Source organism: Sulfitobacter sp. GN1-4 (assembly GCF_055693825.1).
The window spans coordinates 3,200,000-3,257,670 of record NZ_JBVFUQ010000003.1 but is presented as its reverse complement, the minus strand read 5'-3'; the positions used below and the strand labels follow the sequence as shown (position 1 = coordinate 3,257,670).

The 57,671-nt window shown below is 57.8% G+C and carries 47 protein-coding genes, 1 tRNA gene and 6 pseudogenes (2 of these 54 running past the window's edge); 25 read left to right on the top strand and 29 right to left on the bottom strand.

The window, feature by feature from the left end:
* The 8 genes and pseudogenes from ACZ1HM_RS16645 to ACZ1HM_RS16610 all read right to left on the bottom strand — a co-directional run.
* Nucleotides 1–1,090, bottom strand: the 5' portion of a protein-coding gene (locus ACZ1HM_RS16645; protein WP_472743767.1) for a tyrosine-type recombinase/integrase. The gene continues 425 nt to the left of window position 1, outside the view; only the first 1,090 of its 1,515 coding nucleotides appear in the window; its start codon is at nucleotides 1,088–1,090; the stop codon falls past the left edge of the window.
* Nucleotides 1,091–1,719: 629 nt separating this feature from the next.
* Nucleotides 1,720–3,147 (bottom strand): tyrosine-type recombinase/integrase, encoded by a 1,428-nt coding sequence (locus tag ACZ1HM_RS16640; protein ID WP_472743766.1) that lies wholly within the window; start codon nucleotides 3,145–3,147, stop codon nucleotides 1,720–1,722.
* A 290-nt stretch (nucleotides 3,148–3,437) separates the two neighbouring features.
* Nucleotides 3,438–4,066 (bottom strand): annotated as a pseudogene (locus tag ACZ1HM_RS16635) (tyrosine-type recombinase/integrase); the annotation flags it as partial.
* 231 nt (nucleotides 4,067–4,297) lie between these two features.
* On the bottom strand, nucleotides 4,298–5,944 hold the full coding sequence (locus ACZ1HM_RS16630) for a Hint domain-containing protein (protein WP_472743765.1): 1,647 nt from the start codon (nucleotides 5,942–5,944) through the stop codon (nucleotides 4,298–4,300).
* Nucleotides 5,932–6,645, bottom strand: coding sequence for a hypothetical protein (locus ACZ1HM_RS16625; protein WP_472743764.1), 714 nt, complete (start codon nucleotides 6,643–6,645; stop codon nucleotides 5,932–5,934). The genes ACZ1HM_RS16630 and ACZ1HM_RS16625 overlap by 13 nt, the downstream gene beginning before the upstream one ends.
* 414 nt (nucleotides 6,646–7,059) lie before the next feature.
* Nucleotides 7,060–8,346: a DUF6538 domain-containing protein gene (locus ACZ1HM_RS16620; protein WP_472743763.1), complete on the bottom strand. Its 1,287-nt coding sequence runs from the start codon at nucleotides 8,344–8,346 to the stop codon at nucleotides 7,060–7,062.
* Nucleotides 8,347–8,417: 71 nt separating this feature from the next.
* Nucleotides 8,418–8,615: a hypothetical protein gene (locus tag ACZ1HM_RS16615; RefSeq protein WP_472743762.1), complete on the bottom strand. Its 198-nt coding sequence runs from the start codon at nucleotides 8,613–8,615 to the stop codon at nucleotides 8,418–8,420.
* A 2-nt stretch (nucleotides 8,616–8,617) separates the two neighbouring features.
* On the bottom strand, nucleotides 8,618–8,848 hold the full coding sequence (locus ACZ1HM_RS16610) for a hypothetical protein (protein WP_472743761.1): 231 nt from the start codon (nucleotides 8,846–8,848) through the stop codon (nucleotides 8,618–8,620).
* 15 nt (nucleotides 8,849–8,863) lie between these two features.
* Between ACZ1HM_RS16610 and ACZ1HM_RS16605 the strand changes: the two genes are divergently transcribed.
* From ACZ1HM_RS16605 to ACZ1HM_RS16575, 7 genes are all read left to right on the top strand, one after another.
* Entirely contained in the window at nucleotides 8,864–9,295 is a 432-nt protein-coding gene (locus ACZ1HM_RS16605; RefSeq protein ID WP_472743760.1) for a hypothetical protein, read from the top strand.
* A 433-nt stretch (nucleotides 9,296–9,728) separates the two neighbouring features.
* A complete protein-coding gene (locus tag ACZ1HM_RS16600) occupies nucleotides 9,729–10,079 on the top strand; it encodes a thermonuclease family protein (protein WP_472744649.1) in 351 nt (116 codons plus the stop codon).
* A gap of 675 nt (nucleotides 10,080–10,754) precedes the next feature.
* Complete coding sequence (locus ACZ1HM_RS16595; RefSeq protein ID WP_472743759.1) at nucleotides 10,755–12,122, top strand: hypothetical protein; 1,368 nt, start codon at nucleotides 10,755–10,757, stop codon at nucleotides 12,120–12,122.
* Between the two features lie 134 nt (nucleotides 12,123–12,256).
* On the top strand, nucleotides 12,257–12,625 hold the full coding sequence (locus ACZ1HM_RS16590; RefSeq protein ID WP_472743758.1) for a hypothetical protein: 369 nt from the start codon (nucleotides 12,257–12,259) through the stop codon (nucleotides 12,623–12,625).
* A 131-nt stretch (nucleotides 12,626–12,756) separates the two neighbouring features.
* Nucleotides 12,757–13,200 carry a hypothetical protein gene (locus ACZ1HM_RS16585; RefSeq protein WP_472743757.1) on the top strand — a complete coding sequence of 148 codons (444 nt, stop codon included), beginning with the start codon at nucleotides 12,757–12,759 and terminating at the stop codon, nucleotides 13,198–13,200.
* A gap of 1,665 nt (nucleotides 13,201–14,865) precedes the next feature.
* Nucleotides 14,866–15,477, top strand: a complete 612-nt coding sequence (locus ACZ1HM_RS16580; protein WP_472743756.1) for a hypothetical protein — start codon at nucleotides 14,866–14,868, stop codon at nucleotides 15,475–15,477.
* A complete protein-coding gene (locus tag ACZ1HM_RS16575) occupies nucleotides 15,410–16,303 on the top strand; it encodes a primase-helicase family protein (RefSeq protein ID WP_472744648.1) in 894 nt (297 codons plus the stop codon). Before ACZ1HM_RS16580 ends, ACZ1HM_RS16575 begins: the two co-directional genes overlap by 68 nt.
* Before the next feature lie 210 nt (nucleotides 16,304–16,513).
* On the opposite strand, the gene ACZ1HM_RS16570 is transcribed toward ACZ1HM_RS16575, so the two are convergent.
* The 3 genes from ACZ1HM_RS16570 to ACZ1HM_RS16560 form a co-directional block, all read right to left on the bottom strand.
* Nucleotides 16,514–16,588: transfer RNA gene (locus tag ACZ1HM_RS16570), tRNA-Gln, on the bottom strand.
* 81 nt (nucleotides 16,589–16,669) lie between these two features.
* On the bottom strand, nucleotides 16,670–17,965 hold the full coding sequence (locus ACZ1HM_RS16565; protein WP_472743755.1) for a mechanosensitive ion channel domain-containing protein: 1,296 nt from the start codon (nucleotides 17,963–17,965) through the stop codon (nucleotides 16,670–16,672).
* A gap of 214 nt (nucleotides 17,966–18,179) precedes the next feature.
* Nucleotides 18,180–19,169 (bottom strand): NADPH:quinone reductase, encoded by a 990-nt coding sequence (locus ACZ1HM_RS16560; RefSeq protein ID WP_472743754.1) that lies wholly within the window; start codon nucleotides 19,167–19,169, stop codon nucleotides 18,180–18,182.
* A gap of 54 nt (nucleotides 19,170–19,223) precedes the next feature.
* On the opposite strand from ACZ1HM_RS16560, the gene ACZ1HM_RS16555 reads away from it, so the two are divergent.
* Nucleotides 19,224–20,129, top strand: coding sequence for a haloalkane dehalogenase (locus ACZ1HM_RS16555; RefSeq protein WP_472743753.1), 906 nt, complete (start codon nucleotides 19,224–19,226; stop codon nucleotides 20,127–20,129).
* Between the two features lie 253 nt (nucleotides 20,130–20,382).
* On the opposite strand, the gene ACZ1HM_RS16550 is transcribed toward ACZ1HM_RS16555, so the two are convergent.
* The gene (locus ACZ1HM_RS16550) at nucleotides 20,383–20,850 is read right to left on the bottom strand and encodes an SH3 domain-containing protein (protein WP_472744647.1); all 468 of its coding nucleotides are present in this window, start codon (nucleotides 20,848–20,850) and stop codon (nucleotides 20,383–20,385) included.
* A gap of 155 nt (nucleotides 20,851–21,005) precedes the next feature.
* On the opposite strand from ACZ1HM_RS16550, the gene ACZ1HM_RS16545 reads away from it, so the two are divergent.
* The 6 genes from ACZ1HM_RS16545 to ACZ1HM_RS16520 all read left to right on the top strand — a co-directional run bounded on the left by ACZ1HM_RS16545 (nucleotide 21,006) and on the right by ACZ1HM_RS16520 (nucleotide 29,331).
* Entirely contained in the window at nucleotides 21,006–21,992 is a 987-nt protein-coding gene (locus tag ACZ1HM_RS16545) for a 2-hydroxyacid dehydrogenase (protein WP_472743752.1), read from the top strand.
* A gap of 67 nt (nucleotides 21,993–22,059) precedes the next feature.
* Nucleotides 22,060–23,835 (top strand): gamma-glutamyltransferase, encoded by a 1,776-nt coding sequence (ggt, locus tag ACZ1HM_RS16540; RefSeq protein WP_472743751.1) that lies wholly within the window; start codon nucleotides 22,060–22,062, stop codon nucleotides 23,833–23,835.
* Nucleotides 23,836–23,893: 58 nt separating this feature from the next.
* Nucleotides 23,894–25,294 (top strand): FAD-binding oxidoreductase, encoded by a 1,401-nt coding sequence (locus ACZ1HM_RS16535; protein ID WP_472743750.1) that lies wholly within the window; start codon nucleotides 23,894–23,896, stop codon nucleotides 25,292–25,294.
* A 204-nt stretch (nucleotides 25,295–25,498) separates the two neighbouring features.
* Complete coding sequence (locus ACZ1HM_RS16530) at nucleotides 25,499–25,924, top strand: hypothetical protein (protein WP_472743749.1); 426 nt, start codon at nucleotides 25,499–25,501, stop codon at nucleotides 25,922–25,924.
* 165 nt (nucleotides 25,925–26,089) lie between these two features.
* The gene (locus ACZ1HM_RS16525; RefSeq protein WP_472744646.1) at nucleotides 26,090–28,585 is read left to right on the top strand and encodes a GcvT family protein; all 2,496 of its coding nucleotides are present in this window, start codon (nucleotides 26,090–26,092) and stop codon (nucleotides 28,583–28,585) included.
* A complete protein-coding gene (locus ACZ1HM_RS16520; RefSeq protein WP_472743748.1) occupies nucleotides 28,582–29,331 on the top strand; it encodes a hypothetical protein in 750 nt (249 codons plus the stop codon). Before ACZ1HM_RS16525 ends, ACZ1HM_RS16520 begins: the two co-directional genes overlap by 4 nt.
* Nucleotides 29,332–29,340: 9 nt before the next feature.
* Here the strand turns inward: ACZ1HM_RS16520 and ACZ1HM_RS16515 are convergent, their stop codons facing one another.
* The 6 genes from ACZ1HM_RS16515 to ACZ1HM_RS16490 form a co-directional block, all read right to left on the bottom strand.
* On the bottom strand, nucleotides 29,341–29,931 hold the full coding sequence (locus tag ACZ1HM_RS16515) for a GH25 family lysozyme (RefSeq protein ID WP_472744645.1): 591 nt from the start codon (nucleotides 29,929–29,931) through the stop codon (nucleotides 29,341–29,343).
* Nucleotides 29,898–30,119: a hypothetical protein gene (locus ACZ1HM_RS16510; RefSeq protein ID WP_472743747.1), complete on the bottom strand. Its 222-nt coding sequence runs from the start codon at nucleotides 30,117–30,119 to the stop codon at nucleotides 29,898–29,900. Before ACZ1HM_RS16510 ends, ACZ1HM_RS16515 begins: the two co-directional genes overlap by 34 nt.
* 4 nt (nucleotides 30,120–30,123) lie before the next feature.
* The gene (locus ACZ1HM_RS16505; RefSeq protein WP_472743746.1) at nucleotides 30,124–30,774 is read right to left on the bottom strand and encodes a DUF938 domain-containing protein; all 651 of its coding nucleotides are present in this window, start codon (nucleotides 30,772–30,774) and stop codon (nucleotides 30,124–30,126) included.
* Nucleotides 30,771–31,850: an NAD(P)/FAD-dependent oxidoreductase gene (locus ACZ1HM_RS16500; RefSeq protein ID WP_472743745.1), complete on the bottom strand. Its 1,080-nt coding sequence runs from the start codon at nucleotides 31,848–31,850 to the stop codon at nucleotides 30,771–30,773. Before ACZ1HM_RS16500 ends, ACZ1HM_RS16505 begins: the two co-directional genes overlap by 4 nt.
* Nucleotides 31,850–32,785, bottom strand: coding sequence for an aldo/keto reductase (locus ACZ1HM_RS16495; RefSeq protein WP_472744644.1), 936 nt, complete (start codon nucleotides 32,783–32,785; stop codon nucleotides 31,850–31,852). Before ACZ1HM_RS16495 ends, ACZ1HM_RS16500 begins: the two co-directional genes overlap by 1 nt.
* 132 nt (nucleotides 32,786–32,917) lie before the next feature.
* Nucleotides 32,918–33,526 (bottom strand): glutathione S-transferase family protein, encoded by a 609-nt coding sequence (locus tag ACZ1HM_RS16490; protein ID WP_472743744.1) that lies wholly within the window; start codon nucleotides 33,524–33,526, stop codon nucleotides 32,918–32,920.
* Between the two features lie 68 nt (nucleotides 33,527–33,594).
* On the opposite strand from ACZ1HM_RS16490, the gene ACZ1HM_RS16485 reads away from it, so the two are divergent.
* Nucleotides 33,595–33,993, top strand: a complete 399-nt coding sequence (locus ACZ1HM_RS16485) for an ectoine synthase (RefSeq protein ID WP_472743743.1) — start codon at nucleotides 33,595–33,597, stop codon at nucleotides 33,991–33,993.
* Here ACZ1HM_RS16485 and ACZ1HM_RS16480 read toward each other — a convergent pair.
* Entirely contained in the window at nucleotides 33,969–34,826 is an 858-nt protein-coding gene (locus ACZ1HM_RS16480) for a LytTR family DNA-binding domain-containing protein (protein WP_472743742.1), read from the bottom strand. The genes ACZ1HM_RS16485 and ACZ1HM_RS16480 overlap by 25 nt on opposite strands.
* Nucleotides 34,827–34,876: 50 nt before the next feature.
* Between ACZ1HM_RS16480 and ACZ1HM_RS16475 the strand changes: the two genes are divergently transcribed.
* Together ACZ1HM_RS16475 and ACZ1HM_RS16470 are read left to right on the top strand one after the other, a co-directional pair.
* The gene (locus ACZ1HM_RS16475) at nucleotides 34,877–35,770 is read left to right on the top strand and encodes an ABC transporter ATP-binding protein (RefSeq protein ID WP_472743741.1); all 894 of its coding nucleotides are present in this window, start codon (nucleotides 34,877–34,879) and stop codon (nucleotides 35,768–35,770) included.
* Complete coding sequence (locus ACZ1HM_RS16470; RefSeq protein WP_472743740.1) at nucleotides 35,767–36,504, top strand: ABC transporter permease; 738 nt, start codon at nucleotides 35,767–35,769, stop codon at nucleotides 36,502–36,504. The genes ACZ1HM_RS16475 and ACZ1HM_RS16470 overlap by 4 nt, the downstream gene beginning before the upstream one ends.
* A 209-nt stretch (nucleotides 36,505–36,713) precedes the next feature.
* Here the strand turns inward: ACZ1HM_RS16470 and ACZ1HM_RS16465 are convergent, their stop codons facing one another.
* From ACZ1HM_RS16465 to xdhA, 8 genes and pseudogenes are all read right to left on the bottom strand, one after another.
* A complete protein-coding gene (locus tag ACZ1HM_RS16465) occupies nucleotides 36,714–37,787 on the bottom strand; it encodes a BMP family ABC transporter substrate-binding protein (RefSeq protein ID WP_472743739.1) in 1,074 nt (357 codons plus the stop codon).
* Between the two features lie 45 nt (nucleotides 37,788–37,832).
* Complete coding sequence (locus ACZ1HM_RS16460) at nucleotides 37,833–38,753, bottom strand: ABC transporter permease (RefSeq protein WP_472743738.1); 921 nt, start codon at nucleotides 38,751–38,753, stop codon at nucleotides 37,833–37,835.
* A pseudogene (locus tag ACZ1HM_RS16455) lies at nucleotides 38,753–39,834 on the bottom strand (ABC transporter permease). Before ACZ1HM_RS16455 ends, ACZ1HM_RS16460 begins: the two are co-directional and overlap by 1 nt.
* Before the next feature lie 114 nt (nucleotides 39,835–39,948).
* Nucleotides 39,949–41,468, bottom strand: a pseudogene (locus tag ACZ1HM_RS16450) (ABC transporter ATP-binding protein).
* On the bottom strand, nucleotides 41,465–41,869 hold the full coding sequence (locus tag ACZ1HM_RS16445) for an XdhC family protein (protein ID WP_472743737.1): 405 nt from the start codon (nucleotides 41,867–41,869) through the stop codon (nucleotides 41,465–41,467). The pseudogene ACZ1HM_RS16450 and the gene ACZ1HM_RS16445 overlap by 4 nt, the downstream one beginning before the upstream one ends.
* A gap of 242 nt (nucleotides 41,870–42,111) precedes the next feature.
* Nucleotides 42,112–42,222, bottom strand: a pseudogene (locus tag ACZ1HM_RS16440) (XdhC family protein); the annotation flags it as partial.
* A complete protein-coding gene (xdhB, locus tag ACZ1HM_RS16435) occupies nucleotides 42,219–44,495 on the bottom strand; it encodes a xanthine dehydrogenase molybdopterin binding subunit (protein ID WP_472743736.1) in 2,277 nt (758 codons plus the stop codon). The pseudogene ACZ1HM_RS16440 and the gene xdhB, both read right to left, overlap by 4 nt.
* Nucleotides 44,492–45,883 (bottom strand): xanthine dehydrogenase small subunit, encoded by a 1,392-nt coding sequence (gene xdhA, locus ACZ1HM_RS16430; RefSeq protein ID WP_472743735.1) that lies wholly within the window; start codon nucleotides 45,881–45,883, stop codon nucleotides 44,492–44,494. The genes xdhB and xdhA overlap by 4 nt, the downstream gene beginning before the upstream one ends.
* Before the next feature lie 181 nt (nucleotides 45,884–46,064).
* Between xdhA and dnaE the strand changes: the two are divergent.
* The 3 genes and pseudogenes from dnaE to ACZ1HM_RS16415 all read left to right on the top strand — a co-directional run bounded on the left by dnaE (nucleotide 46,065) and on the right by ACZ1HM_RS16415 (nucleotide 50,845).
* Nucleotides 46,065–49,600, top strand: a pseudogene (gene dnaE / locus ACZ1HM_RS16425) (DNA polymerase III subunit alpha).
* An 83-nt stretch (nucleotides 49,601–49,683) separates the two neighbouring features.
* Nucleotides 49,684–49,977 carry a hypothetical protein gene (locus ACZ1HM_RS16420; protein ID WP_472743734.1) on the top strand — a complete coding sequence of 98 codons (294 nt, stop codon included), beginning with the start codon at nucleotides 49,684–49,686 and terminating at the stop codon, nucleotides 49,975–49,977.
* Nucleotides 49,978–50,173: 196 nt separating this feature from the next.
* Nucleotides 50,174–50,845, top strand: a complete 672-nt coding sequence (locus tag ACZ1HM_RS16415; RefSeq protein ID WP_472743733.1) for a hypothetical protein — start codon at nucleotides 50,174–50,176, stop codon at nucleotides 50,843–50,845.
* Between the two features lie 54 nt (nucleotides 50,846–50,899).
* Here the strand turns inward: ACZ1HM_RS16415 and ACZ1HM_RS16410 are convergent, their stop codons facing one another.
* Complete coding sequence (locus ACZ1HM_RS16410; RefSeq protein WP_472743732.1) at nucleotides 50,900–51,094, bottom strand: SlyX family protein; 195 nt, start codon at nucleotides 51,092–51,094, stop codon at nucleotides 50,900–50,902.
* 111 nt (nucleotides 51,095–51,205) lie between these two features.
* On the opposite strand from ACZ1HM_RS16410, the gene hisS reads away from it, so the two are divergent.
* From hisS to hisG, 3 genes are read left to right on the top strand one after another with little or no spacing between them, the layout of a single operon-like run.
* Complete coding sequence (hisS, locus tag ACZ1HM_RS16405) at nucleotides 51,206–52,702, top strand: histidine--tRNA ligase (protein WP_472743731.1); 1,497 nt, start codon at nucleotides 51,206–51,208, stop codon at nucleotides 52,700–52,702.
* Nucleotides 52,699–53,787 carry an ATP phosphoribosyltransferase regulatory subunit gene (locus tag ACZ1HM_RS16400; RefSeq protein ID WP_472743730.1) on the top strand — a complete coding sequence of 363 codons (1,089 nt, stop codon included), beginning with the start codon at nucleotides 52,699–52,701 and terminating at the stop codon, nucleotides 53,785–53,787. The genes hisS and ACZ1HM_RS16400 overlap by 4 nt, the downstream gene beginning before the upstream one ends.
* Complete coding sequence (gene hisG / locus ACZ1HM_RS16395) at nucleotides 53,784–54,476, top strand: ATP phosphoribosyltransferase (protein ID WP_472743729.1); 693 nt, start codon at nucleotides 53,784–53,786, stop codon at nucleotides 54,474–54,476. Before ACZ1HM_RS16400 ends, hisG begins: the two co-directional genes overlap by 4 nt.
* 61 nt (nucleotides 54,477–54,537) lie before the next feature.
* Here the strand turns inward: hisG and ACZ1HM_RS16390 are convergent, their stop codons facing one another.
* Nucleotides 54,538–54,969, bottom strand: coding sequence for a DUF1489 family protein (locus ACZ1HM_RS16390; RefSeq protein ID WP_472743728.1), 432 nt, complete (start codon nucleotides 54,967–54,969; stop codon nucleotides 54,538–54,540).
* A 160-nt stretch (nucleotides 54,970–55,129) separates the two neighbouring features.
* Here ACZ1HM_RS16390 and ACZ1HM_RS16385 point away from each other — a divergent pair.
* Together ACZ1HM_RS16385 and ACZ1HM_RS16380 are read left to right on the top strand one after the other, a co-directional pair.
* Nucleotides 55,130–57,398: pseudogene (locus tag ACZ1HM_RS16385) on the top strand (adenosylcobalamin-dependent ribonucleoside-diphosphate reductase).
* Between the two features lie 9 nt (nucleotides 57,399–57,407).
* Nucleotides 57,408–57,671 carry the beginning of a glutathione S-transferase C-terminal domain-containing protein gene (locus ACZ1HM_RS16380; protein ID WP_472743727.1) on the top strand. It continues 768 nt past the right edge of the window, so the window shows 264 of its 1,032 coding nt (coding positions 1–264); it begins with the start codon at nucleotides 57,408–57,410; the stop codon falls past the right edge of the window.

The window sequence follows — 57,671 nt, the reverse complement described above, 5'->3', positions numbered from 1 at the left end:
ATAACTGCGTGTGCTGCTTTCGCCATGGTTTGCCCATGTCTGAATTTAGGACAAAATCCTGCGAGGACTTCCCTCTGCACTGTTCCAGGAAGAATGCCATACCTTCATCTGGCAAGAACACGAACCTAGCGGGAGACCTCTTAAACGCCGCGATCCGCAAGCCATAAGCCTGAAAACCGACATCGCACACTTTCAGTTGACCAAGTTCCCCGACACGACAACCGCTGTAAAGAGCGGCCAGGACGAGTTTGCGCAGAGCTGGTGTGCAGTTATTGAGCAGTCTATTGCACTCAGATCGATCGAGGAACAGCGTCCTGGGAGTGTGGTTGACAGGTATCCGCTTCAGACACCGCCAAGGTCGCTCTGTTTCAATTGCAGCGTTGTCCCAGGCATGCTTGAAGGCCATTTTCAGGACGGAAACTAGGGAATTGAACGTTCTCTTGCGCCGTCTCAAATCATCTGGCGTAAGCTCGTCAATAGACTGTCTGGGCAGATGTTCGCGAAACCCATATTTGGGGGGTGTTTCTAAAACTTGACGGGCCAACTCTCTAAGATGTGTGGCGTTGAATTCTTCCAAGGGAAGGTGAGCGAACTTGGGAATGATATGGTGGTTGATGAGTACAAGGTTATTGTAATGCCCACCGGAAGAACGGGACAGCCGGGTCCAATCACAATAGTCCTTGAGGGCATGCCCGACTGAATACACGTCTCCAATGGGGCAAATACTAACGTCCTTCATCCGCCCGACGGCTCTCGGGGTGTTCGCAAGAGCCTTGATAGAGCTGGTACCGAACCACTCGAAGGCGCGAGCTAAAGCTGTCTTATAATCAATTGATCCGTGCCCGAGCTCCAAAGCCGACCCAAGGCATTTCTGACGGTACAGTTTGTCCTTGGTCAGTATCCGCGCTGTCCAGTTACACAGTTTGGCATCTGGCCTATGAATGCCGATATGGCGACCCGTGTACAGGCTATGCCAATGGGCTGTGGACCTGATAGTGAGCGCTTCAATTTGCTGCTTTGTTATGAAACGGCAAGGGTTATCAAGGCCTTCGGATTTCAGAAATTCACTTGCTTGGCGTAAATAGGACATCGTGGCTTTCTCCTCATAAAGGATTAAGACTACCTCAACTTCACGCCCTGTATTCACCGAACCAGAGGATTTGGGCTACCTTAGGAGGCTGGTGGTCCAGTTCACTCCGTCAAAACCGGAGGTCGCTTTCGTCCCTATGATGGCTTTCTGCTTTGGGGCTTGCAAAGGGGGACCAATCCAGAAACGCCAAAATTTTCTATCACCTCTGTGGCGACAGCAAGTGCCTCTTGCGGTGTTTTAAAAGGCGCTGGCCAGGACATGGTCCTCCTATCTTCGGTCGTGATCTCGAAAGTCCACGCCCCATGGGCCCCGTCTCTAATTAGTTCGATTGCAAGCCATGTATCGGGCGGTATTCCGCATTCACTTGTGGTTTCATGATCTTTCGTCATAGGCGAGCTGCTTTCGAAAATGTGTCGGCCATCGAGCGACTAGTTTTGATCTGATGATCAATCGGCATGTTGTTTTTTGCTACGCGTTGAAAGTTAACAAATGGTTAATAGGCAGGGGTTTCAGCTTATCTAGAAAGCGTTTGACAGAACTCAGTCGTATTGATTTGCCCGCCGCTCATAGACGCCAAGCGACGGACAAATGCCCGTTGGCCACGAATGAAGCTAACACCACAATGAACCCTAGCGCGGTCGGAGTTCGTCCTCCCGTTCCCGCAACAGACTCACAAGTTCTCCTGCTGCCTTGCTCCTATTTTTTAAGGGCCAGGACCAATGCGGTTCTTCCTTGCTTTGCAATGTGTCCCTCAGACGTTGCAGTCTTGCGTCCTTTCTAGCCTTCTGCAGTGGAGCGAAGCGCCGTGAAATCTCATTTTCAAGACCCTCGCAACAGAGATGGCCGTATGTGCGACTGACCGTGTCAGTATTGGAGTGACCAAGTTGTTTGGCGATCATCACAAGGGGCGTGCCAGCCTGCACCAGTTGACTCGCGTATGTATGCCTTAGACCATGGAACACGAAGCTGTCCGGCAAACCAGCACGACGCACCGCCTCCTTGAACAAGTGCTTGTGGCAACCGGTCCAGGACCTCCCAGAAGCCATGGTAAAGACCCGGTCCTCGTCGTCTAGCGCTTCAATTTGGTCGAGGAAGAAGGTCATGCCTTCATTTGGCAAAACGACATACCTACCACGATAGCTTTTCAAGGGTTCGACATAGATCCCAAATACGTGACCGCCTACGTCTCGTGCTTTCAGCTTAGCTAGCTCCGATACACGACAACCTGTGTAGAGTGCACCTTGAACGAGGAGGGCTAGATCAGGACGACAAGACGCGATCAAGCGTTTTGCCTGTCCACGGGTAAGGAAGAACTGACGCGGTGCATCTGCGTGCGGCACACGGCGCAGGCGACGCCATGATAAATCGCTTGGAACGTCCCCATTCTCCCAAGACATCTCGATCGCTGCCTTGAGCAGGCCAATTACGGTGTTGAGTGTCTTTTTTCTCTTTCTGAGGCGTTCATGATCCAAGTCTTGCAAGCGAACTCGGCTCACGGATCGGCCATTGCCTTTCACCGGAGCGGTTTCGAGCACATCTAAGCAGAATTGTGTGAATACCGATTGACTAAGTTCTTGGACTGGCAGGTCGCCAAGTCTTGGAATGATATGGTGATTAATGAGTGACAGTGTCGTCTCAAAATAGGTCCGGGCGGCAGCGATACGCTTCCACTCGACGAATGAATACATGGAGTCACCGACGGTGAATGGACCTTTGGATTTTGAGTAGTTCAGCTTAAGGTTCACACCAACAGAATAGGGTTCCGATGCTATTGCCATAATTTTTGGTTCGTTGAACCAATTGTTGGCGGCGGACGCTGCCTGCGAATAAGTCAACCCGCCAACTTTAGTTTGAAAATGAGACCCCAGCCTTATCACGCTGTAGCCTCCGTCTAAGCGACGAATTCTGGCCATCCAGTACCATTTGCCGGATGGATGTTTTTGAAGTCCAATGTGACGGCAATACTCCAGTATGTTCCAATACGGGGCTATGCGATCCGGCAGCCGCGTTACGTTCGCGATTTCTGACAATGGTGGTGCGTGTTTCGTTTGGTTCACTTCTGCAGTCCTCCTTGGGGTTTTTGGCATCGATCTGGCAGAGCGCCGGATCAGAACAAGGAACGCGGTTCAACGAAATACCGCGTTGAGTAGCAAACTGAAGAAAAGTTGACCCCAAAAATGGGTAGCGGACGCGCGTGATAAGTTCGCTCACGGTGTTTGATTGCAAAGTGCCCACTGAACTTCTCGTGCAGCAGATCAATTGCTGCTATTTCCCGCCGCATTGCAGCTGTTCGCCCAAATAGTGAAAGGTCGCTTGGGACCGCCAACAAAGACGGCCCAAAATTTCGGATTTCAATGGCTTCTGCTATTGCGAGCGCATCCTCAAGTTCAATTCCCAGTATCTAACGTTGCAGTCTATCTTTGTGTGGCCCAGCAATAACTGAACCACGCGGAGGTTGACCGTTTTCTTGTAGATCTGGGTTGCCTTCGTCCGCCGCATCGAGTGCGTTCCATATCCGCTCGTTTCTATACCGATTGATGTGGCCCAGTCGCGGATGATGCGCGCATACTGTGGTGTCGAGAGATAAAGTCGCTCATGGAAGAGACCGGGCCAAAGGTGCTCGGAGCCGACCGTGAGTTCATCATCCATTCGCTTCTCAACTGAGGCGCGTCTGCTTTGGAATATCTCATATCGCACAGGTTTCTGCGTTTTGCTTTGCAGGACCTAGGCGCGCTCCTTAATCTAATCTGATGCCATGACATCAACGACTTTCATCTTCAACAGGTCACAGCAGCGAAGCTTGCTGTCGATCGCGACGTTGAAGAGTGCGAGGTCACGACGGTTTTCTACCAATTCGAGTCGAACATCGATCGCCCAGACATGCTTTGACTTCAATGGTTGATTCTGGCCGACGATCCACCCCTTGTTCCAAGCAGGACGAAGTGTCTGAATAGGTGGTAGATTTGATGTTTTCATTACTGATCCTCCGATCCGCCATGCCCTCCCAAAATCACAGCCCAACGTTGACGAGGCATCAAATCATGAGATTGCTGCTTTGCGTCACAGGTCCGCTGTGAGCCCTTTGTTGACATATGCTACGCTAAGTTCGAACGAAGGCTAATAGACGTTTGATCGGATACCGTTTGCGTAACACTCTGATTGTTTTCGATGCTACGTTCCGACTAAAAGCTATCGAGCTTGCTCGACCTAAAACTGGGTGCTGAAGTTGTGAATTGCGCCGTTACTCAAACTAGGCACCATTGGTTTAGCGTTTTTCTGATGCCGCTTTGCTAGATTTCGCGCCATGGCACCCTTGGGGATGAACCTGCACGGACTTGGACAATAGTCCGCTTCCTCCAGCTCTGGAAACAGCTCCAGGATCTCAGCTCTTGAATTTGGACTTACAGACTTCAGCGCTTCAGGCCCGACAAAAAGGCTTTCCGTGATTGCGCCATTTGAGATCACCAACTCATGTTTATCAAACAGAAAATGGTAATAGGTGACATGTCCGATCACCTGTTCTATGTCCACACCATCAAGACTTAGAAGCTGCTTAGCTGCGACGATGATCTCAGACTGGCCAAACATTCGTTCAGCAATCTTTGAGTTTACAAAGATCCGATGCTGTGGCGAAACCAGCAAATCAGACTGAGGCATCCGATCACCCAATGATCCGGCAGCAATTCTGATCGGCCGCAGATGGGACAGGTCGGTGGAACCTTCGAACGATAGCTTCATCGAACCGATCCACTGCAATGGCTTTTGGCCGCTGTCGACCGTCCAGACGCGGTCGCCAACTGCCAGGTCTTCGACCGCTGTCAATCCTCGTTCTGTTTGTATCAAAGTACCCTCAACAAAACACACTACGTTGAAATTAATCGTTTCGAAATTCTCAAAGGTGACACTGCCGATTTGACCACTCTCATCACCAGATGTAATTGAGAAAGATCCGTTCTGTTCGCCAATCCCCAATAAGGCGGATAGCTGCACATCCTCTGTCGGTCCGAAGGCCACGGGTGGTGACCCATCCGATGGTGTAAAAACGCCGACGGCATTGTCGTCTAATCCACTAACCTCGTCCGCTGAAAATGTGCCCGAGAACGAGACCTGGTCTGTGGCCCCACCGTTGCTTTCGCTCGCTACGAAATTCTCGATGCCATCGTACGTATTCTGGTACCCATCAGATCCAGAACCCGACCCATCAAGGTCAATATCAAATGCAAAACCCGATACATCCGACCCTGCGATTTCCATCGTATCGTTACCAGAGCCGCCGATGAACGTGTCGCCGATACCGTCGTCAAAATTCGCGAAAAGGATATCATCACCGTCGCCGCCATCAAGGATATCAGTGCCGGAGCCGCCATCGAGAGTGTCGTTGCCATCACCGCCTTCGAGGGTGTCGTTTCCTGCGCCGGCTTCGATCGTGTCGTCGCCACTACCTCCGTCAATGGAGTCGTTTCCTGCGCCTCCATCAATGGTATCATTGCCTTGGTCACCAGCAATAACATCAGCGCCTTCGCCACCTAGGATCTCGTCATTGCCAACGCCACCATCGACTGTGTCGTCACCGGTCCCCCCAATTAAGCTATCATTTCCTCCATCCCCATCGATTTGGTCATTACCCTCACCACCGTCAATTGTATCATCACCTTCAACACCTTGTGCACTACCAGTCACAGAATAATTGGGGCCTGGTGGTGTCCCAAGCATTGAAGTTGTTGTCAGATCTTCCACAGCACCGTCGGTATCTGGTCCGGATATCGTCGCTCTGAGGATATCACCACCACGGTTCTCCCAATATCTGATTTGGATCGTGTAGGTCTCGTTAGGGTCGAGTTCTACTTCCCCCACCGTGTCGTTGAACCTTGATGATAGTCGTTGTTCAGGTAATCTCTGACCCCTCCAGTCTGGTTAGAAAATTGCAGCGGATTTCCTGACGAGTCGAAGATTTGAACAGTCGATCCATCGTCAGATGTTGTTGTCAGCCGGTAAGTGCCACCTGAGACCGTATTTAGGCCAGACGTATAGATTACGCCAAAATCTTCGGGATTACCTGTAGTTCCCCGCATCTCATTAGTTAGCTGGCTTTCGTTGAAGTCAGTGACGTATCCCGAACCTGTGCTAGTTCCATTCTCAACATCAAATGCTTGACCCGCACTGCTAGAGAAGTCGTAATCAAAAGTCTCAAAGTGCCAAGTGCCCTGTGGACCTGCGTCACCATGCAGCACATCGTTTCCAGATCCGCCGGATACAACGTCGCTACCAAGACCGCCTGTGAGTGTGTCACCTGATGATCCGCCGGTAAGCATATCCGAAGCATTTGAACCTGGATTGCTACTATCATTCGTGGCCATGCCGTAAACCTCATTGCTCGGGATAAACCGTAGTGCGGTCGATCCCTCCAAATAACGCGCTCGTTCTGAGGCTCGTAATTCAATGACATTCAAGTTGGGCGCTACTTTGACAAAACAAAGAAGAATTCGGCCATTTGCCGCAGCGGGTTTCCCGCAATATGTGATGCGATCAAGCGGTAACTTACGAAAAGCAGCCATTGGCGTACCTGCTGCAAAAGTTGGAAATGTTTTGCAGAGTTGACCTCTAACACCACTAACATCGAGCTACTGCAGCGAATGACCGGTCTGGCGAAACGCTAAGCGGCGCTTGATGTCAGGATGAATGGCCGGTTTGGGCCGTCAGCCCCATCAAGCCCCACACCCGCTGCACCCGTAGCACCCGCAAAAAAATAGCGCCCTCACCCCCGGCCAGCGCGATGCTAGCCGGGGAAGGTTCTTATGTAGGGTAGCTTTTGTTCACGACGTAGTCCGCCAACCACTGCCAGTAGTACTGAGCGCTGATGAAGCCCTGATCTCTCGCAGCAACGTCCTCAGCTTCAACTCGGCTCAGGCCACCATCATACTCTGCAATGGCAGCCCGTTCCTCGAATGCCTCGATGTCAGGAGGCACCATCATGACGGCAACCTGATCTGGTCGATGATCCCACGCTTCTGCTCATCACTGATACCAGCCGAGTAGATGCTATAGGTGATGCCGTTCTCAGACCGGGCCGACTTGTGACCCACCAACGAAGCAGTGAAGTGCTCAGGAACACCCGTTCGCTCACACTGGGTGATGAACCACTTCCGACTGCTGTGGAAGACCAGTCCCGGCCGCTCGATCTTCAGTAACCGGCGCAGCTTCGCGAACTGCTTCGTGACATCATTGACCTTCAGGTTCGGGAAGAGTGGGCCGTTGACGGGCAAACTATCCAAGACCGGATCAAGTTCAGCATGCACAGGCACCTGCCGCTCTGCTGCCTCAGTCTTCAGCAACCGCTGATCATTGGGCCGAACTTGAAAGAACCGCCCGAGATTGCCCTTGGAGACAAGATCTTCCCTGAGCAAACCGGCGGCTTCCCCGGCCCGCATCCCGGACAAGAGGCAGACCATCAAGACTGACCCTAAGACGGGATCATTCTGCTTGAGGAGCGCCTTTACTTCTGCGTCCGTCGGGACGGCGTAAGGCGACGGCTTCACCTTGGCTTCAAAGCGAACCGAGGCGAAGGGGTTGGTGTCGATGTCCCCCTCATAGACACACCAATCCAGCCAGTGCTTCACCTGTGACCAGATGCGCCGCTGGGTCCGCCCGGTGATCCACCTCCCATGACCCTGTGACCACGCGACAGAGGCATCCAGAGAAAGACCTTGTGACCGCTTCGATTTGCCGAGATAGGGGCTCAGCTGCCCAATCAAGGACAGGAATTCCCGTCCGTGGTCCCGCGAAAGCGCTGTCAGCGTCTGGTCTCCGTACTTGGAGGCAAAGAGTTCCAGAGAGTACCGGACAGACTTGAAGCCACCGGGCCGAAGCTGACCTTGCCGGAGCAGCAGGTACGACCGGACTGACCGACTGACTGGTGCCGTGGGCCTTACTTTTCCCGGATACACAAGGGCCTCAGAGTGACGCAGAGTGGCACGAAGAGAGGCAAGAGCTTGTTCCGATGGGGTGACCCATCCACTGGCATCACTGATTGCTGTCTGTGCCAGAGAGGCAGCCCCTGACAGAACCTGCTCAACGGTCTCATCGTAGCGGGTATTGACCTCAGCAGCCCGTTTCCGGGCCACCTTGGCATCACTGGTTTTGAGGGACTGCTTGAGGGCTTGTTGGCCAAGGACGGCAGCAACTTCCTTGGGGTAATTGCGACGATAGAGCCACGTCTGACCTTTCAGGTAGGCATAGCGAATGGTAGCAGAAGACATAGGTCCTCTCCTTTCTAGGTAGAATTGATTGTTGGGATTGGTGGAGGTCAGAGGCCGAGCGCCTCTTCCGATCAGCCGTCGGCGCGGCTGTGGACCCTAAGGATCAAGTCGTGGGCGGGTTCGCCGTAGACGCCCTCAAGGGGGCCTGAGATCGAATAGCCTGTGATGCAGTCATCATAGACTTCCCAGACCTGAAACAGGTGCTCGGGCCACTCGTCGAAGGCACGAATGACCACGACGTCGTCTTCCTTGAGATTGAAGGGATCCATGATCAGGCCCTCCGGAACAGCAGGTCAGGAAGGACGAAGCCAGTGACCAAGCCAACAGGTATTGGAAAAGCCACAGGCAGGATCACGTCCGGCAGGATCGCCATGATGATCAACACGGCGGCGATAGCCTGAGGCACCCCGAAGGTCAGGCTGAACCGCGTCTTGAGCAGGTGAGATAAGGCAAGCCGAACGCCGACCCCAACTGCGAAGAGCAGCGTGAAGGTAGTAAGCATCTATAAATCTCCAAGATGAGTTTCTTTTCTATAGATGCTAAGAATTTCGCAGTTTTGGGGTTGTGCTTCTTCCAGAGAAGAGTAGAAGAGCGCTCCCCAATTACCGGGGGCAGCAAGGAATGCCAACAAAGAGTCACCCGTGCTCCAAGGCCTCCTGAAGTAAATATCGTCGGTCACAGCACACGCATTTTCAGCGTCGACCGGCCTAGCGGGGAAAATTTTGAGGGAAAAATTATGAATACTATAAACGAAGAGTACAACGAGTTCGAAATCATCTGTCTCGATGGATCTTGCGCCTACTTCATCAACAACTCCGGAGGCGGAATTGGATGTGACTTTGAAGAGTTCGAAGAGCTATCTGGATACGGTCTGGCGGATTTGGATCGAGCTGACAAGGGGCGGTATACGATCAGCATCCCAGTGCCATCAATTCCGTTTCGAAGTTAATCGCGTAGTCAGGGACCTTAGTGAAGTAAACCCGATCCAGCCACGAAAGCACGGCAATGGCGCACAACCCGTGTATTGCTCGGGGTAATCTAAAATTCGGCCCATCCCAATCAGAGACGATTGGGGTGGGTGACTCTCTTATGCAGCTTTAATCAGTCCACTCCTCTTTCGTCGATCAGAATCTGCCACTCCCCAATTACGGGGCACGCAAGGTACGCAAAACACTAACCAGCTGTTAACACTGCATTGTTAATCTTCGTAAATGGGTCAACGTGTGCATTCTGCTTTGCTTTTCTTTATGAGCGCTGTTTATGTTGCAGCCTTCCTCTATGGCGTCGCCCTGCTCTTTGGGTTGCAATAACCCTAGAAGGGCATAGACTTTCGTTCCCGAGGTCAGACCGAAACTCAGGAGGCAACATTGCTTGGCACAATAATGGCATGCGCACTCCTGAGCGCTTATGATGGTGATACCATTCGATGCGATGGGGTTAGCCTACGCCCGATGGGCCCCGGTGAACCGTTCAGGTCCGGATTCGACACTCCAGAAATAGGACAGCATGCAGACTGCTCACGGGAGTTGGCACTTGGCATGCGCGCAAAAGAACGGACAGAAGAACTGATCGCCGTTCCGGGTGTCCGGGTGATCGACAGCGGCGCGGTTGACCAATATGAACGCCCTCTCGTTTGGGTCGAACTGCCCATTGGGAAAACGCTGGGCGAGGTCCTCCTGTCTGAAGGGCTAGCGCAACCTTGGCCCAACAACGGCAACATTTGGTGCGAATGAGCGCTGAGCCGTCGCCAGCGAAACCGATCACGCTTAAAACTAGCTGCGTATTAGCCTTCTGTTTAACCAGAATAGGTACACTTGGTGTGTTAGCAGTCGTTTGTACAAGCTACACAAAAGTGAATTGGCCCCAGTGAGAGCTGGGGTCTTTTTTGTATTCGGAAAAAGGCCGCCACGCAGCCGACAACACAGATGCAACCAGTGCGAGTCATAGTATGGAAGAGGCCCTCAAGGAATTGTTGGGTAACGGTGCGACATCAAATCTCAATGAGAGGCTTACTAAGCTCTATCAGTACACAAAAAGCAACGAACGTGGTCACAAAAGACCGGAAATAGTCCTGCAATAACTATATCACCTGCAGAGACTACGAAGCACGAGTGGTCAGCCCGTTACGTGGGCTGCAATTGGTGCACAAGCTGCAGAAGGGGTGTGATGGGTGTAACGGGTGCGGGGGTTGTCGCTTCAGCCGGGGGCGCACGACCCTTTCGCGGCTCGCCCGGCGTCTCAGGAAGCCTGATTCCAATAATAAAAAATCTTTGCTGACCTGAAAAATTCAGCGGACGATCTCACTGTGGCTAAAATCCACATTCCGAACAGGCGTTTACATAGTTCCACTTTGATCGACGCAACAAGTTTAGGTAGCCTTGCTCAACCGAATTTAGGCGGGGGAAGAAGTGAAACGTTGGATGAAAAGAATCGGTGTGGCTGTAGCCATTATCGTTGCCCTAGTTGGCCTATTCGTGGGCACTATTTTTTTCTTTAGCTCCGACGAGCGCGAAATCGCTCGTGAATTTCTACTAGAGCTGTCTTCAGCAGACTATGAGGATTTGTCTAGGAACTGGCGTGAAGACTTCAAGGCGGATCTTCCAGAAGAGCGGTTTCGTGAGGAATTCGGAGCCTCTCAAAAATACACTTCCGTTTCGTTCAAGGGAGTTAGTGTCCAAGCGAACGGCCCCACTAAACTCGTTGGCACTGCTACTACCGATCTTGGTTGCACAACAAACGCTACTTTCTCAATATCAAAAGGGAAGATCTTCTTCCTCAACTTAAAACCTCTATGTCGCAGCATATTCAACGGGAAAAGCACCGTAAAAATAGAGTTGGATATCGCGAAAGATCTCCTCGCAGCTATTGCTACAAGCTCTTATGAGCAAGCCAGTCAGCATTGGGTGGAAGATTTAAGGAGCACTGTGACAGCGCCCCAATTTGCAGGCATGGTAGCGGGTTCCGAAGCATTAACCGACATCAATTTTACACTTATAGAAACTTTTCAAGATGGCAAAGTACGCATCGGTGGCACAACGACGACCGAGCGACTTTGTAAGAGCCAGTTTGCCATAATTTTGCGAGATGCAAAGATCACGGAGTATACGGTTCAACCGATCTGCAGAGAGCCAAACACATTATCTGATGATGAATTTATGACATTGACTCGTGAATTTATGGCGAGCCTTGGGAATGGACCATATGATGAAATGACCAAGAATTGGCATCAAAGTATGAGGTACCAGCTTACGTCAGAATCTTTTGCACAACAGTTTGGCGGAATAGGCGACTACACGGGAAGCCTCGATGGATCGTTAGAACATAAGGATGACGGGCGGACAGTTTTTTCCGGGACTTCCGTTGCAAGTTCTGGATGCAATAGTGATGTATCGGTGGTTTTTACCCAGAACGCCGTCATGGGATTCACAATAGATCGTATGTGCTTTGATGCAAACAAGCTGACTTCAGATGAGATTGAAGATATTGCGCTTGAATTCCTGCGAGACCTTTCATCCGGAGACTTTATTGCTAGCATGAAAAACTGGCACCCCACTCTACTCGCAAATGCAACCACTAAGGACTTAGAAAATAAATTTGGTGGAATTGCGGTTTTTGAAGACATGAGAATCCTGAAACACGTGAATGAAGTCGGACGAGGCGCAAGGCTGGAAGTCGCAGCTACGACGGGAAGTGGATGTAGAAGCACTGCAAACCTCTGGATTACTGGTGATAAGATTCGGTCCGCTGGCCTAAAGCCGCTTTGTCACGAGGACTGAGTCTGTTTGTGGGAATTCAAGTGGCGGTACCTTGCGCGGTGCGACAGGCCAGTCAATTAGACTACTGCGGAAATAGCCTTTTGTGACAGTTGAACGTAAAGCGCTTTTTCAGAACGAAACCTAAAGGAATATATATGAGAATATTGATGGCGATTTTACTTCTTGCGTTTGGCAAGAGTGTGCTGGCTGATCCAATTACGATTACGTGTAGCTACCGAGACGGAGATGGGGAAGATGCTAAGCTGCAGTTCACAATCGACCCTGATGAAGGCTTGCTTACCAATTCGGCAGTCTCAATGGAGCCAAGCATCCCGGCTCTCGATGTATCTGATGACTTTTGGTTCTGGCAAATATCGGTTCAGCAAAACTCGTTCTATCGATCTGATTTCCTAGCGATTAGCCGGAACGGCAGATTCTGGCTGGCGTCGTTTTTGGATCTACCGGGCGCTGAGAGCGATGGCCCGCAGATGATCGGGGGAACGTGCCCGACCATTCCGCGGTAATTTTTTGGCACCCAGTCCGTAGGTGGAGACCTCTATCACTTAGTCGTCTCTTGGCAGGTACGGCTTGGGCCCTTAGAATATCACCGTTTTGGTGGAAAATGCATTGAAAACAGAGCTTTGGAGGAGTTGAAGTGGGACAGTCTGGCAAGGACATCGAAAAGCGCCTTTCTGCGATTGAAAAACAGCTGAAGCAGATACTGAAATTCGAAGGCGATTTGGAGCGCCGTGTTAAGTTTGTGGAGGAACGCGGCAAGGTCCTTGCTGATAGTCTGACAAAGGGCAAAGACCTTGAGAAGCTGCTGGAAGTACACCAACGCAAGATGATGCGGGAGTTCGAGCAGGGACAAAAAGACAGTTGGGAGCGGCAAAAAGCGACAGAACGTCGACTGGATATTCGGGAAAAAAGAGATCAGGCCTTTGAACGGGAGAACCAGAAAGAACACGAAAAGAACCGCAAAGAAGCAGAAAAATACGCCGACGAACAGTGGAAGCATTGGGAGAAACAGCGACTTGACACGCGTTTGGCAACACTTGAAGCAACTGTAGCCGCGCTTCAAAAACGCAGTGGGAACTAGTGGATCTCTGGTATGCAATTTTCTATTCTCTATGCTAGTCGCTCGCGAAATCTGCACCTTTGACCGTTTAATCATCGTTCGCACAGAATAGGTCACTACCTTTAGCGTTGCGAGCCGTCGGCATGACATTCCACCCTTTCCTTGAAAGTTGCCAAGCAGCGTAATGCATTTCCGTGTTACAGGTTGCTTGTGCAGATCGTACATCCTTTAGACCAACCCTAAAGAGAGAGACCTTCTTGAATTTCGCTACTAACCCTTAATCAGAAAGGGGCAACAACGCAAACCAGGGCCAAATTGAGGACCTTCTGAAAGAAGAGGCGCTTTCGAGAGGTATTGAAATTGAATGATCTCGCTCACCGCTTTCCAACCTAGGTGACAACAGTAATCAGTTATGCCGCAGGAACTCCGCTGGCTTGCCGAAACGGGTGCCAAGTTTGCTGGACTGCCCGAAATGAATGCTGCGCAAACGCTGTCGAAACCTCCATTGGCAAAGCTGGTTTGCGCCCGGATCAGTACTGTTTCTGGAGGCCCAAGCAGTTTACCTGCGAGCTCCCAATCCCCGCTCTGCCCTTGAAGCCTCATCCTACTCCCATCCCCCGACTTCCCGCCCCCTGCCGAACGGGGAGAACGGGTGTTACGGGTGGCGGTAGTTTGTGGTCCATCACTGCCAGTCTTGTGTGCCGCTCCCTGCACCTGCCTTACGTTCTGTTATTATTGTTCTTTCTATTAGTGATGATCTCTTACCATGGATTACCCTAGATAGAGGCCCTGTCAGGCTCCCCAGACTGGGTATCCCCACACCCGTTCCACCCGCTGGACCCGTGTAGGCCCCAGTGCGTGCCCCTCTCAACGAAAGGTCCTAGCTAGGGGTGAAGCAGCGGTGAAGCCGCTGTCTCTGAATCTCGGGTCGGACGCTCTTTTTGGGCGTCTGACAGCACCGGCGAAAGCCACCCCTTTTGAGGGCCCCAACTACCGCCCGGGAATTGTGGTCATCATCATAAAAATGCCCCCAAAAGTGCCCCCTTTTCCCGACTGCCTCCGCTAAGCCCAAGAACAGGATCGGAAGGGAAGGTCTCCTACCATCCCAGCCACTTCTTCCTTACATGACCATTGATGCGCCTGAGTGATGCTCTCGTGCCAGAAATGCCCCCGAAAATGCCCCTGTTCGAGCAATCGACAGAGTGGGTAACTCCCGACACATGATCACGGACGGAAACGGGTACAACGGGTGTTATGGGAGTTGTCCCTTTCGGGGTTGCCCAGAGCCGTCCCCGTGAGGACAGCTCTGAGCTATAGTTAGGTTAGGCGACTAAGCGGATATTATAGCCGGGTTGCTTATCGATGGCGTAATCGTAACCATCAGGTCCCGTTACGCGTCCCCGGTGGACAGTGTAGCCCGGCTTTACCCAGATGGAGCGGGCGTAGTTTCTGGATTCTGGCTCTTGAATTGTCGCTTCACTATGCGTAGAGGTTTGACTCCCATTAGGCATTGGCCTGCGAGTGTAAGCTCACTTCCCTACAAAGCACTGGCTTAGCGGCATGGCCGCAATCCCATTAACTCGACGACTCAATTTTTGTCCGAGCCGTCATCTGTTTTTCGGGGCTGAAGATCGAACAGATATACAAGATTTTTCGGCTCCGAGCATATTGTAAGGAATTTTATAAATGAAAGATCAAGATATTGATAATAAAAAGGAAAGCACAAATGTTATTCTGGACACTCAAAAGGAGGCCACCAAAGGAAAATCACCTTCCTCTTCGAAAAATGAGGACCTGTCGATTAGCGCCGTCAGTGAGGCCGTAGCTGGTCAGTTCGTGAAGAGTGAAGACAAGTACCTGCATGTCGATCATCTTGGACGTAAGCTGAAATACGGTGATGCGGTCACCATTGCCAAGCGGATCATTCAAGACGACTTCCCTTTCGAGCATGAGCGCCCGGAAACGGTTAAGAAGATCATCAATCGGGTTTTCTCGGATAGCGCAACACACTCGATCGCGTTGTGGGATGGCATGACACGCTGCGCTCCATGCAACAACAATCGCGTATTGCGTGGTCGGTACATGGCAACGATCAACACTTGGCAGCAGCCTGAGTATCGGCTCCTCAGTGTGAAGGACGCGGATATGAGCATGTTCATCAGGTTCCTTAAGAAGACCTTCATCTATGAGGCCGACTTGATCCTGTTCCTCGGACTGGCTTTCTTGGTCGCTGCAGAACGAGGCTCAGAAGCCAGGCTTTGCGCCTCTTCTGTACTCTCGGGAAAAGGGCACTGGTAAGAGTACGCTTTGTCAGGTCACGACACAGCTGTTCGGCAGAGCCAACACGCATGCCATGAACGGCGTCACCCAGATCACCGGGAGGTTCAATAAGCCCCTTCTCGACAGCAAGTTGTTGGTGCTGGAGGAATTGAAACTGAAGCCGACGTCCAACCAAGGCAACGCTCTGAAGACTCTGATCACCGAAGAGGATGCAACAGCTGAACGTAAAGGTGTGGACATCGAGAAGACCAAGCAGTGTTGCTGCTTTGTCTTTACGACCAATCACCTTCCCCAGTGGATCGAAGGCAATGATCGTCGCTTCCACGTGATCGATATGGGGCATAACGGGCATGCTTCCGGACCGGACGCCGATGAGTTCGCCAAGTTCATGACGGAGTTCTACGAGTGGATGGGCAATCCCGAGAACATCGCCAAGGTCTACAACGCTCTGATGCAGCGAAAGCAGTCCGAAGGCTTCAATCCGAAGGCTCTAAATACCTCCAAAATCGATACTCCTGTCATGAAACAGATCAAAAGCACTTCAAGAGAGACGTTGCAACAACAGCTTTCGGAGAAGTTAGAGGACGATGGTCGCGGTGCGATCCCACAAGGAAAACTGATCGGAATTCTCCAAGATCTCCGTATCAATCCCAATCGCCTCAGTCACATGATGCCCGATCTCGGTTGGCAGTTGGAGAAGGCTAAGTGGGGCGGGAAAGACTACGCCCGCTCCATCTGGGTAAAGCCGGGCTACACTGTCCACCGGGGACGCGTAACGGGACCTGATGGTTACGATTACGCCATCGATAAGCAACCCGGCTATAATATCCGCTTAGTCGCCTAACCTAACTATAGCTCAGAGCTGTCCTCACGGGGACGGCTCTGGGCAACCCCGAAAGGGACAACTCCCATAACACCCGTTGTACCCGTTTCCGTCCGTGATCATGTGTCGGGAGTTACCCACTCTGTCGATTGCTCGAACAGGGGCATTTTCGGGGGCATTTCTGGCACGAGAGCATCACTCAGGCGCATCAATGGTCATGTAAGGAAGAAGTGGCTGGGATGGTAGGATTCGAACCTACGGTACACTGTACCAAAAACAGTTGCCTTACCACTTGGCTACATCCCAACGTGTGGGGGTATTACGTCTCTGCTCGTCGCAGTGCAAGACCCCAATGCCAAAAAACCTACTCTTCTGATGCATTCAAATTCAGCAGATCGTTGCGGGCCAGTTCCGCGCGTTCCTGGTCGACGATTTGCTCCAGCTGTTTTTCCTCTGTCGCATCCACCTGTTGCACCGGGGCAGGGGGGACGTTGCCGGTTTTGACGCCGTGGCAGGTGGTTCTTGTGCGGTGAGCGCATTGCCGTGCAGGTTTTCGATCCGGTAAGTTGGGACCGGGGCAGCAAGGCCTGCGTGATCAAGGGCTGCTTGGGTCAGGCGGATGGCCTCAGAACGGGCCAGCACGATGCTGGTCTCATTTTGATTGATCCATGCGGCCATCGACAGCGTGATCCAGAAATCATCAACTGATTCCACCCAGACCGACGCCTCTGGCGTTTTCAGCACAAAGGGCAGCGCTCTGAGCGTGTCTTCGGACAGATGCCTCGCCTGATCCAGATCCGCGTCTGCGGCCACGCAGAGCGCGAAAGTAAAGCGGCGTTCGGCATTGCGCGAAAAGTTGACGATGCGGCTTTTGAACACGGTCGCATTGGGGATGCGGATGTGGTTGCCATCAAAGCTCAGCAAGATCGTGGCGCGGCTGGTCAGGCGGATGACTTTGCCGGTGTCGCCGTTGATCTCCACGGTGTCATTGGGGCGAAAGGGTTGGCGGATCGACAGCATGATTGAGGCGATGAAGTTCTCAACCGTGTCGCGCACCGCAAAACCGATGGCCAGGCCGACGATACCAGCCGCCCCTAAAATACCAGACAGCAGCGCCGTGGCCCCGACGATGTCCAAGGCAATGACCAAGCCGCCGACGATGAAAATCAGCCGCACGATCTGGCGGTAGATGTCTGCGATGAAGGCGTTGGGCGACAGCCTGTCCCAGAGCCTTTGCCGCCGCGCCAGCCAGAAGCCGAACCAGACCACCAGCAAAAACACCGCAAAGGCGATCAACGCCAAGGGCAGAAAGGCAATCAGCTGCGTGCTGCGGGCCAGAAACCGGTCAACGGCGGGGTTCAGCCGCTCCACCACATCCGTGGTCTCAACCACCTCGTTTTCGATGGCCACCACGCCTTGCACGCGGCCCACCAGTTCATTCAGCCGAGCGGCGGTCGGGGCATCCAATGTGGTGCCCCGCAGGGTCACAATCCCCGAAGAGACCGTGACGCTGACATCGTCATAGCCTTCCAGCTCCCCCAGGATGTCCCTTATGCGGTTGGCGATGGCGGCATCGGCGGTGGCGCTGTCTTCGACGGTGATAGCACCGGTGGGTTGATCGGTGCTTTGGGCAAAGGTTGAAAGCGGGAGTGTCAGGCACAACAGAAGGATAAAAAGGCGCATCGGAAAATCCATTGGGTTGAATGCCTTCAACCTAGGAGGAGCGCGCCTGCCAAGTAAAGCCACGGCGCGTGTCTGGCAGTTGTTTTTAGCTGAGGCACCGGTAAGAGGCGCTGAGATCGCCGCCGGGAGATGCGCCCGCCGCACCGGACCTGTCGAATGTCAGGGTGCTTTGCATTCCATGATGCGTTCTAAACCACCACTCGTGCATTTCGCCCTAGGTCTGGCAATCCAGCAAAACCGCCCCGCTGCGCCCGCCTGCTTCAACGGCACGGTGTGCGGCAGCGGCCTCTGAAAGCGGTAAGATCTGCTCAACCGGGCAGGTCAACGCGCCTGCGCTCAAAGCATCATGCAGCGCGATGATGCGTTTTTGCCGCTCTGCCAGGGGCAAGAGATAGATCAGGATAATGTCGATCGTGACGGCTTTGAACAGCAGCGGAAAGAACGGAAGCGCCGGTGTCATGTCCTTGGCTGATCCGTAGACTGCAAGCCGCCCATTGGGGGCTATAACCTCTGCATCAAGCGCGATATTGACGCCAAACTCCACCTCAACCACCGTTGGGATCAGCGCGCCGTCGTTGGCCGCTAGGATGTGCTGGGCTGCATCTGCGGCACCGTAATCAATAACCGCATCCGCGCCTGCCGCCTTCACACGCTCAAAATCCCGCGTGCTGCAGGTGGCAATCACCTTGGCCCCGGCCCACTTGGCCAATTGCACCGCCAACAGCCCCACGGTGCCAGCGCCGCCGTTGATCAATACGGTCTGGTCCCTGATCTCACCGCCGCCCAGAACCGCCTCGGCTGCGGTAAGGCCGGGAATGCCCAGCACGGCACCGGTTTGGGCGCTGATTTCAGCGGGCAACGGTACAGCCATTTCTGCAGGCAAGGTGATCTGGCTGGCGGCGGTGCCAAAGGGGCGCTGCCACTGACCGTTCCAAATCCATACCGGCAGGCCTTTGCGGGCGGCATCCACACCTGGACCCACTGCTGTGATCACACCTGCGCCATCACTGTGGGGGATGATCTGATCAAAGACGGGCCGGTCCATGCCAGGCCGTCCCATGCGGGATTTCACATCTGACGGGTTCACACCTGAATACTGCAGCGCAACCTGCACCTCCCCGGGGCCAGGCACCACATCCGGCAGTTCAACGTAACGTAAAACGTCCTCTGCCGTGCCGAATGCGGAATAGGTGATTGCGCGCATGAAAGAACCTCGTACCCTTTTGGTTTCAGACAACCTGACCGAAAGGACCAGATCATGCAATTCCTGCGCACCGATGACAGCCGTTTCGAAGCCCTGCCGGATTACACTTTCGCGCCGCATTATCTGACAGTGGATGACACCGAAGGCGGCAGCCTTCGGGTGCACTACATCGACGAAGGCCCAAAAGACGCGCCACCTGTGCTCTTGATGCACGGTGAGCCGTCGTGGAGCTATCTCTACCGTCACATGATCCCGCCGCTTCTGGCCGCAGGCCACCGGGTTGTTGCCCCGGATCTGATTGGCTTTGGCCGCTCAGACAAACCAACTGAGCAGGATGATTATACCTATCAGCGCCACGTGGATTGGATGCTATCGGCGTTGCGGCAGATGGATCTGCAAGACATCACGCTCTTTTGTCAGGATTGGGGCGGGCTGATCGGGCTGCGCCTGCTGGCGGCTGAGCCTGCGCGTTTTGCCCGCCTTGTTGTCGGTAACACCGGCCTGCCGACGGGGGATCAAAAGCTGGGGGCCGCCTTTGAAGGATGGCGCGCGTACAGCCAAACGGTTGAGGATTTCAACGCAGGCCGGATCGTGCACGGTGGCACCACAACAAAACTCACAGAAGCTGAGATTGCCGCCTATAACGCGCCTTATCCCGATGATCGCTACAAAGCCGGCGCGCGCCGTTTTCCGATGCTGGTGCCTGCGTCGCCAGATGATCCTGCCGCTGGGCCGAACCGGGCCGCATGGGAGGTTTTGCAGGGCCTGGATTTGCCGGTGCTCACGCTTTTTGGTGCCGATGATAAGATCATGGCGGGGGCAGAAAAAGTGTTTCAAAAACTCATGCCCGGTGCCGCAGGCCAAGATCACCAGATCCTGCCCAACGCAGGCCATTTCCTGCAAGAGGACGTGGGCCCGGACCTTGCCCGCCGCATCAACGTGTTCATCCAAGGGGTGTAAACGCCCCCTATGTCAAAAACAAAAAACCACTCACCTAAACCAATCGCGCAGCCCCAAATGAGGGCAGCGCACCCCCAGCTTCATCTTTCCTCTATAACTCAAACCAAACACCAGCATGGTCCCCAACACCAGCGTTCAACTCATGCTCAAAGGGGGCGGCCCCTCGGGTCAGTCCCCCTTAAATCTCACCTAAAATCAGAAACGCACGACCGCTGGCCCGCCCTAATGCGCAACAGCGCAAAGACAGATTGCCCTAGTCGCGCAGCTCATCAGGGCTCACGCCCCACATGCGCACCTTGGGGGCCCAACCGCGGTAGCCGCCTGCGCGCAGCTCGCACCATTCCAGCGTGCAATCGCCCAACCGTGCCACCACGCCCGCTTCCAGCGCAGCCGCCACCGGGGCCTGAGGATCGGGGCGGGCGTGCAGGGTCAACATGTCCTGTTCAACCAACACCGTGCGGGTGCCAGAGAGCAGCGAATAATGCACCCAGCCGCCCATGCCATCGCGGTCTTCGACGCGGCGCCAGTGGCCGTGTTCTGCGGTGATCCTGAGCGGCATGTCGCGGCGTTTGAAGACCCAATCGATACGGTGGGTCAGGCTGGGGCCGCGGCGCACGTTGCCCTCTGCGGCCTTCATGGAAACGTATCGCGGCAGCGGCAGGTTGGTCACCGGGCCCACGTCATTGGCGCGCGCCAAAGGCGCGGGCAAACCCACGATCATCACCAGCGCCAGTGCGGCGCCCCTAAGACCCATACGAAACATGCCAGTGGCCTGCCTAAACTTCTGCTCTTTTGCGGCGCGGGTTCTTGTGCCTTGCGCCTGCATAAGACACCATGGCGGGCAGAGGACAGAAGGCCAAGTCTGGGAGGACCCAAATGTCAAAGAAACGCCTGAGTGTTGTCGTCACGCGACGGTTGCCCGATGCGGTCGAAACCCGGCTTTCAGAGCTCTTTGATGTGAAGCTGCGGCTGGATGACGTCCCGATGACCCGCACGGAGCTGACGCAAGCGATGAAAAACGCCGATGTGCTGGTGCCGACGGTCACCGATGAGATTGATGCGGCCATGATCGGTCAGGCGGGGGACCAACTGCGCTTGATTGCCAATTACGGGGCGGGGGTGGACAATATTGATGTCTCCACCGCGCGTCAGCGCGGTATTCTGGTGTCCAACACTCCGGGCGTGCTGACCGATGACACCGCAGACATGACGATGGCGCTGATCCTTAGCGTGACGCGGCGGATGTCTGAAGGCATGGCCAAAATGCAAAAAGGCGAATGGACCGGCTGGGCACCCACCGCTTTGTTGGGCGGGCGCGTCAGCGGGCGGCGGCTGGGCATCTTAGGGATGGGGCGTATTGGTCAGGCGGTGGCCAAACGGGCAGGGGCTTTTGGGATGCAGGTGCATTACCACAACCGTCGGCGGTTGCATCCTGAGATCGAAACCGGGTTGGAGGCCACCTATTGGGAAAGCCTTGATCAGATGGTGGCGCGCATGGATGTGATTTCCGTCAATTGCCCGCATACGCCCTCAACCTTTCATCTGATGAACGCCCGGCGGCTGAAGCTGATGAAGCCTGACGCGGTGATTGTGAACACCTCACGTGGCGAAGTGATCGACGAAAATGCCCTGACCCGGATGCTGCGCACAGGCGAGATTGCGGGCGCGGGGCTGGATGTTTACGAACACGGCACAGAGATTAACCCCCGTCTGAGAGAGTTGGCCAATGTGGTGTTGTTGCCGCATATGGGATCAGCCACGCTGGAGGGGCGTCTGGAGATGGGCGAGAAAGTGATCATCAACATCAAAACCTTTGACGACGGTCACCGGCCCCCTGATCAGGTTGTGCCGTCCATGTTGTAACGGTGCGTTCTCCCGCATTCCAAAGGCACCGCTCCCGATAAATCTTACCCTTCGAAAGGGGACCAAAATGCGCCATTTCATGACTTTGATTTTCTGTGGTTTGGCAGGCGCGGGGGCGGCGCAACAGGCCGCAGATGGTGTGCAACCAGAGGCCGCAAGCGTTGGGGCCTTTGACGCGATGCCACCCGTTTTCGCCCAGGCGCAGGCCGCCAAAGAGGCAGGTCAGCCGGTCACGGCGCAGAACTGGATGGTGGTGGCTGCGAACCCTCATGCGGTCAAAGCGGGGGCGGATGTGTTGGCAGCAGGCGGCACGGCTGCGGATGCTTTGGTTGCGGTTCAGGTTGTTCTTGGGCTGGTGGAGCCGCAATCTTCTGGCTTGGGCGGCGGTGGATTTCTGGTCTGGTATGATGCGGCCAGCGGCCAGCTTACCACGCTTGATGGCCGAGAGGCTGCGCCCATGGCCGCCACCCCGCGTCTTTTTCAAGATGCAGAAGGCCAGCCGTTGAAGTTCTTTGATGCGGTTGTCGGCGGACGTTCGGTGGGCACGCCCGGCACCCCTGCCTTGTTGGCAGAGGTTCATGCCCGCTGGGGCAATCAGGACTGGGCAGGCTTGCTGGCACCCGGCATTGATCTGGCGGAGGCCGGTTTCATCGTCTCGCCCCGGTTGGCCGGGCTTGTGGCCCGCGATCAAGAGCGCCTGTCCTCATCTGAGGTGACGGCTGCGTATTTTCTGCCTGAAGGTGCGGCGCTGCAAGCGGGTGATGTGTTGAAAAACCCCGCCTATGCCGAAACCCTGCGCGCCTTTGCGGCAGAAGGGGCGGGGGCGTTTTATGGCGGGCAGACCGGTAAAGATATCGTGGCCACTGTGCAGGGCGCGCGTAATCCGGGCCTGTTGTCGGAATTGGACATGGCGCTTTACCAGGTCAAAGAGCGCGCCGCTGTCTGCGCCCCCTACCGGGGGCATGAGGTGTGCGGAATGGGGCCGCCTTCCTCTGGCGCGGTGGCTGTGGGCCAAATTCTGGGCGCGCTTAATGCATATGACCTTTCTGCAGGGCCGCAAGCGGCTGACGTGCGCCGCCTGATGGGCGATGCCAGCCGGTTGGCTTTTGCCGATCGGGGGCGGTATCTGGCGGACAGTGACTATGTGCCGGTGCCCGTTGATGGGCTGCTGGATCCCGCATACATGGCCACCCGCGCGGGGGTGCTGGAGGGTGATCAGGCGCTCAGCGAAGTGGCACCGGGCAACCCGGCCTTTGATCACAGTCTGAACTGGGCGGATGATGAAAGTCTTGAGCTGCCATCCACCTCGCATGTCTCCATCGTGGATGCGCAGGGCAATGTGGCCAGCATGACCGCCTCAATCGAAAACGCGTTTGGGTCGCGCCAGATGGTCGGAGGATTTTTGCTGAACAATGAGCTGACCGATTTCTCCTTCCGCTCGCACCGTGACGGGGTGCCGATTGCCAACCGGGTTGAGCCGGGCAAGCGGCCCCGGTCGTCGATGGCCCCGACGATTGTGATGAAGGATGGTGCGCCGGTGATCGCTCTGGGCAGCCCGGGTGGTAGCCGGATCATTGGGTATGTGGCCCAGACGGTGGTGGCGATGATTGATTGGGGGCTTGATCCGCAAGAGGCGGTGATGCTGCCCCATGCGGTCAACCGGTTCGGCACCTACGATCTGGAGGAGGGCACCGCTGCCACTGATCTGGAGACACCGCTTGGTGACATGGGGTTTGAGGTGGCGGTGCGTCCGTTGACCTCTGGTTTGCATGTCATCGCGATTGGGGATGGCTTGCAAGGGGGTGCCGATCCGCGCCGCGAAGGCATTGCATACGGGGAATAGGGGCTGACGCGGCGCGCCGCACAACATAGGGTCAGCCGGAACGGTAGGGGAGAGACGCATGGCAGATGGTGGCACGCTGGCACGCAACGAACAGGGCATCGCAACCGCAGTGGGCGTGCTGAAACAGCAGTTTGGAGACCGCTTGCACACTGGGCAATCGATCCGAGAACAGCATGGCCACACGACCACGTGGATTGAAAACCAACTGCCCGACGCGGTGGTTTTTGCCCAATCCACGCAAGAAGTGTCTGAGATCGTCAAAGTCTGCGCGACCCACCAGGTGCCGATCATTGCCTATGGCACGGGCACGTCCTTGGAGGGACATGTGAACGCCCCCATTGGCGGTATTTCCGTTGATGTGAGCCAGATGAATGCAGTGGTGGAGGTCAACGCAAGCGATCTTGATTGCCGCGTGCAGCCCGGCGTGACCCGCGAAGATCTGAACACGCACCTGCGTGATCAGGGATTGTTCTTTCCCATTGATCCCGGCGCAAACGCCTCCCTTGGGGGGATGACCGCGACACGCGCGTCTGGGACCAACGCGGTGCGCTACGGGACCATGAAGGACAATGTGCTGAGTGTTGAGGCGGTGATGGCCGATGGCTCGATCATGCGGACCGCGCGGCGCGCGCGCAAAACCTCGGCTGGATATGATCTGACCCGGCTGATGGTCGGGTCTGAGGGCACGTTGGGCATCATCACGGAAATCACCCTGCGCTTGCAGGGCATACCCGAGGCGATGGCCGCAGCGCGCTGTTCCTTTCCCAGCGTCGCGGCGGCGGCTGAAACGGTGATGGCGGTGATCCAATATGGCTTGCCGGTGGCGCGGATTGAACTTTTGGACGCGCTGTTGGTGCGGTCTGTGAACAACTATTCAAACCTGACCCTGCCAGAAACGCCGCTGCTGCTTTTGGAATTTCACGGAACCGAAAATGGTGTTGCCGAACAATCAGAGGTGTTCGGAGAATTGGCCGCTGAGTTCGGCGGGACAGGGTATGTCGCGACCAGCACGCCGGAGGAGCGCAACAAGCTTTGGAAAGCGCGGCATGATGCCTATTGGGCGATGTTGGCCCAGCATCCAGGGCGCGCAGGCGTTGCCACGGATGTTTGTGTGCCGATCTCCAAACTGGCGCAGGCTGTTGAGGCGGCAGAGGTCAAAGCGCGTGAAATGAACCTGATTGCCCCCATTGTCGGGCACGCAGGGGATGGCAATTTCCACGCCAGCCTGATGCTGGATATGGCGGATGCCGCAGAGGTGGACCGCGCCAAGGCATATGTCAGCTGGCTGAATGATCTGGCGATTTCGCTGGATGGGACCTGCACCGGGGAGCACGGGGTCGGGCAGGGCAAAAAGCCCTATCTTACGCGTGAGCTGGGACCGGAGGCGGTGTCTGTCATGGGGGCCATCAAAACAGCGCTGGACCCGAACAATATCATGAACCCCGGCAAAATCTTCTGAACCGCTGAAGGGGTCTATGCGGCTGGCCCAATGATTCACCAAACGCCCTTAACTTGTGCCGGATTGGCGGCAGTCCTCGTCTTATAATTGCATTGTCGCCAGCCTATTTGATTTTAAGGTGATTTGTCCCAGATACCGCTCGTTCTTGCCCCAAATTCTCCTCAATTCAGGTCTATCCGCTTAGGGGAAAGATGGAGTGATAAAGTGCTTAAGGTGGTGTTCTATTTCGGGCTTGTCCTCATCGCGGCTGCGGGCGTGATGGGATATGACTATTCCCGGCAAGTCGCGCAGGCGCAGGGACAGCCGCTTGAGATGGTGACCTATCTGCAATCGGTTCAGGACCGGGCAGGTGAGACATTTGTCAGCTCCGAAGAAGAAGCCCCCATTCTGGCGGTCTTGCCCCGGGTTAAGCGGCAGGTGGCCGCGATAGGTGCGGAACATGGCACCCGGATCATCGACGACTTTTCAGAATATACCCCGATGATGGGCATGCTGCTGAAAGAAAAGGCGCAAGAGGCCAAGCCAAATGGTCTGATGCGCGAACGTCCCAAGCCGCGCATCAAGGGTGGCGCGCTGGTCTCGGACATGTCTGGCAACCTGGCAGCCATGCGAAAGCGCAATTTCGACTGAGCCTGCCGGGCATCGGTCATTTAAACGTATCTGGCTCTCTATCCCAAAACGACAGCTGAAAACGGCAAGCCAAAGTCGGTTTTGATGCGACTTGCGTCGGGCCTTGTAGGCGCAGCGCGTCAGGGCTGACCTATGAAAGGGCACGTTCAGCAAGGGGATGTGTTCATGAAAACTCAGGTCAAAGCATTGGTTGTCGGCGGCGGCGCGGTGGGCACATCCATCGCCTATCATCTGGCACGCGCCGGTTGGGATGATGTGATGCTGCTGGAGCGTGATGAGCTGACGTCAGGCTCCACCTGGCATGCGGCGGGCCTTTTGCCCTATTTCAACATGTCCTATGCGACGACGCATATTCACGACTATTCCATCAAGTTCTACAAAACCTTGGAGGAAGAGACCGGGCTGAACGCTGGTTTCGCTGTGGTGGGCAACCTGCGCATGGCGCAGACGGATGAGCGGATGGATGAATATATGCTCTATGCCTCCACCGCTGAGACCTGCGGTGTTCCTTACACTTTCATGACCCCCGATGAGATTAAGGCGAAATGGCCGCTCATTCGCACCGAGGACCTGAAAGGCGCGCTTTATCACGAGACGGACGGCTATATTAACCCGGCTGACGTGACCATGGCGATGGCCAAGGGCGCGCGTCAGCGCGGGGTGGCGATTGAGCGTAAATGGCAGGCGGATGCTTTCCATTGGAATGGGGAGGCCTGGGAGGTCACTTGCACCAAGATGGTGGAGAAGGGCGGCAACCTCATTCCCTCTGACGAACAGATTGTGATTACAGCTGAGCATGTGGTCACGGCCTCGGGGAACCACGCGCAGCGTACCGCGCAGATGCTGGGCATCAAGATGCCCGCAATCCCGGTGGAGCATCAGTTCATCGTCATGGACAAAGACCCCGAATTGGTGAAATGGCGCAAGGAAGACGGCAATCCCGAACATCCCGTTATCCGGGACGCTGATGCCCAGTCTTATGTGCGTGAAGAACGCGGTGGCTGGATCTTGGGCGTCTATGAACACGGCGCGCCTGCACGGTTTGAATATGGCGTGCCTGACAGCTTCCGCGCGGATCTTTTCCAGCTCGATCTGGAGCGGATCGAAGACCAATATGCCGCGATGATCCACCGCGTGCCGTCTTGTGAGGAAAGCGGGCTAAAGGATGATTTCAACGGGCCCATCTGCTACACCCCCGACGGCAACCCGCTGGTGGGCCCCGCACCGGGTCTGCGCAACATGTGGCTAGCCGAAGGATTTTCCTTTGGCATCACGGCTGCCGGTGGCACGGGGTACTACCTTGCCCAGTTGATGGTTGAGGGTGAGGCCGAGATCGACATGGCCAGCCTAGATCCCAAACGCTATGGCGACTGGATGACAACTGAGTTTGCGGCCCGCAAGAATGAGGAATGCTACGAGCACGTCTATATCCTGCACCATCCGGATGAAGAGCGGGAGGCCTGCCGCCCCTTGCGGACCTCACCCGCCTATGACCGTCAGGCGGCGCGCGGTGCACAATTTGGCTGGGTCAACGGCTGGGAACGCCCCAACTATTTTGCGCCCGAAGGGTTTGATGACAAAGCGGCGCGGTCTTTCCGGCGCGGCGGCTGGTGGCAGCACGCGGTCGACGAAGCCAAAGCCATCCGCAAAGGTGTGGGCCTGATCGACGCGACAGCCTTTACCAAGCATCTGGTCAAGGGGCCGGGTGCCACGCAGTTCCTTGACTGGTTCACCTGCAACAAGCTGCCAAACGTGGGCCGCATCAATCTGACCTATGCGCTGACGGGGCATGGCACGACGCGGACGGAATACACCATCGTGCGCCTGGCTGAGCACGAATATTACCTGGTCAGCGCCGGTGCCTGGACAGCCTATGACGCAGATTACCTGCGCAAAGCGATTGAGGATAAGGCACCTGAGTTCGGCTATATCGAATGCCATGATGTGACGACACAATGGGGTGTCTTTGCCATCGCAGGCCCCAAATCCCGCGATGTGCTGAACGAAATCGTCAAGGATGCGGATCCTGAAACGGTGTTGTCCAACAAACGGTTCCCCTGGCTCACCATGCGCAACATTGAGCTGGGCATGTGCCCAGTGAGGGCGATCCGGGTGGCCTATACCGGTGAGTTGGGGTGGGAACTGCATCACCCGATTGAGATGCAGAATTACCTCTTTGATCAGCTTGAAGCGACTGGTGAAAAGCATGGCATGAAGCTGGTCGGTGCGCGGGCGCAGAACTGGCTGCGGCAGGAAAAATCCTATCGCGCCTTTGGCACGGAGCTGGGCCGCGATGCGACCCCGTTGGAGGCTGATCTGCCCCGTTTTGTGGACCTGTCCAAAGAGTTCCACGGCAAGGCCAAGCTGGAAGAAACCGGCATCCGCGCCAAATGTGTCACCTTGCTGATCGACGGGCCAGAGGATGCAGACCCCTGGGGCCGTGAGGTGCTGTATGTCGGTGACACGCGCACCGGGCGTCTGACCTCGGGCGGGTATTCGGTACATTTCGGCAAATCTATCGGCATGGGCTACGTCAAGCCCGAGCATGCGGTGGTGGGGCAGAAGTTGAAGGTGAAGATGTTCGATCAGCTTTGGGACGCGGAAATCGTTGAGGACAGCCCCTATGATCCCAAAAACGCCCGCATCCGGGTGGATGGGTGACCTGGCGGCGCTGGCTGACGATTGCTTTGCTGGTTGCGGCTGTTCTGGCGGCCGTTTTCCGGGATAACCCACTGACGCGCAGCGCACAGGCCTATGCGCAAGGGATTTCGGCCACCGCTGCGGGGACCTATATTACCCTGCGCACGCTCAACGCGTTTCTATCAACGGCACAAGAACTTGAGGTTGGCGTTTCCCTCATCGCCTCAGGCACGGCCCAACCGCTTAAGGTGCTAGAGCCGATTGACGATACCATTGAGCGGATCGCGGGGCTGGTCTTTGGCGTTATGGTGGCGACTGGTGTGGTGGCGGTAGCGCTTGGCCCGGTCAGCACCATCGGCTGGTCGCTTTTCGCGCTTGCGGCGGCTTTGGCCCTGTGGCGCGGACGGCAGGAAGGGGCGGCGCATCTGTTGGGGGGCTACGGCCTGCTGCTGGGGCTTGGTCTGCCGCTTGCGCTGATGCTGTCGTCGTGGTTGGCCGTGGCGCTGACCCAAAGCACCTATGACACCAACCTTGCTTTGGTGCAGGACATCACCCGCGACGTGGACGCGACCGAGGCGTTGGAGGGCGAGGGGCCGGGCATTACCGAATACCGCGCGCTGGCGAGCAATGTCTGGGGCCGGGCGGATGAGCTGATCTCGGCGCTTATTGCGATCCTTTCGGTCTATGTCTTCCGGCTGTTTGTGATGCCTGCGCTTTTGATCGTGGCGCTTTTTCTTATTGCCCGCAGGCTGGCGGGCAGAAACTGATCCGCCGCCCTAGCGCGCGCGGCGGGCGACCCATGCCTGCCATGCTTCTGGACTGCCATTGAACGCGTTCAGGTCCACCTCGCCTGCGATGCCCGGGATCAACCCCGTGGCTGAGTATTGCCAGAACCGGCAGGTTTGGCCGGGATAGGCTTCGCGCGGGGTTTTGGCAGTGGTGCGCAGCCAAAACTCATAGCCTTGAAACGCGCGCAGATTGGCGTCTTCGTAAAAGCCGGGTGTGGTGTAGATGATCGGTCGTTGACCAAAATGCGCCTCAACCATTTGCAGCCAGATGCGCATTTGCCGCTGCACTTCGCGCGCAGGCGGGCGCACGGTGGCGCAGGTGGGGGAAAAGGGGTTCCACTCCATATCCAGAACCGGCGGCAGGTTGCCTGCGCTGCGCGGCACGTTGCGGATGAACCAGCGGGCCTGCACCTCAGGCGGGGTGCAGAAATAGTAGAAATGATAGGCCCCGCGCCAAACCCCGGCACGCCCCGCCCCGCGCCAATGATCTTTGAATTTGGGGTCCAGCAGGTCACCCCCTTCGGTGGCCTTGAGAAAGGCAAAGTTTACACCGTTGGCGCGCGCAGTGTTCCAGTTGATGCTTTTTGAAACCGCGCCGCGTCGATGCCGTGCACCGCAAAGCGGGCCGGGCGGGGGCTGGCAAAATCCACCGGGTCTGCATCGCGGAAATTTGTGGCAAAAAGAACGCCGGGTTCGGCCGGAGGACGCTCACCTGCGCCGCAGGCCACAAGGGTGATGAGGGTCAGCAGGATCAGCAGGCGGCGCATCGCGTCACTCCTTTTTGGCCACAAAGGCCAGGTTATTGGCGGGCATTTCAAACGGCTCTTGTGTGGTCATCCCCGCATCGGCGAGCCATCGCGGCAGGTCGACCGTATCCTTATAGCCGATCATTGGATCGGCGGTGCGCAACTGCGCGTCAAAGCGCTGATCGCCTTCGCTGACCATATATCCGTTGCGGCAAAACGGGCCGTAAAGAATGAAGGTGCCACCGGGGGCAAGCGCCTTGCCCACCTCCGACAGAAGTGTGACCGTCTGAGGGATGTTGATCAGATGCAGCAGGTTGATCAGCACAATCAAATCCATGGGATGCTGCGCGCTGCCCCAACCGGGCTGGGTCGCGTTGAGATTTTGGGCGTTTGCCACGTTTGTCAGCTCGGCCTCTGCGGTATGGGCGTCGATGCTGCGCAACCGGGCCGCTTCGATATCACTGGGGTGCCACTGCAGCCCCGGCATGCGGGCGGCAAAGGTGGCAACATGCTGACCGGTGCCGCTGGCGATTTCCAGCGCCTGGCCGGTTTCAGGCGCGTGCTCTGTCAGGAAATCCGCAATCGGTTCTACGTTTCGGGCCGCGGAGGGGGCATGCAGTTTGTGGCCCTCGCCGGCCTCGGCCACGCTGGCGTTTTTGGGAATGGAACGGGTCATAGGCGCAGCCTGTCTGGAGTGAGTTGTGCAATGACATCCTTGTCCAATCCGGGCGTCCGCTCAAGCACGAGATCTGCGACCAGTTGCGACGCGGCGGGGGCGGTGGAAAATCCATACCCGCCTTGGCCCGCAGACCAGATGAAATCCCGGTCCGCTGGGTCTGGGCCCAGCACAAGCGCGCGGTCAGGGGCAAAGCTGCGCAGGCCCGCCCAACTGGTGATCAGCCGGGTCACGGGTTCAGTGACCATCTCCTCATAGCGGGCGATGCCATGGGCAAGCACCATATCATCGGGCCAGGCGTCTTGGGCGGCAACCGGGTCTTCTTCGGCAGGTGAAACCAGCAGCGCGCCTGCATCGGGTTTGGCATACCAGGTTTCGCCAACCCCAAAAAACATCGGCCATTTGCTAAGATCGTGCCCGGCAGGTGAGGGGATACGCGCCATGGAGCGGCGGTGCGGTGTGATCCCCAGCGGGGCAAGACCGGCCAGCTTCGCGATGGTGTCGGCCCAGGCCCCCGCCGCATTCACAAGCTTTGCGGCCTCATATGTGCCGCCCGGAGTGGTGACCTGCCATCCGGCTGGGGTGCGGGTGATCGCTGTGACGCCGGATTTGGGGATGACCTGACCGCCGTTGCCCCGGATTTCCTTGGCGAAATCCTGCAACATGCGGTCGGTATCAATGTCAAACGCATCCGCGTGATAGGCGGCAAAGGCCAGTTTGTCGGGGTTAAGGATTGGCACCAGTGCCAAAGCCTCAGCACAGGTGATGTGCCCTGCTCTGAGTGTCTCGGCATCCCTTTCAAAGGCGGATTTTTCGTGGGCCTGGGCGGCGATCAGAAACCCCCGCGGGGCAAGGTAGCCACCGTTTGCGGTGTGGAAAAACTCAGCACTTGCGCGGTTCAAGGCAACGGTGCTGGCCAGGCCGTAGTTTTCTTCAAACAACGCGGCTGAACGGCCAGAGGCGTGATAGCCAAGGCTGCTTTCTTGCTCCAGCATGGTGACCTGCGCATTGGCGCTGAGCCGTGCGGCGGCAGACAGGCCCGCGATACCCCCGCCGATGACAAGAATATCGGTCATCATTGTTCTTCCAGCCGGTCGGTGGCGGGGGGTGGTTTGGGCGCGAGGGCCGCGATTTGGTCGTAAAGGGCGGGTGACATATCAAAGCTGAGCGCGGCCAGAGAAGGGGCCAGTTGCGCCGAGGACCTTGCCGAGATGATGGGGCTGGGTGCCGTGGGATGTGCTGCGGCCCAGGCGACGGCCAACGTGGCCGCAGGGACATCCAGCTCAGCCGCAATGGCAGACAGGCCAGCCGCCGCATGATGCATAACATCCTGGCCGTAGCGTGCGGCATAGCGATCATCCTCTGTCAGGCGTCCGGTCGCACCTGCCGCGTATTTGCCGGTCAGCAGGCCCCCGCCAAGCGGCGAATAGGGGGCCACAAGGATCCCCAAATCATCGGCCATTGGCAGGATCTCAACCTCTGCCTGGCGTTTGACGAGGTTATACATCGGTTGGATCACGGCGATATCCAGCCCGAACTGGGCCGCGACGCCTGCGGCTTTGACAACCTGCCAGGCGGCGAAATTTGACAGCCCGATGTGGCGGATGATGCCTTGGGATTTGAGCACCGCAAAGGTTTCAAAGGATGCGGACATGGGCGTGTCGGGATCAAAACGGTGCAGATAGAGGACATCCAACGTGTCGATCTGCATCCGCTGGCGTGAGGTTTCAGCCGACCGCAGGATATTCTCGGGCCCGGCACCGCCAGTGTAGCCTGCTTTGGTCGCGATGATCAGGTCGTCGCGACGGTCTGTGATGAAACTGCCCAGCAGGGTCTCAGATGCGCCGTCGGTATAGACATGGGCGGTATCAAAATGGGTGATGCCTGCCGCAATGCAGTCTTCAAACATGGCGCGCGACGCGGCTTCATCTGCACGCCCCCCAAATTGCATCGTGCCAAAGGCCAGGCGGCTTGCGGGGGTGCCGTTGGGGCTGGTCAGGGTCTGTTTCATCATGTGTCGCGTGTCATGCTTGAGGGGATTGGAAAGGGCGAGGCCTGCGTGTCGTGCCTTCTTCGGGGCAGGCGTTTGGGGGCAGCAGCACCTGCCAGATGTTGCGCTTGGTGCGCATCGTCCTCGGTGGTGTCACTGGCTGCCCTTCTCAACCGCGCGTTGGTAGGCTGGGCGGGCCTGGATCATCTCAACGAACTTTGACAGCGCAGGCAGGTCTTTGCCACGCCCCAGCCGCATAGCGATCTCAGCAGGAAAGCTGAGCATGATGTCCACGGCAGACAGTTGATCCAGTACGAAATGGCCCGAAGGGCGCAAGAGGCTGTCCATATATCGGAAATGGCTATCAAGCTCTGCGTTGATGCGCGGGTGCAATGGGGCGCCTGCCTCTCCCAGTCGTCCGACATAGAGATTGAGCAGGATCGGCGTCATGGCAGAGCCTTCGGCAAAGTGCATCAGCTCCAGATGCGATTTATAGGCATCGCTGGTTTGCTCTGGGATCATCTGCGGCGCGTGTGTCTGGCACAGCACTTCGACAATCGCGCCGCTTTCCGTCACCAGCCGTCCGTCGATTTCGATCATCGGGGATTTGCCCAAAGGGTGCACATGCAAAAGCTCCGGGGGGGCCAGATTGGTGTCGGGGTCACGCTGGTAATAGGCAACGTCGTAGTCCACACCCATCTCTTCGAGCAGCCAGAAAATGCGATGCGAGCGGGAGCGGTTGAGGTGGTGAAGCTTGATCATGTGCGTGGCCTTTCTGGGCTGTCTTGTGACAGTCTAGCCGCTGTCAGTATGAGGGAAAGGGGACGCCGATGATAATTGAGCAAAAGACCGCGCTGCAGAACACCGCACGAAATGCCGCTGGGCCAGGGTGGACGTCTTTGCGGCTTTTGGTGCGCAGCCATGGGATGGGTTTTTCCATGACGGAAACCGAGGTGCTGCCGGGCGCGGTTTTGCGGTTGCAGTACAAAAACCATGTTGAGGCCTGCTATTGCATTGCGGGGCAGGGGACGGTGGTTGAGCTGGACAGTGGCACGGTGCACCAGATTGCGCCGGGGGTTCTTTATGCGCCGGATGCACATGACCTGCACGAAGTGCGGGTGCCCGAAGGGGGCCAAGCCCTGCGCCTGATCTGCGTTTTCTCACCCGCGCTTGAGGGCAATGAGGTGCATGGGCCTGATGGCAGCTATGCCGCCCCTGATGACGCGTAAGCAGCATCAAAGGCCGCGCGGTAGCTGCGCCCCACGGGGATGCGCACATCCGTGCTCATCATCAGTTCCGGGCCATTGGCACCCGTTTCGGTTCTGGTGATGTGATCAAGGCTGATCCACCAGGACCGGTGCACTTGCAGACCGTTGACCGGTTCCAGATGCTGCACCGCGTCGCTGAGACGCATCAGGATCATGGCGCTGCCCTGGGGTGTCGTGACCTCAACATAATGATCCTGCGCCCGCACTGTGACGATGGTGGTGCCCAAATGATGCGGCAGCTTGCGGTGGAGCGGGGTGCGGGTGGGCGGCTCTGCCGTCGTGCTGTCGCCTGTTTCTTCCTGCGGGTGCTGCATGCGAATTGCGAAATTCACCATTACCGTCACCGCGATGAGGGAAGGTGCCACGCTCAGCAGCAGCGCGCGAAACGGCACGGCGCTGTACCACCCGGGCGCAAAGCCTGCCACAATCCCTTCGCCTAGATAGACGGTGCCCACGACAGGCAGCACGCCAATCGCCCCCGCCGTGACCGAGCCAATCAGCCAGTTCCAGTTCCGCGTCTTTGTCACCTGATAGGCCAACGCTGACAGGAATGTCATCAGAACGGAGGCGCAGGAAATCGTGGTGCCCCAATAGACCAGCCGTTCAGGAAAGCTCAGCCGTTCCAGGGTGAAGTAGGGGCCAGCCATTGCGGTAAGGGTAATCGCGCAGGCCAGAATGATCCAATAGATCGGACCGCTTATCATGCCCAGTAATTGGCGAAGCGCGAACGACACGGGACTGTCATTCACGTGGTTTTCGCGGTTTTCAGCGTAGTTCGACTTGGGGCCTGACATGGCCGCATTCATACCTGTCGCAGATCAATTCACAAGTTTTGAGGTCTGGAATGGAAAAGAAATCAGATACATGTGCTGTGTCGGCGCAGGGCCTTAGCAAAAGGTTTGGCAAGACGGTTGCGGTTGCGCATGTCGATGTGACGGTAGCGCCCGGTGAAGCACTGGGGCTATTGGGCCCCAATGGCGCGGGCAAGTCCACGACGCTGGATATGTTGATGGGGTTGCAGACCCCAGATGCGGGCGCAGCCACGATTTTTGGCCACCCGGCGGGCAGTATGGCTGCTCGCGCGCTGACGGGGGCCACGCCGCAGACAACCGGCTTTCCCGATCAGCTGAGCCCGCGTGAGATCCTGCGCTATGCCGCGGCCCGCTACGGTGTTCAGGCGGCCGAAGACAGGCTGGCCGAGCGGTTTGGTCTGTCGGATTTGCTGGACCGCCGCGTGGCGGGTTTTTCTGGCGGTGAGATGCGGCGGGTTGCCTTGGCGTTGGCCTTTGTCGGTGATCCCAAGCTGGTGTTTCTGGATGAACCAACGACCGGCTTGGACACCGCCTCACAAGAGCGGTTTCGTGAAGTGGCGGCGGATTATGTCGCCCAAGGAGGCGCGCTGGTTCTGACATCGCACCACTGGGATGAAATTGAGGCGATCTGCGGCAAAATCTCATTCATCGACAAAGGCGAGACGGTGTTGTCCGGCCAGATTGATGCGCTGCGCAGCACCGCTGAAAGCAAGCGGCTTAGTTTTTCTTTGCCCGAGAATGTCGTGCCCCCTGAGTGGATGCGCGCCAGCCACGATGGCACCCGCTGGGCTGTTGAAACGAGCGACAGCGACACCCTGTTGCGCCGCATGGTCCAAGATGGCGTGCCCTTTGCCGGGCTCATGTTGGAGCCTTTGAAACTGAAAGACCTGATTGACCGTATCCGAGACAAGGAGACAAACCAATGATGCACCAAATTCGCGCTGAGACTGCCCTGACCCTTCGGATCCTTTTGCGCCTTCCTGGGTTTTGGATCCCCACCGTGCTGTTCCCCGGTATGCTCTATGCGTTTTTCGGAGCCCAAAGTGGGGGTGGTCTGTGGGCTGCAAATGCGATGGCGTCCTTTTGCGTCTATGCCGTTGTGGGCGTTGGTTTCTTTCAATTCGGGGTCAGCATCGCGCAGGACCGCGAAAGCCCCTTTGCCGTCTGGCAGCGCAGCTTGCCGGGCAATGCTGTGGCCCCTTGGGCGGCCCGGGTTGTGGCCTCACTGCTCTTTACGGCAATGGCCGTGGCCATCGTGATTGCCTTGGCGCTGATCATGACCGATCTGGCCTTGCCCCTGCGCGCCTGGGTCCGTCTTGCGGTGGTTTGCGTGTTGTCGGTGGTGACGGCGACGCTGATGGGGGTTGCGCTGGGCTCATGGTGTTCGGCCCGCGCGGCGGTGCCTGTTGCCAACCTGATCTATCTGCCCTTGGCCTATTTGGGTGGGCTTTGGGTGCCCCCAATCGCCATGCCTGCCGCCATCAACGCGATATCTCAATGGACCCCCACCCGCGCGATGGGAGAGCTTGCCTGGAGCGCCGTTTCAGGCACCCCTTGGGAGGCGGCTCATTTTGGATTGCTTGCCTTTTGGACAGTGCTTGCCGCTGGGATTATCGCCTTGGCCCAAGCCGGTGGCACAGGGGTGCGCAAGACCTCGTGAGGGAAAGGGTAGAACCGCGCGCAGCCATCTTGCGGCAACGTGCCCCGCAACAAAAAGCCCCGCCAATTTGGCGGGGCTTTCTTTTAATCGATATGGCATAGGACCGGCTTCACGCCCTCCAGACCAAGATCATCGATCTTCATTGGCCCTACGTGCCTGTGTGCGCTGCCGCTTCACCGCAGCGCAGTTTGGTCCATGCGCGGCAGCGCTTACTGCGGGATTTCGCCTTCGATGCCTTCGACGTAGAAGTTCATGCCAGCCAAGGTGCCGTCATCTGCTGTCTCGCCCTCGGCCAAGAATACAGAACCGTCCTGCTTGTTCAGCGGACCGGTAAAGGCGTGATAGGACCCGTCAGCCAATGCCGCTTTCAGCGCCAGCGCCTCTTCTTTGACCTTGGCAGGCACCGCATCCGTGATCTCACCAATGCCAACCATGCCTGGGCCAATGCCATCCCATGTGTCGGTGCTTTCCCATGTGCCGTCCATCACGGCCTGGGTGCGCGCGATGTAGTAGGGGGCCCAATCGTCAATGATTGAAGATACCCGAGGGAAAGGCGCATACTGGCCCATGTCAGAGGCTTGGCCAAAGGTCACCACGTTGCCGGCTTCCTGTGCGGCGGCCTGCGGCGCAGTGGGATCGGTGTGCTGCAGCACCACATCCGCGCCCTGTTCGATCAACGCCTTGGCGGCATCCGCTTCTTTTGCGGGATCAAACCACGTGTAGACCCAGATGATCTTGAACTCGACATCAGGGTTCACCTTTTTGGCATGGATATAGGCAGAATTGATGCCCCGGATCACTTCGGGGATCGGGTAGGAACCGATATAGCCGATGATGTTCGACTTGGTCATGTTCCCGGCGATATGACCCTGGATCGCGCGCCCTTCGTAAAAGCGTGCGGAATAGGTTGAGACGTTGTCCGCCCGCTTGTAGCCCGTGGCGTGTTCAAATTTCACATTCGGGAATTTCTTGGCCACGTTGATCGTGGGATCCATGTAGCCAAATGATGTGGTAAAAATCAGGTCCGCACCGTCCAGCGCCATCTGTGTCATCACACGTTCGCTGTCAGGACCTTCGGCCACGTTTTCCACATAGACCGTCTCAACCTTGTCGCCAAAGTGCTCCTCGACGGCCAACCGGCCTTTGTCGTGTTCATAGGTCCAGCCGCCATCGCCGATTGGGCCAACATAGACAAAGCCGACCTTTGTCTTGTCGTCCGCAAAGGCCGCCGTCGCAAGGCCAAGTGCGACAGCCGCACTTGTCAAAAGTTTGGTGAGTTTCATTTTCATCCCCAGTTGTGTGGCCCGTTTGTCGGGCTGTTGGCCCCCTTAAGAGGAGGCGTGGAACGTCCGGCCCAAGCAGGCAGGTGCACCTGCTTTGTCCCGGCTCAGGATCACCAGAACGATGATCGTGATCAGATAGGGCGACATTGCCAGATACTCTACCGGAATGGCAACGCCCGCCCCTTGCAGATTAAGCTGCAACTGCGTGATGCCGCCAAAAAGATAGGCACCCAACAACAGCCGCCAGGGTTTCCAAGAGGCAAAGACCACCAGCGCAAGCGCGATCCACCCAATGCCTGCGGTCATCCCTTCGGTCCATTGCGGCACGCGAATAAGGCTGATGTAGGCCCCGCCCAGCCCCGCACAGGCACCGCCGAACATGATCGCCGCAGTGCGGATGCGCACCACTTTGTAGCCCAACGCATGTGCCGCATCATGGCTTTCGCCCACCGCGCGCAGCACAAGGCCTGCACGGGTAAACTTCAACACGGCCCAAACACCCGCCACCAACGCAAATCCCAGATAGAGCATGATGTCATGGGTAAAAAGGATGGGTCCAATGACGGGGATATCGGCCAGGGGGCCGAAGTTGATATCCCCCAGCCGGGGCGGTTTGATCCCCACATAAGATTGCCCCAACAGGGCCGACAGCCCCAACCCAAAGAGCGTCAGCGCCAGGCCAGAGGCCACCTGATTGGCCAGCGTCACTTGCGTCAAAAACGCAAACAGCAGGCTCAGCAACGCGCCGCCAATGGCGGCTGCCACAAAGCCCAACAAGGGCGAGCCGCTTTCAACCGCAATGGCAAAGCCGCAAATCGCCCCGGTGATCATCATCCCTTCGACGCCCAGGTTCAGCACGCCTGCCTTTTCGGTCACCAGCTCTCCGATGGCTGCAAAAATCAACGGCGTGGCCGCCACCAAAAAGCCTGCAATGAACAAGACGGGATTGATCGCAGATAGATCCATTACGCCACCTCCGCGCGGCCAAGCCGCACCCGGTAATTGGTCAACATATCCAGGGCCAACAGAAAAAACAGCAACATCCCCTGAAACACCTGTATCGCAGCAGCTGGCAGGCCGAGGTTGGATTGCGCAATGTCCCCGCCAATATAGGTGAGCGCCATCAATAGCCCGGCCAACAGAATGCCAATGGGATGCAGCCGACCCAGAAACGCCACGATGATCGCGGTAAAGCCGTAGCCTACGTTGAAATCAATGGTCACCTGCCCTGCCGGGCCAGAGACTTCAAACATCCCCGCAAGCCCCGCCAAAAGCCCCGACATCCCCATGCAAAAAAGCACCAGCCGGGTGGGGTTGACGCCTGAAAACTTCGCCGCCCGCGGGGCCTCACCCGTCACACGGATGGCAAAGCCAAGCCGGTGTTTGCTCAACAAGACATAGGCCAGGATCACAGCAATCATGGCCGCGACCACCCCCAATGCATGCCGCTGCCCTCAATTAGGTCAGCGTTAAAGGCGCTCTCGTATTGTTGCAGATTGCGCGAACCCGGAAAGCCAAAGCCTTCGGGGTTTTTCAGCAACCCCAACGACATCGACGCCAAAAACTGTTCCGCCACATAGACCAGCATCAAGGACACAAGGATCTCATTGGTGCCAAACCGCACCTTCAAAAGCGCTGGGATCATGCCCCAGATCCACCCGCCAAAGGCACCGGCCAGCACCATGAGCGGAAAAATAAACCAGCCTTCCATCGGATAAAACGCCAGCCCCACGCCCGCGCCAAAAAGCGCGCCCATGATGTATTGCCCTTCGGCGCCGATGTTCCAGATCCCCGCCTTGAACCCCAGGCTCAGCCCAATGGCAATCAACACCAAGGGCGCCCCTTTGATCAGCAGTTGCGGCCGGTAAAAGAATGCAAACTCACCAAAAAGCGGATCCCAAAAGATGGTTTTGATGGCCAACAGCGGGTCCTTTCCCAAAAGCGCAAAAAGCATCCCGCCAAAGACCATCGTCGCGATCACCGCCAACAGCGGTGTGGCCAGTGAAAAGACCCGGCTTGGCTCTGGGCGTTTCTCTAGCCGGATCATGCGCGCCGCCTCGCTTCATCTTTCCAATACAACTTCATTTGCCCCGTTTGCCCAACAGCTTGACGTCTGTGAGACATCGGGTCGGTCGATCCAGACCAGCATCTGCACGCCAGATCACCCATGCGCCACCTCCATGCCGTGGGCCCCGCCCATCATCAATCCGATCTCATCCACCGTCAGACCCTGGGCTGGCCGGGGGGCAGACAACCGGCCTTCGTTGAGTGCCGCAAACCGGTCTGATATTTCCATCAACTCGTCCAGATCTTGAGAAATGACAACAACCGCCGCGCCGTTCTCGGCCAGATCCAGGATTGCCTGCCGGATCGCCGCCGCGGCTGAGGCATCCACACCCCAGGTGGGCTGATTGACCACCAAAAGCTCCGGGCGCTGCAGCACTTCGCGACCAATGACAAACTTTTGCAGGTTCCCCCAGAAAGCGACCGCGCCGCATTGGCAGGCCCCGGTGTGCGCACGTCGAAGGTTGAGATGACCTTCTCAGCAAAGCTGCGTGCAGCGGCCCAGTCCAGCAACCCGCCCCGATCAAGGTCTTCGCGCACCGCTGCCGTCAACATGGCGTTCTCGGTCAGCGACATATCGGGGGCCGCGGCATGTCCCAGCCGTTCTTCGGGTGCGCTCAAGATGCCCAAGGCCCGCCGCGCTGTGGGGCCCATCCGGCTAACGTCGGTGTCGCGAAAAGCGACCGATCCGGGCGCGCTGAGCGTTTCCCCTGACAGGGCGGCCAGCAGTTCATCCTGCCCGTTGCCTGCCACGCCGCCAATGCCCAGCACTTCGCCCGCGCGCACACCAACAGTAATGTCGCGCAGCGGCATGCCAAAGGCACTCGGGGATGGGGCAGAGAGCCCGTTCAGCGACAGAACCGTCTCCCCCGGGGACTTACCCGCGCGCGAAGGTGTTTGCAGCAGCTTGCCCACCATCATTTCCGCCATATCCCGCGCAGAGGTTTCCGCGGGGGTGCAATGGCCCACCACCTTGCCCAAACGCAGGATTGTCGCGCTGTCACAGAGGCTGCGGATCTCTTCCAGCTTGTGGCTGATGTACAAAATCGCGGTGCCCTCGGCGCTGAGCTTGCGCAATGTTTTGAACAGGATCTCAACCTCTTGCGGGGTCAGCACAGAGGTCGGCTCATCCATGATCAACAGCTTGGGTTCCTGCAGAAGGCAGCGGATGATCTCCACCCGCTGGCGTTCCCCCGCTGACAGATCCCCCACCACCCGGTCCGGTGCAAGCGGCAGACCGTAGGTGTCTGACACCTGTCGGATCTGAGCGCTGAGCGCGTTCAGCTTTGGCGCGTTCTCCATTCCCAGAGCGATGTTTTCTGCCACGCTCAGCGCATCAAAAAGCGAAAAGTGCTGAAACACCATGCCCACACCTGCGGCCCGGGCCACGCGCGGCTCTGACGGGGCAAAGGCTGTGCCGAACATGTGCATGGCGCCGGCATCAGGTTTGACCAGACCGTAGATCATTTTGACCAGCGTGGATTTACCAGCACCGTTTTCCCCCAAAAGAGCGTGCACTTCGCCTGGTGCGATGCGCAAAGACACATCTTCGTTGGCGATCACGCCGGGATAGGCTTTGGTCAAACCTTGAAGGTCAAGCAGCGGGGATTGTGTCATGCGGTCATCTTCTGATCTGCCAACAAGCCTTCGATCACGCCAAGGGCGATCTGATCGGGGGCTTTGCCCAAACTTTTGTCGCCAATGGGGCAGGTGATTGGTGCCGGGTCAAGCCCCATCGCGCGAAGGCGCTTTTGGAAACGCGTCCATTTCGTTTTGGACCCGATCACCCCACAAGACCGCACGCCGCGTTTCAGCAGGGCGGCGCAAAGGGCCAGGTCAATGTCATGCGCGTAGGTGAAAATCAGGTGATCCGCCTGCCGTGTGGCACGTTTGGCCAGCAGTGGCATATCGCTGGCCAAAACCGGGGTGGCATGTGCGGGGATGCTGCTTGGAAACCGGTCCATGCTGGTATCGACCCAGGTGATGTCAAAGACCTGCGGGTGCGCGGTTTGAACCACTGCGCGCCCCACGTGCCCGGCCCCCAAAGCCACAGCGATTTGGGGCCACCTATCGTATGGCGCGGGGCAAGCGGGGTGACGTGCGCCGCCTCCAATCGCTGCGGCGTTGCTGCATAGCGCAACCCGACCGATCCGCCACAGCACTGGCCCAAGGCGGGCCCCAGCGGCACGGTCTCCTGATACTGCGTTTGCCCCTGCGCCAGCATGCGCCGCGCGCGCAAGGTCGCCGCATGTTCCAGTGCCCCCCCGCCAATAGTGCCTTCGGTTTGTGTTGCCGTGACCTTCATCACGGTGCCTGCATCGCGCGGCGCTGACCCGCGGGTTGCGGTGATTTCGACCCAGATCGCGCTCATGCCCGTGTCCTCATTACAGCTGACAGCACTTCCTCAGCTGTTGCAGGCGCTTGCAGATCGCCAAACCTCGGACCGCAGGCGGCGACCGCATCTGCAAGAGCGGCAAAGGCCGAAATGCCCAGCATGAACGGCGGCTCCCCCACCGCCTTGGAGCGGTAGACGGTCTGCGCGGGGTTGGGTTGATCCCAAAGCGTGACGTTAAAGACATCAGGACGGTCAGAACAGGCGGGGATCTTGTAGGTCGACGGGGCGTGGGTTTTCAGCGCGCCTGCGTCATCCCAAACCAGCTCTTCCGTCGTCAGCCATCCGGCCCCTTGCACATAACCGCCTTCAATCTGGCCAATGTCCAACGCGGGGTTCAACGATTGCCCTGCGTCGTGCAAGATGTCGGCCCGCAGAATGCGGTTTTCACCGGTCAATGTGTCGATGACCACCTCTGTGCACGCCGCGCCATACGCAAAATAAAAGAACGGTCGCCCCTTCCCGGCGATGCGGTCCCATTCGATGTCCGGCGTTTTGTAAAATCCGGTTGCCGACAGCGACACCCGCGCCTGATAGGCCGATTGCGCCGCCTCTGCGAAGGTGAGCGTTTCGCCACCTACGGTGATTTGCCCCTCAGCGAAGGTGATATCGCGGGTTTGATAGATCTCGGCCAGATGATCTTCGATCCGGGTTCGGATCGTGTCACAGGCGTTTTGGACGGCCATACCGTTCAGATCCGACCCCGAAGAGGCCGCAGTCGCAGAGGTGTTGGGCACTTTGGCGGTATCCGTCGCCGTGATCTTCACAAAATCCACCGGCACACCGAACCGATGCGCGGCCACCTGCGCGATCTTTTGAAACAGGCCTTGGCCCATTTCGGTCCCGCCGTGATTAAGGTGGATGGAGCCATCCTGATAGACATGCACCAGCGCACCGGCCTGATTGAGATGGGTCAGCGTGAAGGAGATGCCGAATTTCACAGGCGTCAGGGCGATGCCTCGTTTCAGGATGGGGTTTTCTGCATTCCAATCCCGGATGGCTTTGCGGCGGCTGTCATAGGCAGCACTTTCCATCAGCCGGTCGGTCATGGCGTGGATCATGCAATCTGTCACAGGCTGGTGGTAAGGCGTGGTTTGCGCCGCATCCGGGCCATCGGCGTAGTAGTTTATGCGGCGGACTGCCAAAGGATCTTGTTCCAAATGCTGGGCGATGTGATCCATGATCTTTTCCGTGCCCAGCATGCCCTGCGGCCCGCCAAAGCCGCGAAAGGCGGTGGCGGATTGCATGTTGGTGCGCAGCCGGTGCGAGGTGATGCGCACATGATCAAGGTGATAGGCATTATCGGCGTGCAGCATGGCCCTGTCAGCCACCGGCAGCGACAGATCCTGCGCCCATCCGCAGCGGGTATAGTGGATCAGATCCAGCGCAGTGATGCGCCCGGTGTCTTCAAAGCCAACGGTGTAGTCGATGCGAAAGTCATGTCTTTTGCCGGTGATGATAAAGTCATCATCCCTGTCATAGCGCATCTTGCAGGGTTGGCCGGTCAAGTCGGCGGCGATAGCACAGGCGACAGCCAGCGCGTTGCCCTGGCTTTCCTTGCCCCCAAAACCGCCCCCCATGCGCCGCGTCTCAACCCGCACGGCATGCATGGGGCGGCCCAAAGCATGGCCAACCTTGTGCTGAATTTCGGTGGGATGCTGAGTAGAGGCGTGGACAATCATATCACCGCCTTCTTGCGGCAGGGCCAGCGCGGCTTGCCCTTCGAGATAGAAATGCTCTTGCCCGCCCATGGTGATGCTGCCCGTCAACCGGCGCGCGGCCTTGGCAAGTGCGGCGTCCGCATCGCCCTTTTGGTAGACGCGCGGGCCGTCTTCGAAACGGGCATTGGCCGCCAGGGCATCCTCAATAGTCAGAAGGGGTTTACCGGGGGTGATCTCAACCTTTGCCAAACGCGCGGCTTGGCGGGCCGCCAGATGCGAGGTGGCGATGACCAGAAAGAGCGGCTGCCCGGCGTAATGCACCTCACCCGTTGCCAGCAACGGTTCATCATGGGCCGAGGGTGAGACATCACAGTCATTCCGCAAATCCTCAGCCGCCAAGACGTGACGGACACCCGGCGCATTCCTGACCGCCTCAAGGTTCAGCGCTGTGATTTCGCCCGCTGCGACGGTGCTGGTGCCAAAGGCCAGATGCAGGGTGCCGCTGGGCGTTGGGATGTCATCGGTATAGCGCGCCGCGCCAGTGACATGCAAAGCGGCTGCATCATGGGGCAGGGGTTTAGCCACGCTCATGGCATCACCTCCTGCACATCTGTCGGCACGCCGGACATCTCATGGAAATACCGAAGCAGCATGTTTTGCGCGGTTTGCATCCGGTAGCCGGCTGAGGCGCGCATGTCAGAGAGGGGCGTGAAATCATGCGCCATTGCGGCCATCGCCTCCCCTATCGTGGCCTCGCAAAAGGGCTGGCCCAAAAGTGCAGCCTCTGCCTGTGCGGCGCGTTGGGGGATCCCGGCCATGCCGCCAAAGGCGAGGCGGGCATCGGTGATGGCCCCTTCGGTGACGGTCAGGCTGATACAGCCACAAACAGCTGAGATGTCTTGGTCAAACCGCTTTGACAGTTTGTAACAGCGTAGCCGGTCGGGTTGTTTGGGGATGGTGATGGCTTCGACAAATTCGCCTGATGCGCGGTCTTGTTCGCCGTAGGCCACGAAAAACGCCTCAAGCGGCAAACTGCGGCGTTCGGCCCCTTTGCGCAGGTGCAAGGTGGCCCCCAGTGCAATCAAGGCCGGGGGGCTGTCACCGATGGGTGAGCCATTGGCGATGTTGCCGCCCAAGGTGGCAGCATTGCGCACCTGAACGGAGCCGTAGCGGCGCAACATCGTGCCCAGGCTGGGAAAATGCGGCGCAAGGCTTTGCTCCACCTCTGTGATCGTCGTCATGGCACCGATGCGGAACGCAGTTGCATCCTCGGTTATACCCCGCAGATCAGCGCAGCGGTTTAGAAAGGCCACTGGCCCCAGATCGCGGAACTGTTTGGTCACCCAAAGGCCCACGTCCGTGGCCCCGGCAATCAGCGTGGCCTCGGGATGCGCTAGATACCATTCGGCCAACATGTCAGCAGAAGTGGGTTGGATGGTTTGGGACGCCTCAGGTGCATGAATCGCCTGAGATCCTTCAGGAACAGCGTCTGCTTTAACCTGCAAGTGACCTGGCACAGGCTGTCCTTCGGCGGCTTGAGCGGCGCGGATGATCGGGGCGTAGCCCGTGCACCGGCAGAGGTTGCCCGCCAGCTGGGTGTCGTGATCCTTATCGCCGTTCAGATGTGCCGTGGCCATCGAGACGATAAAGCCCGGTGTGCAAAAGCCGCATTGGCTGCCGTGATGGTCGATCATCGCTTGTTGAACGGGGTGCAGGGTGCCGTCGGGTGCGGCGATGCCTTCCGCGGTCGTGACGTGTTTGCCCTGCACCTGCGGCAGAAACAGGATGCAGCCATTCAGCGCGCGCGCGCCGTCGGCATCGCTGATCATGACCGTACAGGCACCGCAATCGCCTTCGTTGCAGCCTTCCTTGGTGCCGGTGAGGTGGCGCTCTTCGCGCAGCCAATCAAGCAGGGTTGTGGTCGGTGAAATGTTCGTAAGGGTGACGGGGCTTCCGTTGAGCGAAAACGAAACGTCCATGATGTGGGCCTGCCGCGGTACCAATGCCCTTTGGTGGCGGGTGCGTTCGATGCGACGTAGAACGCGGCTGCCGGGCGGATCACACAAAGGCTAGTCGCGGCGCGCCGGTCTTTGCAAGAAAAAACCATTCGACTGCCTGCAAGGACTGGTGAGCCTGGCGGGGGGCGTCTAATCTTTGCGCATGTCACATGCGCCTCGATTCATTCATCTTCGTACACATTCCGAATATTCGCTGCTGGAAGGCGCGCTGCGGCTGAAAAAGCTGCCTCAGATGTGTGTTGATGCGCGTATGCCCGCATTGGCCCTGACGGACACAAACAACATGTTTGCCGCCTTGGAGTTTTCCGTCGGCATGGCTGGTGCGGGGGTGCAGCCGATCATGGGGTGTCAGGTCGATCTGGCCTATGTGGCTGTGCAGCCAGGGGAAAAGCCGCGCGATCCGGCACCTGTTGTGCTTCTTGCGCAATCTGAGGCTGGCTACGAAAACCTCATGAAGCTGAACTCTTGTCTTTATGTGGACAAAGGCGGGCAGCTGCCGCAGGTCACTCTGGCTGAGCTGGAGGCTTATTCAGCAGATGTGATTTGCCTGACGGGCGGGCCGGACGGGCCGGTGGGGCGGCTTTTGCAAAACGGGCAGCGTCCGGCGGCGGAAACCTTGCTGGCGCAACTTAAGACGTGTTTCGGCGACAGGCTTTATGTTGAGCTGCAGCGCCATCCGGGTGAGGGCGGGCAGCCCGAAGCGGAGCGGCTGACGGAGCAGGGCAGCGTTGAGATGGCCTATGCCATGGATTTGCCGCTGGTCGCGACAAACGATGTCTACTTTCCAAAGTCCGATATGTATGAGGCCCATGACGCGCTGATCTGCATCGCAGAAGGTGCTTATGTGGATCAGCAAGAGCCGCGCAGGCGGCTGACAGCACAGCATTATTTCAAATCCGAGGCGGAGATGATCACGCTTTTTGCGGATCTGCCGGAGGCGATTGAGAACACTGTGGAGATCGCCAAACGCTGCGCCTTTATGGCCTACCGGCGTGATCCGATTTTGCCTAAGTTTGCCGATGATGAGGTCGCTGAACTGCGCCGTCAGGCACAAGATGGGCTCAAGGCGCGTTTGGAGATCATTCCACATGCTGCATCGGTCGAAGACTATGAAAAGCGGCTGGAATTTGAGCTGGGCATCATCGAAGGCATGGGGTTTCCGGGCTACTTTCTGATCGTTGCTGACTTTATCAAATGGGCCAAGGAAAAGGGCATCCCCGTGGGGCCGGGGCGCGGTTCGGGTGCGGGATCTTTGGTGGCCTATGCATTGCTCATCACGGATTTGGATCCGCTGCGCTATTCGTTGCTCTTTGAGCGGTTCTTGAACCCTGAACGTGTATCGATGCCGGACTTTGACATCGACTTTTGCATGGACCGGCGCGAAGAAGTGATCCGCTACGTGCAAGAGAAATATGGCCGCGACAAGGTGGGGCAGATCATCACCTTTGGTGCACTGTTGTCGAAAGCGGCGGTGCGCGACATTGGCCGCGTTTTGCAGATGCCTTACGGGCAGGTGGACCGGCTGTCCAAGATGATCCCCGTCGAAGGGGTTAAGCCTGTGTCCATTGAAAAGGCCCTGGCAGATGAGCCGCGCCTGCGAGAAGAGGCGCGCAACGAAGAGGTGGTGGACAGGCTCTTGGGGTACGGCCAGCAGGTCGAAGGGTTGCTGCGCAACGCCTCTACCCACGCCGCTGGCGTGGTGATCGGCGACCGGCCTTTAGATGCGCTTGTGCCGCTTTATCAAGATCCGCGTTCGGACATGCCTGCCACGCAGTTCAACATGAAATGGGTGGAACAAGCCGGGCTGGTGAAGTTCGACTTTCTGGGCCTCAAGACCCTCACCGTCATTCAAAACGCGGTGGATCAGATCAAAGCCTCTGGCCGTCATCTGCACATCGCGGCTGATGGGACAGAGCTCTTTGCCCCGCCCGAAGGGGTGCTGGACGATATCGCCACGATCCCGCTGGATGATGAGGCAAGCTACAAGCTTTATTCGGCGGCCAAGACGGTGGCGGTGTTCCAGGTTGAAAGCTCGGGCATGATGGATGCGCTCAAGCGGATGAAACCCACCTGCATTGAGGACATCGTGGCGCTTGTGGCGCTCTACCGGCCCGGGCCGATGGAGAACATCCCCACCTATTGTGAGGTCAAAAACGGCCAGCGTGAGCTGGAGAGCATTCATCCGCTGATTGATCACATCCTAGAAGAGACGCAAGGCATCATCGTCTACCAGGAACAGGTGATGCAGATTGCCCAGGTCATGGCTGGTTATTCCCTGGGCGGTGCGGATCTGTTGCGCCGCGCGATGGGTAAAAAGATCGCTGAGGAAATGGCCAAGGAACGCCCCAAGTTCGAAAAGGGGGCGATGGAAAACGGGGTGGACAAGAAAAAGGCCACCGAGGTTTTCGATCTCTTGGAAAAATTCGCCAACTACGGCTTTAACAAATCCCACGCCGCCGCCTATGCGGTGGTCAGCTATCAGACCGCCTGGCTTAAGGCGAACCACCCGGTGGAGTTCATGGCCGGGGTGATGAACTGCGATATTCATCTGACCGATAAGCTGGCCGTGTATTTCGAAGAGGTGCGCAAAAAGCTGGAGCTGCCATGGGTGCCGCCCTGCGTGAACCGCTCAGACGCGACGTTCAAAGTGACCGATGGGGCGCTTGTCTACGGTCTGGGGGCGCTCAAGAACGTGGGCGTGGAAGCAATGCGGCTGGTGACGGAGGGGCGCATCGTTGACGGGCTTGAGAAACCCTTTGCCACGCTGTTTGATTTCGCCCGCCGTGTTGATCTGAAACGCGTGGGCAAGCGTCCGCTTGAAATGCTGGCGCGCTCAGGGGCGTTTGACCAGCTTGATGCCAACCGGCGGCGGGTGTTTGAAGCGCTGGATCCGTTGGTGAATTACTCAGCCGCCATTCACGAACAAAAGGCGTCAAACCAGGTGTCGCTTTTCGGCGAGGCCGGTGATGATCTGCCCGAACCACGGATGCTGCCCTGTGATGATTGGTTGCCCGCAGAGCGTTTGACCGAGGAATTCAAGGCGGTTGGGTTTTATCTGTCCGGGCATCCGCTGGATGACTACATGATGCCGCTCAAACGCAAGTGGGGTGGGGATACGGGCGTGCCGTTCCTGACATTGGATGAGCTGACGGAAAAGGTTGCCGATCGCGGGGCGATGAACGCGCGCCTGGTTGGTGTTGTCGCGGGGCGGCAGGAACGAAAATCCGCACGTGGCAACAGATTTGCCTTTGCGCAGATGTCTGATCCGACGGGCGGATATGAAGTGACGCTTTTTCAGACACGCTTGAGACAGCGCGCGACCATCTGGAAACGGGGTCCAAGGTTGTTGTGACCGTTGAGGCCACGATGGAGGCTGATCAGCTTAAGCTTCTCGGCAGGTCCGTCGGCCCAGTGGATCTTGCTGTGGCCGATGCAAGCGGCGTGGGATTGCGGGTGTTTATTGACGCCCCGCAAGCGATTGCTGCGGTCGCGACCGTTCTGGAAGGCGCGCAAACAGCGGCCAAAGCCGCAGGGCGCGGGCCGGTGCAGCTCTGCCTGATGCATCCCGATCTGCCGGGCGAGGTTGACGTTGACCTAGGCCAGCAGTTTCCGGTGACCCCACAGATCAAAGGCGCGATCCGCTCGCTTGGTGGTGTGCTGGAGGTTGAGGAGTTCTAGGCGCGCCCAAACCCAATCCTTGCGAAAATCTGGACGCGTTTGCAGGGATGGGCTACATCCTTCGTTAACTTTTCGGGGGGACCATGGGAAAGTCAGGCGCGCTCATATCTGTATTGCTGTTTCTCGCGGCTTGTGGGGACCCTTTGTCGGGTGTTTCGCGCCTGAACGACGTGGAATTGGCTGATGATCCGACCGCTGCGCAGGCTTTGCCAACAGAAGGTGAAATTGCCCGCGAAGGTTTTTTGGCACGCAGATCACGGAAGCTGCAGAAGATGCGACAGTGGAACCGGCCCCGGCCCCGCAAAGTGGCGGGATATTCGGTTTGTTCCGCAGGCCAGCGCCTGCTGATGCCGCGCCTGTCCCTGCAAGTGCTGTGACAGTCGAAAGCGATCAGCTTGCCGGAGATATATCCTCCGAAGATGCCTCTGCCGAAGATGTCTCGTCTGATAATATCAATGCCGCGGTGGCGGATGCTGCTGCCTCTGTTTCAAATGCGCAAGCGCCGGCGCAAGGCGGGGGGCTTTTGGGCTCTTCCGCAGAGCGCCTGCGCCCTCAGCGTCTGACACGCCTTCGGTGCCTGAAACCCCGCTGGAAACTGAGCTTGCCGATCAATCGTCCCCGGCTGAGGAGCCTGAGGCGACCGAAGTCAAATTGGCCTCACTGTCAGATCCAGCAACACCCGCACAACCCGCACCACGCCAAGGGTTCTTTGCGCGTCTCGCACGCCCCGCTGCCGCGCCAAGCCCGGCTGACGACGGTTTGCCGCAGGTTGCTTATGGCGAGGTGTTGCCGCACGGAGTTGTCGCGCGAAACTGCTCGGCCAAGCGACAGTCCTTGGGCCGCAAGGTCGAAACGGCATCTGACAGTGGATACAAGATATACGATTCCAATCCACGTGCGGCGGGCCCTCGGACATATTACATCACCGGTTTTTCTGACGGATGCCCACGGCAGTTGACGGCAGCACATGTTCTGTTTGGCAGTCCATCGTTTTATGAGTTGCTGCACTATGGCCCCGCCGGAAAACACCTGGCTGTTGGCGCGACGGACAAGGCTTATGAAAAGCTGAAACGCCAGGTTTGTGGCGCGCGGCAGGGGAAACCATGTGGGTCGAACATGCGACAGCTTGAGCGCAAGACAGTCTTCGTGAACAGCTATCCCCGCGCGGATGACAATACCCAGTGGTCTGAGATCTTGATCCACGACAGCCAGGTCATGGCGCAGGCAACAAAATCCAGCGATTGAAGCGGGCCCTGACGCTGGGAAGCGTCAGGGCCGACTTCTAAAAATAAAATCGCTTTAATAATGCGGCGGCCGCTCATCGCCCAAGACAACGCCGCCCGTTGCTTCTGCCTCGCGTTCGCCTTCCCGCTGCATCAGCATATGCACGCGGCGGTTCAGCGTCACAATTTCAGTCTCTTGGCGTGCAACAACCTCACTTAGGTCGTCGACAACTCGTGTCAGATGCGCAATCTGTTCTTCCAGCTTTTCCATGGCCGGGCCTCTAACACTTCGGACCGGGGTTGTTAAGCCTCCGGCGGCTTGCCCCAAAGGGTGCCATCCGCTAAGTGGCCCTCAACGCAAATGATGCCCAAGAGGACTGTCATGGCCAAGCCCAAGAAAACACCTCGTCCCAAGGCGGAGACCCCGAAAGGGTTCCGCGACTATTTTGGGTCGGAGGTCACCCATCGTGGCGACATGTTGGCCAAGATTGCAGCGGTGTATCACCGCTATGGATTTGATGCGCTTGAATCCTCAGGTGTTGAGACGGTTGAGGCGCTGGGCAAGTTCCTGCCCGATGTGGACCGCCCGAATGAGGGTGTTTTCGCCTGGCAAGAGGACGCGGATGCGGACAAGCCGGGGGATTGGCTGGCGCTGCGCTATGATCTGACGGCACCGCTGGCGCGGGTTTACGCACAGCATCAAAATGACCTGCCCAAGCCATACCGGCGCTTTGCCATGGGCCCTGTGTGGCGCAACGAAAAGCCGGGACCGGGGCGTTTTCGTCAATTCTATCAATGCGATGCTGACACCGTTGGCGCGCCTTCAGTCGCCGCAGATGCTGAGATTTGTGCGATGTTGGCGGATTGTTTGGAAGAGGTTGGGATTGAGCGTGGCGATTACATCGTGCGTGTCAACAACCGCAAGGTGCTGAACGGTGTGTTGGAGGTTGCTGGCCTGTCGGGAGACGACAAGGAAGCGGAGCGTGGCATCGTCCTGCGGGCCATCGACAAGTTGGACCGCCTGGGCACCGATGGTGTGCGCGCGCTCTTGGGCGAAGGTCGCCAGGATGAAAGTGGCGATTTCACGCAAGGGGCTGGGTTGAACGCGGATCAGGCGGCGGTGGTCATGGGTTTCATGGATGCCAAACGCCAAACCGGTGCTGAGACGGTCGCGCAGTTGCGCGCGCTGGTCGAAGGCTCTGTCATTGGGGCGCAGGGCGTGGATGAGCTGGAACTGATTGCGGATCTTCTGGCAGCGGGCGGCTATGGGCCTGACCGAATTGAGATTGATCCATCAGTTGTGCGCGGTCTTGGCTATTACACCGGCCCGGTTTTTGAGGCTGAGCTGACCTTTGAGATCAAAGATGAAAAGGGACGCACCCGGAACTTCGGTTCAGTCGCTGGGGGCGGGCGTTATGATGATCTGGTCAAGCGTTTCACCGGCCAAGAAGTGCCTGCGACCGGTGTCTCCATCGGGGTGGACCGGTTGTTGGCCGCTTTGCATGCCAAGGGTCGACTGGAGACGAGGGCAGACGGTCCTGTTGTGGTAACGGTAATGGATAAGAGCCGCATGGCGGATTACCAGGCCATGGTCGCAGAGCTGCGCCAGGCGGGCATCCGGGCGGAGGTTTACCTGGGCAATCCCAAGAACTTTGGCAATCAGCTGAAATACGCAGACAAACGCGGCTCCCCCGTTGCGGTGATCGAAGGCGGTGATGAGCACGACAAAGGTGTGGTCCAGATCAAGGACCTCATTCTTGGGGCTGAGATCGCTGAAAACGCAACGCTGGAAGAGTGGAAGGACCGCCCCAGCCAGTATGAGGTGCCGCGCGGCGATCTTGTGGCCAAAGTGCGTGAGATCCTGGATCTGCACCGGTGACACCTTCGCGATCTGACATATTGGCCAAAGCAAGCGCGTTGCGCGCAAGCTTTGAGGGCGCAGGTGACGGCGTGCAGGTGGTTGAGCCCCCTGTGTTGCAGCCAGCGGAGACCCTGTTGGACCTTTACGGGGAAGACATTCGTGCGCGGGCCTATGTGACGTCCGATGCCCTGCGGGGCGAGCAGATGTTGCGCCCGGATTTCACGGTGCCGGTGGTGCAGATGCACATGGCGCATGGCGCGGAGCCTGCACGGTATACCTATTCGGGCGAGGTTTTTCGCCGTCAGGAGCATGATCCGGCGCGCGCCAACGAATATATCCAGGTGGGGTATGAGGTTTTTGACCGACATGATCCTGCCGCCGCGGATGCAGAAGTCTTTGCTCTGATCGCCCGGGCCCTGCGGGATTTGCCGGTGGTGCCTATGACCGGTGATATCGGTGTCTTGATGGCGGCGGTCACGGGCTTGCAAACAACACAGCGGCGTAAGAACGCCTTGATGCGCCACATCTGGCGGCCCCGGCGGTTCCGGGCTTTGCTGGAACGGTTTGCGGGCAAAGCACCCGTGCCGCCCAGCCGCGCTGCGCTTATTGCAGGCGATGTGGCCTGCGCCGCGCCGCTGACCGGGCTGCGCACCCAAGCTGAGATTGACGAACGGATCGCAGCGCTGCGGGCAGATGCCAAGGCGGCCCCGATTTCTTCTAACGAAGTGGCCCTGATTGGCGCGTTGCTGGATGTGCGCGAAACGATGCCAAATGCCCTGAGCCAACTGCATGACCTTGCTGTTGATTTGCCCGCCATCGGTGCTGCGGTCGCGCGGGTTGAGGCCCGCGAGGCCGCTTTGCGGCACCAGGGCGTGGCAACAGATACGTTGATGTTCGAAGCGAGCTATGGCCGGACATCGATGGAGTATTATGACGGCTTCGTCTTTGGCTTTCGCGCAGAGGCCCGCCCGGATTTGCCTGCGGTGGCCAGCGGCGGGCGCTATGACGCGCTGACCCGGCGTTTGGGCGCGGGTGCCGAAATCCCCGCCGTGGGCGGGGTCATGCGCCCCGGTCTGATGCTGGAATTGGAGGCAGGCCAATGACCTTGAAGCTGGGCGTGCCCTCCAAGGGGCGTTTGATGGAAAAGACCTTTGACTGGTTCGGCGCGCGCGGTGTGACGTTGCAGCGGACAGGCTCTGACCGGGAATATGCCGGTCAGGTGGCGGGGATCGACGGGGTCAGTTTGATCTTGCTCTCTGCGGGGGAAATCCCCCGTGAGCTTGATGCGGGGCGTATTCATCTGGGTGTCACGGGGACAGACCTGGTGCAGGAAAAGCTTGCCCTGTGGGAGCAGCGGGTTGATCCGATGGCACCGCTTGGGTTTGGCCATGCCGATCTGATCATCGCAGTGCCGCAGGCCTGGGTGGATGTCGACACGCTAGATGATCTGGATGCCGCCGCCGCCGCGTTTCGGGCCCATCATGGGTTTCGGTTGCGGATCGCCACGAAATACCACCGCTTGGTGCGCGAGTTTTTGCAGCAGGCGGGTGTTGCAGATTATGCGCTGGTGGACAGCCAGGGGGCGACAGAAGGCACGGTTGCCAACGAGACCGCTGAGGCGATTGCCGATATCACCTCAAGCGGGGAGACCCTGCGCGCCAACCATTTGAAAATCCTAAGCGATGGTTTGGTCCTGCGCTCAGAGGCCACGCTTTGGCGCAGCCGGACGGCGGTGTTGTCAGACGCTGAGCGGGCGACATTGGCAGAGCTGGACGCAAAGCTTTTTGCATGACGGGTGCCCCTTCAGGGCAGAACCCTTCATTGCTGAACACGCTAACGCCCAATGCCCTTGATCAGAGCACGCCGATTTCGGCCAATGCCCAGTTCAGCGCCACGGGCAGCACGTCTTCCTGCGCGCGACCTTCGGGCAGATCGGGCGGCGCGTCGGCAAGTTGTAGATAGCGCCAGCCCTGAAAGGGCCGCTTGAGCGCGCTTTGGGTACGGATAAGTTTTGGGTCCAGCACGATGGCGCAGCGTTTGATCCCATCTGCGCTGATGTACTCATCAAGCCGGTTGATGGTTTGGCGGCACTGAATGACACCTTTGATCACCCAATAAATTGATCCGCCATTAAGAACCTCGGCCTCGCGACGTGGCCACATGCGGGTGACGTGGCGCGGGCAGCCGTCCGGGGCCTGCGCGCGTTTGCTGGCCTGCCAGGCGGCCAAATCCTCGACCGTTTCTGTCCCGACAGACAGTTTTATCAGATGGATTGACTTGCTCACAGGCTTACCCACCACGTTATCCACAGACTCATGTTCCCCACGACATAGTGTAGCTCTGCATCTGTCAGGAGCAAGCTGTGGTGTATTGAAGCGGGTACAGTAGTGGCGGTTTGGGATGGGATGGGATATGCTGCCCACCTGCCCTGAGAGAGGAATCACCATGGTTGGTTTTGCTGCGCCGATTGCGGAACAAATTTGGGATATGAAATACCGCTTCAAAGAAGCGGATGGCACCCCGATTGATCAGACCGTGGAAGACACCTGGCGGCGCATTGCACGGGATCTGGCACAGCGTGAGGCAGAGCCTGCCGCCTGGGAAGAGCGTTTTTATGACGCGCTTGCGGATTTCAAATACCTGCCCGCAGGCCGGATCACAGCAGGGGCGGGTACGGCGCGGTCTGTGACGCTTTTTAACTGTTTTGTCATGGGCACGGTGCCGGACAACATGGGCGGCATTTTCGACATGCTCAAAGAGGCCGCGCTGACAATGCAGCAGGGCGGTGGCATCGGCTATGATTTCTCAACCATCCGGCCCAAAGGTGCGAGTGTGAAAGGCGTGGCGGCGGATGCGTCTGGTCCGCTGAGTTTCATGGATGTCTGGGACGCGATGTGCCGCACGATCATGTCTGCGGGATCGCGCCGTGGGGCCATGATGGCCACCATGCGCTGTGACCACCCCGATGTTGAGGATTTCATCACCGCCAAATCCGATGCCGCGCGGCTGCGGATGTTCAACATGTCTGTGCTGGTCACCGATCCCTTTATGGAAGCGGTGAAGGCGGATCAGGCCTGGGATCTGGTCTTTGACGGTAAGGTATACCGCACGGTTCAGGCGCGCGATCTGTGGAACCAGATCATGCGCGCGACCTATGATTTTGCCGAACCCGGTGTGATTTTTATCGACCGGATCAACCAGGCCAACAACCTGCAATATTGCGAAACGATTGCCGCAACGAACCCCTGCGGGGAACAGCCTTTGCCGCCTTATGGGGCGTGCCTTTTGGGTTCAATTAACCTGGCGCGTTTGGTCAGCAATCCGTTTGAGGATGCCGCAGCGCTGGATCAGGCGGCGCTCTCTGATCTGGTGGCGACGGCTGTGCGCATGATGGACAATGTGGTCGATGTCTCCAAGTTCCCGCTTGAGGCGCAAGCGCGCGAAGCGCAGGCCAAACGGCGGATTGGGCTTGGGGTGACGGGGCTTGCGGATGCGCTGTTGATGCTGGGGCTGCGCTACGGCTCAGACGCAGCTGCCGCACAGACCGAAAGCTGGCTGAAGGCGATTGCGCGGGCGGCCTATCTGGCCTCTGTGGAGTTGGCGAAAGAAAAGGGCGCGTTTCCTTTGTTTGATGCCGATGCCTATCTGGCGTCCGGCACCATGCAGCAGATGGATGCCGATGTACGCGAAGCGATCCGCACCCACGGCATTCGCAATGCGCTTTTGACCTCCATCGCGCCGACGGGGACGATCAGCCTTTATGCAGGCAACGTATCCTCGGGGATTGAGCCTGTCTTTGCCTATGCCTACACCCGCAAGGTTTTGCAAAAAGACGGCACGCGCACCGAAGAAGAGGTGGTCGATTATGCCGTGCAGATGTGGCGTGACAAATTTGGCGACAAGGATCTGCCCGACTACTTTGTGAACGCGCAAACCCTGGCCCCGCTGGACCACGTCAAGATGCAAGCGGCGGCACAAAAGTGGGTGGACAGCTCCATCTCCAAGACCATCAACTGCCCCGAAGACATCAGCTTTGAAGCGTTCAAGGATGTCTATATGGAGGCGTGGGATACAGGGTGCAAAGGCTGCACGACATACCGCCCGAACGATGTGACCGGCTCGGTTCTGTCCGTAACGGAGGAAACGGCAGCAGACAAGCCCGTGCCCGTCCCAGAAGGCGGCGAAGTGGTGTACATGTCCGAACCGCTGGACCGTCCGCAGGAGTTGGAGGGCAATACCTACAAGGTGAAATGGCCCGACAGCGAACATGCGCTTTACATCACCATCAACGACATCGTGCTCAACGGGCACCGCAGGCCGTTTGAGGTGTTTATCAACTCCAAAAACATGGAGCATTTCGCCTGGACAGTTGCGCTGACCCGGATGATTTCGGCGGTCTTCCGGCGCGGCGGGGATGTGTCATTTGTTGTCGAAGAGCTGAAAGCCGTGTTTGATCCGCGCGGCGGGGCACTGGATGCGGGGCAAATACATCCCTTCCATTCTTGCCGCGATTGGCGGTGTGATCGAACAGCATATGATCGCCACCGGGTTTATCGCGGGCGAAGGTATGGGGCTGAAATCTGATCCGCAGGCGCAGGTTGTGGGGCTGGACACGCCACGCGGCAAGGCCTGCCCGTCTTGCGGCCAGTTTGACATGCGGATGGTGGAGGGGTGTATGACCTGCGCCTCTTGTGGCCATTCCAAATGTGGCTAGGCCCCTGGTTTGACGGATAATTCTGTTGAAGAAAGCCAAGAGAATGCAGCGCAGCGCCGTGCGGGCGGTGAGTTTGTGCGCGGTGTCAGCGGCTTTCGGGCGGTCATCGGGCAGGATGCCGATTTCCCGGCAGAGCCGGGGCGGTACCACTTGCATGTGGCGCTGAACTGTCCGTGGTGCCACCGGGTCACCCTGGCGCGGAATGTGCTTGGGTTGCAAGACAGCATCAGCCTTGATGTGGCCTTTCCCAACCGCACAACAGAAGATGATGCT

Excerpts from the sequence above, each read along its gene's own strand:
- ACZ1HM_RS16480 (WP_472743742.1), bottom strand. The coding sequence starts at position 34,826 with ATGTCAGGCCCCAAGTCGAACTACGCTGAAAACCGCGAAAACCACGTG.
- ACZ1HM_RS16510 (WP_472743747.1), bottom strand. The coding sequence starts at position 30,119 with ATGCGCCGCCTGCTGATCCTGCTGACCCTCATCACCCTTGTGGCCTGC.
- ACZ1HM_RS16555 (WP_472743753.1), top strand. The coding sequence starts at position 19,224 with ATGCAATTCCTGCGCACCGATGACAGCCGTTTCGAAGCCCTGCCGGAT.
- ACZ1HM_RS16495 (WP_472744644.1), bottom strand. The coding sequence starts at position 32,785 with ATGAAACAGACCCTGACCAGCCCCAACGGCACCCCCGCAAGCCGCCTG.
- ggt (WP_472743751.1), top strand. The coding sequence starts at position 22,060 with ATGCGCCATTTCATGACTTTGATTTTCTGTGGTTTGGCAGGCGCGGGG.
- ACZ1HM_RS16620 (WP_472743763.1), bottom strand. The coding sequence starts at position 8,346 with ATGTCTTCTGCTACCATTCGCTATGCCTACCTGAAAGGTCAGACGTGG.
- xdhB (WP_472743736.1), bottom strand. The coding sequence starts at position 44,495 with ATGAGCGTGGCTAAACCCCTGCCCCATGATGCAGCCGCTTTGCATGTC.
- ACZ1HM_RS16475 (WP_472743741.1), top strand. The coding sequence starts at position 34,877 with ATGGAAAAGAAATCAGATACATGTGCTGTGTCGGCGCAGGGCCTTAGC.
- ACZ1HM_RS16525 (WP_472744646.1), top strand. The coding sequence starts at position 26,090 with ATGAAAACTCAGGTCAAAGCATTGGTTGTCGGCGGCGGCGCGGTGGGC.
- ACZ1HM_RS16590 (WP_472743758.1), top strand. The coding sequence starts at position 12,257 with ATGAGAATATTGATGGCGATTTTACTTCTTGCGTTTGGCAAGAGTGTG.
- ACZ1HM_RS16560 (WP_472743754.1), bottom strand. The coding sequence starts at position 19,169 with ATGCGCGCAATCACCTATTCCGCATTCGGCACGGCAGAGGACGTTTTA.
- ACZ1HM_RS16465 (WP_472743739.1), bottom strand. The coding sequence starts at position 37,787 with ATGAAACTCACCAAACTTTTGACAAGTGCGGCTGTCGCACTTGGCCTT.
- ACZ1HM_RS16580 (WP_472743756.1), top strand. The coding sequence starts at position 14,866 with ATGAAAGATCAAGATATTGATAATAAAAAGGAAAGCACAAATGTTATT.
- ACZ1HM_RS16410 (WP_472743732.1), bottom strand. The coding sequence starts at position 51,094 with ATGGAAAAGCTGGAAGAACAGATTGCGCATCTGACACGAGTTGTCGAC.
- ACZ1HM_RS16505 (WP_472743746.1), bottom strand. The coding sequence starts at position 30,774 with ATGACCCGTTCCATTCCCAAAAACGCCAGCGTGGCCGAGGCCGGCGAG.
- hisS (WP_472743731.1), top strand. The coding sequence starts at position 51,206 with ATGGCCAAGCCCAAGAAAACACCTCGTCCCAAGGCGGAGACCCCGAAA.
- ACZ1HM_RS16535 (WP_472743750.1), top strand. The coding sequence starts at position 23,894 with ATGGCAGATGGTGGCACGCTGGCACGCAACGAACAGGGCATCGCAACC.
- ACZ1HM_RS16500 (WP_472743745.1), bottom strand. The coding sequence starts at position 31,850 with ATGACCGATATTCTTGTCATCGGCGGGGGTATCGCGGGCCTGTCTGCC.
- ACZ1HM_RS16460 (WP_472743738.1), bottom strand. The coding sequence starts at position 38,753 with ATGGATCTATCTGCGATCAATCCCGTCTTGTTCATTGCAGGCTTTTTG.
- hisG (WP_472743729.1), top strand. The coding sequence starts at position 53,784 with ATGACCTTGAAGCTGGGCGTGCCCTCCAAGGGGCGTTTGATGGAAAAG.
- ACZ1HM_RS16625 (WP_472743764.1), bottom strand. The coding sequence starts at position 6,645 with ATGGCTGCTTTTCGTAAGTTACCGCTTGATCGCATCACATATTGCGGG.
- ACZ1HM_RS16605 (WP_472743760.1), top strand. The coding sequence starts at position 8,864 with ATGAGTTTCTTTTCTATAGATGCTAAGAATTTCGCAGTTTTGGGGTTG.
- ACZ1HM_RS16615 (WP_472743762.1), bottom strand. The coding sequence starts at position 8,615 with ATGGATCCCTTCAATCTCAAGGAAGACGACGTCGTGGTCATTCGTGCC.
- ACZ1HM_RS16600 (WP_472744649.1), top strand. The coding sequence starts at position 9,729 with ATGGCATGCGCACTCCTGAGCGCTTATGATGGTGATACCATTCGATGC.
- ACZ1HM_RS16565 (WP_472743755.1), bottom strand. The coding sequence starts at position 17,965 with ATGCGCCTTTTTATCCTTCTGTTGTGCCTGACACTCCCGCTTTCAACC.
- xdhA (WP_472743735.1), bottom strand. The coding sequence starts at position 45,883 with ATGGACGTTTCGTTTTCGCTCAACGGAAGCCCCGTCACCCTTACGAAC.
- ACZ1HM_RS16610 (WP_472743761.1), bottom strand. The coding sequence starts at position 8,848 with ATGCTTACTACCTTCACGCTGCTCTTCGCAGTTGGGGTCGGCGTTCGG.
- ACZ1HM_RS16490 (WP_472743744.1), bottom strand. The coding sequence starts at position 33,526 with ATGATCAAGCTTCACCACCTCAACCGCTCCCGCTCGCATCGCATTTTC.
- ACZ1HM_RS16550 (WP_472744647.1), bottom strand. The coding sequence starts at position 20,850 with ATGATCGTGGGTTTGCCCGCGCCTTTGGCGCGCGCCAATGACGTGGGC.
- ACZ1HM_RS16420 (WP_472743734.1), top strand. The coding sequence starts at position 49,684 with ATGGGAAAGTCAGGCGCGCTCATATCTGTATTGCTGTTTCTCGCGGCT.
- ACZ1HM_RS16485 (WP_472743743.1), top strand. The coding sequence starts at position 33,595 with ATGATAATTGAGCAAAAGACCGCGCTGCAGAACACCGCACGAAATGCC.
- ACZ1HM_RS16545 (WP_472743752.1), top strand. The coding sequence starts at position 21,006 with ATGTCAAAGAAACGCCTGAGTGTTGTCGTCACGCGACGGTTGCCCGAT.
- ACZ1HM_RS16470 (WP_472743740.1), top strand. The coding sequence starts at position 35,767 with ATGATGCACCAAATTCGCGCTGAGACTGCCCTGACCCTTCGGATCCTT.